At 69.3% G+C, this 57671-nt stretch carries 45 protein-coding genes (2 of these 45 cut by a window edge); 24 read left to right on the top strand and 21 right to left on the bottom strand.

The genetic code is table 11. The features are described from left to right. The 4 genes in view from J2847_RS12435 to J2847_RS12420 are tightly spaced (at most 8 nt apart) and all read left to right on the top strand, a layout consistent with a single transcriptional unit that may run on beyond the window. Window positions 1–526 carry the 3' portion of an ABC transporter permease gene (locus tag J2847_RS12435; protein WP_209779275.1) on the top strand. 476 nt of this gene lie to the left of the window's left edge, so only the last 526 of its 1002 coding nucleotides appear in the window; its start codon lies off the left edge, out of view; the stop codon is at window positions 524–526. Beyond that, window positions 523–1446 carry an ABC transporter permease gene (locus J2847_RS12430; protein WP_209779274.1) on the top strand — a complete coding sequence of 308 codons (924 nt, stop codon included), beginning with the start codon at window positions 523–525 and terminating at the stop codon, window positions 1444–1446. Before J2847_RS12435 ends, J2847_RS12430 begins: the two co-directional genes overlap by 4 nt. Continuing rightward, window positions 1443–2432, top strand: coding sequence for an ABC transporter ATP-binding protein (locus J2847_RS12425; RefSeq protein WP_209779273.1), 990 nt, complete (start codon window positions 1443–1445; stop codon window positions 2430–2432). The genes J2847_RS12430 and J2847_RS12425 overlap by 4 nt, the downstream gene beginning before the upstream one ends. Before the next feature lie 8 nt (window positions 2433–2440). Then, entirely contained in the window at window positions 2441–3424 is a 984-nt protein-coding gene (locus J2847_RS12420) for an ABC transporter ATP-binding protein (protein ID WP_325169396.1), read from the top strand. 33 nt (window positions 3425–3457) lie between these two features. Here J2847_RS12420 and J2847_RS12415 read toward each other — a convergent pair whose 3' ends face one another. From J2847_RS12415 to J2847_RS12390, 6 genes are read right to left on the bottom strand one after another with little or no spacing between them, the layout of a single operon-like run. Continuing rightward, window positions 3458–4003: a carboxymuconolactone decarboxylase family protein gene (locus J2847_RS12415; RefSeq protein WP_209779271.1), complete on the bottom strand. Its 546-nt coding sequence runs from the start codon at window positions 4001–4003 to the stop codon at window positions 3458–3460. Window positions 4004–4019: 16 nt separating this feature from the next. Then, entirely contained in the window at window positions 4020–4991 is a 972-nt protein-coding gene (locus J2847_RS12410) for an oligopeptide/dipeptide ABC transporter ATP-binding protein (protein WP_325169395.1), read from the bottom strand. 7 nt (window positions 4992–4998) lie between these two features. Continuing rightward, a complete protein-coding gene (locus tag J2847_RS12405) occupies window positions 4999–6036 on the bottom strand; it encodes an ABC transporter ATP-binding protein (protein WP_209779269.1) in 1038 nt (345 codons plus the stop codon). Beyond that, entirely contained in the window at window positions 6033–6917 is an 885-nt protein-coding gene (locus J2847_RS12400; RefSeq protein ID WP_209779268.1) for an ABC transporter permease, read from the bottom strand. Before J2847_RS12400 ends, J2847_RS12405 begins: the two co-directional genes overlap by 4 nt. Beyond that, the gene (locus J2847_RS12395) at window positions 6914–7912 is read right to left on the bottom strand and encodes an ABC transporter permease (protein WP_209779267.1); all 999 of its coding nucleotides are present in this window, start codon (window positions 7910–7912) and stop codon (window positions 6914–6916) included. The genes J2847_RS12400 and J2847_RS12395 overlap by 4 nt, the downstream gene beginning before the upstream one ends. A 2-nt stretch (window positions 7913–7914) precedes the next feature. After that, complete coding sequence (locus J2847_RS12390) at window positions 7915–9543, bottom strand: ABC transporter substrate-binding protein (protein ID WP_209779266.1); 1629 nt, start codon at window positions 9541–9543, stop codon at window positions 7915–7917. A gap of 429 nt (window positions 9544–9972) precedes the next feature. On the opposite strand from J2847_RS12390, the gene J2847_RS12385 reads away from it, so the two are divergent. The 8 genes from J2847_RS12385 (at window position 9973) to J2847_RS12350 (ending at window position 18210) form a co-directional block, all read left to right on the top strand. Then, complete coding sequence (locus J2847_RS12385; RefSeq protein WP_209779265.1) at window positions 9973–10770, top strand: ABC transporter permease; 798 nt, start codon at window positions 9973–9975, stop codon at window positions 10768–10770. Next, on the top strand, window positions 10767–11624 hold the full coding sequence (locus J2847_RS12380) for an ABC transporter ATP-binding protein (protein WP_209779264.1): 858 nt from the start codon (window positions 10767–10769) through the stop codon (window positions 11622–11624). The genes J2847_RS12385 and J2847_RS12380 overlap by 4 nt, the downstream gene beginning before the upstream one ends. Further along, window positions 11621–12397 carry an ABC transporter permease gene (locus tag J2847_RS12375; RefSeq protein ID WP_209779263.1) on the top strand — a complete coding sequence of 259 codons (777 nt, stop codon included), beginning with the start codon at window positions 11621–11623 and terminating at the stop codon, window positions 12395–12397. Before J2847_RS12380 ends, J2847_RS12375 begins: the two co-directional genes overlap by 4 nt. Window positions 12398–12422: 25 nt before the next feature. Beyond that, window positions 12423–13448 carry an ABC transporter substrate-binding protein gene (locus tag J2847_RS12370; RefSeq protein WP_209779262.1) on the top strand — a complete coding sequence of 342 codons (1026 nt, stop codon included), beginning with the start codon at window positions 12423–12425 and terminating at the stop codon, window positions 13446–13448. A 20-nt stretch (window positions 13449–13468) separates the two neighbouring features. Beyond that, window positions 13469–14800 (top strand): aromatic ring-hydroxylating oxygenase subunit alpha, encoded by a 1332-nt coding sequence (locus J2847_RS12365; protein ID WP_209779261.1) that lies wholly within the window; start codon window positions 13469–13471, stop codon window positions 14798–14800. After that, a complete protein-coding gene (locus tag J2847_RS12360) occupies window positions 14800–15315 on the top strand; it encodes an aromatic-ring-hydroxylating dioxygenase subunit beta (protein WP_209779260.1) in 516 nt (171 codons plus the stop codon). Before J2847_RS12365 ends, J2847_RS12360 begins: the two co-directional genes overlap by 1 nt. Before the next feature lie 913 nt (window positions 15316–16228). Continuing rightward, the gene (locus J2847_RS12355) at window positions 16229–17086 is read left to right on the top strand and encodes a glycosyltransferase family 47 protein (protein WP_209779259.1); all 858 of its coding nucleotides are present in this window, start codon (window positions 16229–16231) and stop codon (window positions 17084–17086) included. A gap of 29 nt (window positions 17087–17115) precedes the next feature. Continuing rightward, window positions 17116–18210, top strand: a complete 1095-nt coding sequence (locus tag J2847_RS12350; RefSeq protein ID WP_209779258.1) for an FkbM family methyltransferase — start codon at window positions 17116–17118, stop codon at window positions 18208–18210. Window positions 18211–18214: 4 nt separating this feature from the next. On the opposite strand, the gene J2847_RS12345 is transcribed toward J2847_RS12350, so the two are convergent. After that, on the bottom strand, window positions 18215–20446 hold the full coding sequence (locus tag J2847_RS12345) for a tetratricopeptide repeat protein (protein ID WP_209779257.1): 2232 nt from the start codon (window positions 20444–20446) through the stop codon (window positions 18215–18217). A 569-nt stretch (window positions 20447–21015) separates the two neighbouring features. Beyond that, window positions 21016–21816 (bottom strand): alpha/beta fold hydrolase, encoded by an 801-nt coding sequence (locus J2847_RS12340; RefSeq protein ID WP_209779256.1) that lies wholly within the window; start codon window positions 21814–21816, stop codon window positions 21016–21018. A 178-nt stretch (window positions 21817–21994) separates the two neighbouring features. Between J2847_RS12340 and J2847_RS12335 the strand changes: the two genes are divergently transcribed. After that, window positions 21995–22663: a response regulator gene (locus J2847_RS12335; protein WP_325169394.1), complete on the top strand. Its 669-nt coding sequence runs from the start codon at window positions 21995–21997 to the stop codon at window positions 22661–22663. 178 nt (window positions 22664–22841) lie between these two features. Beyond that, entirely contained in the window at window positions 22842–23081 is a 240-nt protein-coding gene (locus tag J2847_RS12330) for a hypothetical protein (protein WP_085557029.1), read from the top strand. Window positions 23082–23310: 229 nt separating this feature from the next. Here the strand turns inward: J2847_RS12330 and J2847_RS12325 are convergent, their stop codons facing one another. Next, window positions 23311–23610, bottom strand: a complete 300-nt coding sequence (locus J2847_RS12325; protein WP_209779254.1) for a hypothetical protein — start codon at window positions 23608–23610, stop codon at window positions 23311–23313. 239 nt (window positions 23611–23849) lie between these two features. Here J2847_RS12325 and J2847_RS12320 point away from each other — a divergent pair, with 239 nt between their 5' ends. Then, window positions 23850–26306 carry a diguanylate cyclase gene (locus J2847_RS12320; protein ID WP_209779253.1) on the top strand — a complete coding sequence of 819 codons (2457 nt, stop codon included), beginning with the start codon at window positions 23850–23852 and terminating at the stop codon, window positions 26304–26306. After that, window positions 26303–28153 (top strand): putative bifunctional diguanylate cyclase/phosphodiesterase, encoded by a 1851-nt coding sequence (locus tag J2847_RS12315; RefSeq protein WP_325169393.1) that lies wholly within the window; start codon window positions 26303–26305, stop codon window positions 28151–28153. Before J2847_RS12320 ends, J2847_RS12315 begins: the two co-directional genes overlap by 4 nt. Window positions 28154–28228: 75 nt before the next feature. On the opposite strand, the gene J2847_RS12310 is transcribed toward J2847_RS12315, so the two are convergent. After that, on the bottom strand, window positions 28229–29269 hold the full coding sequence (locus J2847_RS12310; RefSeq protein WP_325169392.1) for a lytic transglycosylase domain-containing protein: 1041 nt from the start codon (window positions 29267–29269) through the stop codon (window positions 28229–28231). A gap of 258 nt (window positions 29270–29527) precedes the next feature. On the opposite strand from J2847_RS12310, the gene J2847_RS12305 reads away from it, so the two are divergent. Together J2847_RS12305 and J2847_RS12300 are read left to right on the top strand one after the other, a co-directional pair. Then, window positions 29528–30727, top strand: a complete 1200-nt coding sequence (locus J2847_RS12305) for an efflux RND transporter periplasmic adaptor subunit (protein ID WP_209779251.1) — start codon at window positions 29528–29530, stop codon at window positions 30725–30727. A 3-nt stretch (window positions 30728–30730) separates the two neighbouring features. Beyond that, entirely contained in the window at window positions 30731–33859 is a 3129-nt protein-coding gene (locus tag J2847_RS12300; RefSeq protein ID WP_209779250.1) for an efflux RND transporter permease subunit, read from the top strand. 216 nt (window positions 33860–34075) lie between these two features. Here J2847_RS12300 and J2847_RS12295 read toward each other — a convergent pair whose 3' ends face one another. After that, window positions 34076–35098, bottom strand: a complete 1023-nt coding sequence (locus J2847_RS12295) for a hypothetical protein (RefSeq protein WP_209779249.1) — start codon at window positions 35096–35098, stop codon at window positions 34076–34078. A 294-nt stretch (window positions 35099–35392) separates the two neighbouring features. Then, the gene (locus J2847_RS12290) at window positions 35393–36472 is read right to left on the bottom strand and encodes a patatin-like phospholipase family protein (RefSeq protein WP_209779248.1); all 1080 of its coding nucleotides are present in this window, start codon (window positions 36470–36472) and stop codon (window positions 35393–35395) included. 181 nt (window positions 36473–36653) lie between these two features. Here J2847_RS12290 and J2847_RS12285 point away from each other — a divergent pair, with 181 nt between their 5' ends. From J2847_RS12285 to J2847_RS12265, 5 genes are all read left to right on the top strand, one after another. Next, window positions 36654–37493, top strand: a complete 840-nt coding sequence (locus tag J2847_RS12285; protein ID WP_325169391.1) for a TrmH family RNA methyltransferase — start codon at window positions 36654–36656, stop codon at window positions 37491–37493. Next, window positions 37490–39700 (top strand): helicase-related protein, encoded by a 2211-nt coding sequence (locus J2847_RS12280; protein WP_233474480.1) that lies wholly within the window; start codon window positions 37490–37492, stop codon window positions 39698–39700. The genes J2847_RS12285 and J2847_RS12280 overlap by 4 nt, the downstream gene beginning before the upstream one ends. A gap of 302 nt (window positions 39701–40002) precedes the next feature. Continuing rightward, entirely contained in the window at window positions 40003–41283 is a 1281-nt protein-coding gene (locus J2847_RS12275; protein WP_325169390.1) for an Nramp family divalent metal transporter, read from the top strand. A gap of 103 nt (window positions 41284–41386) precedes the next feature. Continuing rightward, on the top strand, window positions 41387–41602 hold the full coding sequence (locus J2847_RS12270) for a SlyX family protein (protein ID WP_209779247.1): 216 nt from the start codon (window positions 41387–41389) through the stop codon (window positions 41600–41602). Window positions 41603–41644: 42 nt separating this feature from the next. Continuing rightward, complete coding sequence (locus tag J2847_RS12265) at window positions 41645–42118, top strand: cupin domain-containing protein (protein ID WP_209779246.1); 474 nt, start codon at window positions 41645–41647, stop codon at window positions 42116–42118. Between the two features lie 4 nt (window positions 42119–42122). Here the strand turns inward: J2847_RS12265 and J2847_RS12260 are convergent, their stop codons facing one another. The 8 genes from J2847_RS12260 to J2847_RS12225 form a co-directional block, all read right to left on the bottom strand. Further along, entirely contained in the window at window positions 42123–43646 is a 1524-nt protein-coding gene (locus J2847_RS12260) for a multicopper oxidase family protein (RefSeq protein ID WP_209779245.1), read from the bottom strand. An 82-nt stretch (window positions 43647–43728) separates the two neighbouring features. Further along, window positions 43729–44148 carry a hypothetical protein gene (locus J2847_RS12255; RefSeq protein WP_209779244.1) on the bottom strand — a complete coding sequence of 140 codons (420 nt, stop codon included), beginning with the start codon at window positions 44146–44148 and terminating at the stop codon, window positions 43729–43731. A 407-nt stretch (window positions 44149–44555) separates the two neighbouring features. Then, window positions 44556–46646, bottom strand: a complete 2091-nt coding sequence (pbpC, locus tag J2847_RS12250; protein WP_233474479.1) for a penicillin-binding protein 1C — start codon at window positions 46644–46646, stop codon at window positions 44556–44558. A gap of 4 nt (window positions 46647–46650) precedes the next feature. After that, window positions 46651–51882, bottom strand: a complete 5232-nt coding sequence (locus tag J2847_RS12245) for an alpha-2-macroglobulin family protein (protein WP_209779243.1) — start codon at window positions 51880–51882, stop codon at window positions 46651–46653. A gap of 88 nt (window positions 51883–51970) precedes the next feature. Next, window positions 51971–52858 carry a LysR family transcriptional regulator gene (locus J2847_RS12240; RefSeq protein WP_209779242.1) on the bottom strand — a complete coding sequence of 296 codons (888 nt, stop codon included), beginning with the start codon at window positions 52856–52858 and terminating at the stop codon, window positions 51971–51973. A gap of 46 nt (window positions 52859–52904) precedes the next feature. Next, window positions 52905–53900: a YeiH family protein gene (locus J2847_RS12235; protein WP_209779241.1), complete on the bottom strand. Its 996-nt coding sequence runs from the start codon at window positions 53898–53900 to the stop codon at window positions 52905–52907. A 94-nt stretch (window positions 53901–53994) separates the two neighbouring features. Beyond that, window positions 53995–55245 carry a molybdopterin molybdotransferase MoeA gene (locus J2847_RS12230; protein WP_209779240.1) on the bottom strand — a complete coding sequence of 417 codons (1251 nt, stop codon included), beginning with the start codon at window positions 55243–55245 and terminating at the stop codon, window positions 53995–53997. Between the two features lie 128 nt (window positions 55246–55373). Then, window positions 55374–56567 (bottom strand): vWA domain-containing protein, encoded by a 1194-nt coding sequence (locus J2847_RS12225; RefSeq protein ID WP_209779239.1) that lies wholly within the window; start codon window positions 56565–56567, stop codon window positions 55374–55376. 57 nt (window positions 56568–56624) lie between these two features. Between J2847_RS12225 and J2847_RS12220 the strand changes: the two genes are divergently transcribed. Beyond that, window positions 56625–57200, top strand: coding sequence for an HD domain-containing protein (locus J2847_RS12220; RefSeq protein ID WP_209779238.1), 576 nt, complete (start codon window positions 56625–56627; stop codon window positions 57198–57200). Between the two features lie 245 nt (window positions 57201–57445). On the opposite strand, the gene J2847_RS12215 is transcribed toward J2847_RS12220, so the two are convergent. Beyond that, on the bottom strand, window positions 57446–57671 hold the 3' portion of the coding sequence (locus J2847_RS12215) for a DUF2497 domain-containing protein (RefSeq protein ID WP_209779237.1). It continues 467 nt past the right edge of the window; the window shows 226 of its 693 coding nt (coding positions 468–693); the start codon falls outside the window, past its right edge; its stop codon occupies window positions 57446–57448.

Here is a 57671-nt window from a genome sequence, read left to right as displayed (position 1 = left end):
CTGGCTGCCCAGCTCGGGACGGGGGGACACGCAGGCGGTGCTGGGGGTGGAGTGGTCGTTCCTGACGCTGGACGGGTTGCGGCATCTGGCCCTGCCCGCCGCCAACCTCGCCCTGTTCAAGGTCGCGCTGATCCTGCGGCTGACCCGCGCCGGCGTGCGCGAGGTGGTGCATCTCGACTATGTCCGCTTCGCGCGCGCCCGTGGGCTGGCGCCGTCGCGGGTGGTCGGCGTCCACATCCTGCGCGCCATCATGATCCCGATCGTGACGGTGATCGGGCTGGAGTTCTGCTCGACCATCGCCTTCTCGATGGTCACCGAGAGCATCTTCGCCTGGCCGGGCATGGGCCGGCTGATGATCGAGAGCATCCAGGTGCTCGACCGGCCGGTGATCGTCGCCTATCTGGTCGCGGTCGTGCTGCTGTTCGTCGCCGTCAACCTGCTGGCCGACCTGCTCTACCGGCTGCTCGACCCGCGCGTCGGCCCGGCGGACGCCCCGGCGAACGCCACAGCGGGGGGCGCCCGATGAGCCTCGCCGCCGAAGCCCCGCCGCAGCAGGGGGAGCCACAAGACGGGCCACGCTCCTCCCTCGCAACGGTCTGGCGCGACTTCGCCGCGTCCGGCGTGGCGCTGGGCAGCCTCGCCGTCTTCCTCCTGCTGGCCGGCGCGGCGCTGCTGGCGCCGTGGATCGCGCCGCAGAACCCCTTCGACCTCACCCAGCTCGACCTGCTGGACGGCCGGCTGGCGCCGGGTTCGCGGAGCGGCGCGGGCGGCATCTATTGGCTCGGCACCGACGACCAGGGCCGCGACATGCTGTCCGCCATCCTCCACGGCCTGCGGCTCAGCCTGCTGGTCGGCATCGGGTCGGCGCTGGTCGCCGGATCGGCCGGGACCCTCGTCGGGCTGGCCGCCGCCCGGGCCGGCGGCCGGGCCGACAGCGCGCTGATGCGGCTGGCCGACCTGCAACTGGCCTTCCCGTCGATCCTGATCGCCCTGATGGTGATCGCCTTCCTCGGGCGCGGGATCGGCAACGTGCTGCTGGCGCTGATCCTGGTGGAGTGGGCCTATTACGCCCGCGCCGCCCGCTCCGCCGCCCTGGTCGAGCTGAAGAGCGAGTATGTCGAGGCCGCCCGCTGCCTGGTGCTGCCGGAAACGCGCATCCTGCTGCGCCATGTGCTGCCGAACTGCCTGCCCTCGCTGGTGGTGATCGCCACCACCCAGGTGGCCCGCGCCATCGCTCTGGAGGCGACCTTGAGCTTCCTCGGGCTCGGCGTGTCGGTGACCGAGCCGTCGCTCGGGCTGCTGATCGCCAACGGCCGCAACTACGTGCTGTCGGGCGAGACCTGGATCAGCCTCTACCCAGGCGTCGCCCTGCTCGCCGTGATGGCCGCCATCAATCTGGCCGGCGACCACCTGCGCGACTCCCTTAACCCGAGGCTCGAACGATGAGCGACTCCCCCTTGCTGGAGGTCCAGTCCCTGCGCGCCGAGCTGGCGACCCGGAACGGACCGCTCAACATGCTCGACGGCGTGTCCTTCTCGCTCAACCACGGCCGCGTCCTGGCGCTGGTCGGGGAATCGGGATCCGGCAAGTCGGCCACCGCCTTCTCGCTCATGGGGCTGCTCGACCCGCCGGCGCGGGTGGCCGGCGGGTCGGTGCGCTTCGCCGGGCGGGAGCTGGTCGGTCTGGCCGAGGCGGAGATGCGCCGGCTGCGCGGCAACCGGATCGCCATGATCTTCCAGGATCCGATGATGACCCTGAATCCGGTGCTGACCATCGGCGCCCAGATCGTCGAAACCGTGCTGGCCCACGCGCCGGTCGGGCGCGCCGAGGCCCGGCGGCGGGCGCGCGACGTGCTCGGCCGGGTCGGCGTGCCGGGGCCGGAGGAGCGGCTGGCCTGCCACCCGCACCAGCTGTCCGGCGGCCTGCGCCAGCGGGTGGCGATCGCCATCGCCCTGCTGCACCAGCCCGACCTGATCGTCGCCGACGAGCCGACCACGGCGCTCGACGCCACCATACAGGCGCAGATCCTGCGGGAGGTCCGGGCGCTCGTCACCGAACAGGGGACCGCCCTGCTGTGGATCACCCACGACCTGTCGGTGGCCGAACAGCTCGCCGACGATATCGCGGTGATGTACGCCGGCCGGATCGTGGAGCGGGGACCGGCGGCGTCGCTGCTGCGCCAGCCCACCCATCCCTACACCGCCGGGCTGATCGCCAGCCTGCCGCGCGGACGGCGCGGCAGCCGGCTGACGCCCATCCCCGGCCTGCCCCCGACGCTCGCCGGCCGCCCGTCCGGCTGCGCCTTCCGGCCGCGCTGCGGTGTCGCCGGGCCGGCCTGCGCCGCCGATCCGCCCTGGCGCGACCGCCTGTCCGGCGGCGTGTCCGGCGGTGCCGTGCGCTGCGTCACCCCCGGCCGGGCGGTGGCGGCATGAACGCGGCCGTGAGCGCGGCCGTGACCGAGGGGGCCTTGGCCGAGCTGCGCGCGGTCTCGCGCGTCTTCGCCCTTCCCGGCCGGCGCGGCGGCGCGCTGCGGGCGGTGGACGGCGTCGACCTCGCGGTGCGGCGCGGCGAGGTCGTCGGGCTGGTCGGCGAATCCGGCTGCGGCAAGTCCACCGTGGCGCGGATCATGGCCGGGGTGCTCGCCCCCAGCGCCGGAACCCTGCGGCTCGGCGGCCGCGACCTCGGCGCCCTGACGGCGGCCGAGGCTCGGGCGGCGCGGCTGCGGGTGCAGATGGTCTTCCAGAACCCCCACGCCAGCCTCAACCCCCGCTTCACCGTCGAGGAGATCGTCGGGGAGGCGGTGCGCGTCCACCGGCTGGTGCCGCGCGACGCCCTGGCCGACCATGTCGCCGCCCAGCTTCTGCGGGTCGGGCTCGACCCGTCGCTGCGGCACGGCCACCCGCACCGCTTCAGCGGCGGCCAGCGCCAGCGCATCGGCATCGCCCGCGCGCTGGCCGTCCGCCCGGACGTGCTGGTCTGCGACGAGCCGGTCACCGCGCTCGACGTCTCGGTCCGCGCCGGGATCCTCAACCTGTTCCTCGACCTGCGCGACCAGGGCGAGCTGGCGATCCTGTTCATCAGCCATGATTTGTCGGTGGTCGGGCACATCTGCGACCGGGTGGCGGTGATGTATCTCGGCCGCGTGGTCGAGGAAGCGCCGGTCGACGCCCTGTTCGACGCGCCACGCCATCCCTACACGCGGGCGCTGCTCGCCGACGCGCGCCACCCGTCGCCGTCGGCCTCCGCCCCGGCGGCGATCCCGGCGGCGATCCGGGGCGAGGCGCCGGCGCTGTCCGACCGGCCGTCGGGCTGCCGCTTCCACCCGCGCTGCCCCGTCGCAAGGCCGGAATGCATGATCCGCGAGCCGGCGCTGCGCCCGGTCGGGGCGGGGCACCGGGTGGCCTGCCTGCTCGCCGATGGCTGATCGCCCGAACCGCTCCGCGTTCCCCCGCCCGGCTCAGACCAGCGGCAGGGCCAGGGCGTCCTCCTCGATCTCGATGCCCAGCGCCTCGTTGAAGCGGTTGAAGAAGGCGCAGAGCGCGGTGCGCAGCGTCAGCTCGACCACCTGCTCCTCGCTGAAATGTTCGCGCAGCTGGGCGAACAGGGCGTCGCTCACCCGCGCCGGATCGCGGGGGACCTGCAACGCGTAGTCGCGGACCAGCCGGTCGATCGGGTCGAGTCCCGGCACGTCGGGTTCCAGGATGCGCTCCACGGTGTCGGCGGGCAGGTGCTCGGCGAGGCGCGGGGCGTGATGGGCGACGCAATAGGCGCAGGACGCCGCCTTCGACGCGGTCAGCAAGACGATCTCCAGATGCCGTTTGGAGATCACCGCGTCGGACGCGGATTCCAGCAGCAGCCCGAAGACGTGGCGCAACGCCGGCGGGCGGTGGGCGAAGACGCGCAGCATGTTGCCGAAGGGGCCGTAGTCGCGCTGGATGCGCTCGTAAACGGCGCGGGCCTCGCCGCCGACGTCCTCGACCTCGATGTTGCGGACACGGGCCATGGGGGAAAATCCTCGTTCAGTTTGAAAGGACGGCGTCGGCGAGGTGACAGGCGACCTGATGGTCGGCGCCACCGACCGCGCGCAGGGAGGGCGCCTCGCGGCGGCAGCGCTCGACCGCCAGCGGGCAGCGGGTGTGGAAGCGGCAGCCGGCGGGCGGCGCGAAGGCGCTGGGCGGATCGCCGGTCAGCGCCACCCGCGCCCGCCGCGCCACCGGGCGGTCGAGGTCGGGAACCGCGTCGAACAGCGCCTGGGTGTAGGGGTGCAGCGGACGCCGCCACAGCGCCTCGCGCGGGGCGGTCTCGACGATGCGGCCGAGATACATCACGCCGACCCGGTCGGCGATGTGCTCGACCACCGACAGATCGTGGCTGATGAACAGGAAGGCCACGCCGAGGTCGCGTTGCAGGTCGGCCAGCAGGTTGAGGATCTGCGCCTGCACCGACACGTCGAGCGCCGACACCGGCTCGTCGCACACCACCAATTGGGGCGACAGGGCGAGCGCGCGGGCGATGCCGATGCGCTGGCGCTGCCCGCCGGAGAACTCGTGCGGGTGGCGCGAGCCCGCATCCGCCGGCAGGCCGACGCGGGAGAGCAGGTCGGCGACACGGTCACGCCGCTCCGCCCGCCGGCCGATGCCGTGGACGTGCAGCGGCTCGGCCAGCAGCTGCCCGACGGTCCAGCGCGGGTCGAGCGAGCCGAACGGGTCCTGGAACACCATTTGGATCTTGCGGCGGATCGGACGCAGCGCCGCCCGGCTCTTTCCGGACAGCTCTTCGCCGTCCAGGCGGATGCGGCCGGCCGCCGGCTCGATCAGCCGCAGGATCGCCCGGCCGAGCGTCGATTTCCCGCAACCGGATTCGCCGACGAGGCCGAAGGTTTCGCCCGGCCGCACGGTCAGCGACACCCCGTCCACCGCGTGGACGACGCCGTGCGGCGTGTCGTAGCGGACGACGAGATCCTCGACCGCCAGCAGCGGCTCCCCGGACACGGAAGACTCAGGCGAGGCGGGCATGGGGAAGGCTATGGTTCGGGACAAGGAACTCTCCGACGCGAAGACAGGCGACGCGCCCGTCTTCCAGCGATGTGCCCCCAAGCGAGGTCAGGGGCGGCTCGGCGGCGGTGCAGTCCGTGGTCGCCAGCGCGCAGCGCGGGGCGAAGGCGCAGCCCGGCGGCATCGCCGCCAGCGACGGCACCGTGCCGGGGATCTCGGTCAGCCGGGAGCGCTCCCCGCCCTCGACGCGGCGGCGCGGGCGGGCGGCGATCAGGCCGCGCGTGTAGGGGTGCAGCGGGTCGGCGAACAGGGCGGCGGCGGCGCGCTCCTCCACCTTGCGGCCGGCGTACATCACCAGCACCCGCTCGGCGTGGCCGGCGACCACCCCCAGATCGTGGGTGATGAGGACGACGCCCATGCCGCCCTGCTTCAGCTCGTCGATCAGGTCGAGGATCTGCGCCTGGATCGTCACGTCGAGCGCCGTCGTCGGCTCGTCGGCGACCAGCACCGCCGGGTTGCAGGCCAGCGCCATGGCGATCACCACCCGCTGGCGCATGCCGCCGGACAGCCGGTGCGGGTGCTCGCCGAAGCGGCGGACCGGGTCGGGGATGTGGACGCGCTCCAGCAGCGCCAGCGCGCGGTCGCGCGCCTCGCGGCGGCCGACCGGCTCATGGTCGCGGATGGTCTCGACGATCTGCTCGCCGATGGTCAGCACCGGGTTCAGCGTGGTCATCGGTTCCTGGAAGACCATGGCGATGCGGCGTCCCCGCACATCGCGCAGAGCCTCCGGCCCGAGCCCCAGCAGGTTGCGGCCCTCCAGCCGGATCGCCCTGCCCTCGGCGCGGCCCGGCGGCGGGACGAGGCCGAGCAGGGCCAGCGCGGTGATCGACTTGCCGCAGCCGGACTCGCCGACGATGGCCAGCGTCTCGCCGCGCGCCACCTGGAAGGACAGGTTGCGCACCGCCAGCAGGCTGCGTCCGCGCTCCAGGAAGCGGATGGAGAGATCCTCCACCTCCAGAACGGGTTGTGAAGCGTGGGTCATCGGCGGTTCTGCCTGGGATCGAGAGCGTCGTTCAGCCCGTCGCCGAGCAGGTTCAGGGCCAGCACCGCCGCGACGATGGCGAGGCCCGGCACGGTGGCGACGTACCAGTCGGTGCGCAGCACCTCGCGGCCGGCGCCGACCATGCTGCCCCAGCTGACGATGTTGGGATCGCCGAGACCGAGGAAGGCGAGGCTCGATTCCGTCAGGATCGCCGACGCCACCATGATCGAGGCCGACACGACGATCGGCGCCAGCACGTTGGGCAGCACATGGGTCAGGATGATGCGCGCGTCCGACAGGCCGAGCACGATGCTGGCCTGCACCATCTCGCCGTCGCGCAGCCGCAGCACCTCCGCCCGCACCAGGCGGGCGAGGCTGGGCCAGGAGGTCAGCCCGATGGCGAGCACCACATTGGTCATGGTCGGTTGCAGGATGGCGACGATGACGATGGCGAACAGGAAGGGCGGGATGGTCTGGAACAGCTCCGTCACATGCATCAGCGCGTGGTCGGCGCGGCCGCGGAAGAAGCCGGCGACGGCGCCGACGCCGACGCCGATGACCAGCGACACCAGCGTCGCCACCGCGCCGATCAGCAGCGACACCCGCGCGCCGTGGAAGATGCCGGCGGCGATGTCGCGCCCCATCATGTCGGTGCCGAGCGGGAAGCCGGGGTCGGCGCCCGGCCACAGGAAGGGCGTGCCGACCATGTCGAGCGGATCGACCGGGTAGGCGACGTCGGCCAGCGCCGCCATGGCGAGGATGGCGCCGAGCAGGCCCAGCCCGGCGACCGCCGAGGGCCGGCGCAGCAGGCGGGCCGCCAAGCCCCGGCGGGCGGAACGCTCCGCCCGGGCAGGTGCGAAGGATGGTTCGGCGATGCTCATCGGGCCAGCTCGATGCGCGGGTCGAGCACCGTGTAGAGGAGATCGACCGCGAGGTTGACGACCACGACCACCGCCGAGCTGCACAGCAGGATGCCGAGCAGCAGGTTGAGGTCGCGTTGGAACAGCGCCTCGAAGGCGAGGCGCCCAAGCCCCGGCCAGGCGAAGATGGTCTCGACCAGCACCGCCCCGCCGAGGATCGAGCCGACCTGCACCCCCAGCATGGTCACCACCGGCAGCAGCGCGTTGCGCAGCACATGGCGCAGCGCGATGCGGCGCGGCTTCAGCCCCTTGGCGACGGCGGTGCGGATGAAATCCTGGGTCGTCACCTCCAGCATCGCCGCCCGCATCAGCCGGGTGTAGATGGCGAGGTAGAACAGCCCGAGCGTCGCCGCCGGCAGCACCAGATGGCGGGCGACGTCCCTGACGTGGTCCCAGCCGGCGTAGCCGGCCTCGACGCTGGTCATCCCGCCGACCGGCAGCCAGTCCAGCCCGACCGAGAAGACCACCACCAGCACCAGCCCGATCCAGAACACCGGCGTCGCGTAGAACAGCAGCGCCAGCGTCGAGATCAGCGTGTCGGCGAGGCGCCCGGCGTTGCGCGCGGCGACGACGCCGAGCGCCGATCCGGCCAGCACCGCGAAGCCGATGCTGGCGGTCATCAGCAGCAGGGTGGCCGGCAGCCGCTGCCCGATCAGTTCCAGCACCGGCAGACCGTGCCGGAAGGAGAAGCCGAGGTTGAAGGTCAGCAGATTCCCCAGATACTGGGCGAACTGCACCGGCAGCGGCTGGTCGAGCCCGAACTGGCGGCGCAGCGCCGCCATGTATTCCGGCGTGGCCGACCCCGCCTCCCCCGCCAGCACCTGGGCCGCGTCGCCGGGCGCCAGATGCAGCAGGAAGAAGTTGACGACGGCGATGCCGAGCACGACCAGCGCCATGTGCGCCAGCCGCCCCGCCCAGAAGCGGAGCCGCCGGCGGTTCAACCAAGGAGCCACCATGGTCAGTTCGACGCCGCCTTGTCGAACCAGGCGTCCTTCAGCGAGCCATAAATCTGGTCGCCGTGGGTCACCACGTCCTTCAGGTTGGCCGCGTGGACCGAGAAGAACTTCAGCTCGGCGAGCGGGATCGAGGGCAGATCGGTCTGCACGATCTGCTGGATCCTCTTGAAGGTGGCGATGCGGTCCTCCTGGCGCGCCTGCCCCTGGGCCTGGGCGATCAGGGCGTCGACCTCCGGGTTGCGGTAGCCGGAGCCGTTGGTCCAGGGCGTGTTCTTCCCCACCCAGCCCGACCAGTAGGCGCGCGTCACGCCGACCTGCGGGTCGGAGAAGGCGGCGAACCACGCGCTGGAGATGTCGAAGTCGCGGTCGCCGTACACGCGCTTGGTGAAGGCGGCGGTGTCCTGGCTGCGGATCGTCACCTCGATGCCGACGCGCTTGAGCGCCTGCTTCAGATACTCGCCGGTCCGCTTGTAGTCGTCGCCGTAGGGGATGAAATCGTGGGTCAGCGCGAAGCGCACCCCGTCGGCGCCGCGCTTGTAGCCGGCCTCGTCGAGCAGCGCCTCGGCCTTCCTGACGTCGAACTCGTACTGCGGGACGCTGGCGTCGTGGAAGGCCGGCAGCGTCGAGGGCACCGGGCTGATCGCCGGCTTGGCGAAGCCGTACCAGACGATGTTGGAGATCGCCTTGCGGTCGATCGCGTGGGCGATGGCGCGGCGGACCCGCACGTCCTTGAGGTACTGGTTGTCGACGTTCAGGTCGAAGAACAGCCAGGGCGAGATCCACTCGTAGCCACGCGTCTCGATCTTCAGGCCGGGCAGCTTGCCCAGCCGCTCGGCGTCCTTCAGCGGCACCGGGCTGAACACCGCGTACTGCACGTCGCCCTTCTCAAGCGCCGCGGCTCTGGCGGCGGCGTCGGGGATCACCTTGAAGACGACGCGGTCGAGGTGGGGCTTGCCCTTGTCCCAGTAGTTCGGGTTGCGCTCCAGGATCAAATGGTTGCCCTTGCTCCACTCCTTGAAGACGAAGGCGCCGGTGCCGACCGGCTTCAGGTTGTGGGGGTTGTTGAGGACGTCGGTCCCCTCGTACAGATGCTTGGGCAGCACCTGCGCGCCGTTGGAGTTGACCGAGCTGAGAATGGCCAGCGACGGCTCGCTCAGCCGCAGGATGACGGTGAGATCGTCCGGGGTCTCGACCCGCGTCACCCGGCCGAAGGTCGCCTGGTTGCGCGGGTGGATGGTCTTCCAGACATTCTCCAGCGTCCATTTCACGTCGGCGGAGGTGAAGGGGTGGCCGTCGTGCCAGGTCACACCCTTGCGCAGGAAGAAGGTGATCGACAGGCCGTCCGGCGCCACCTCCCACCGCTCGGCCAGGGCCGGCCTGGGGTTGAGGTCGAGGTCGTAATCGACCAGGCCGTCGAAGACGTTGCCGCTGATGAAGCCGGTCGGCGCCGCCGTGTTGATCGCCGAGGTCAGGGTGACCGGCTCGGGCTGGACGATGGCGGTCAGGGTGCCGCCGTCCCGCGGCGCCTGGGTCTGGCTCTGCGCCAGTGCCGTGCCGCCGAGCAGGGCGGCCGCGCCGGCGGCCAGCGCCGCGGCGCGCAGCAGGAGGGATCGGGAAGCGTTGGACGTCATGGAATGCCCTTGCTGATCTGTCCCACCGGACCAGCGGCCGGCGAGGGTTTGCACGATGGACCGGTGGCGGAGCGCGGATTAAAAACGTGAATTTTATGTTTTATATATCAATTCACTAGTATGATTGTAGAAAAATTGGACTGTCAAGCGGCATATTCACGTGTGCAAATCTGCTCGAACCTCGGCGTTGGCGGCGTCGCGTTCTTCATCGCATCTTCCGTGACGCCGACCGGACAGCCCAAAGCGGCGGCCTCTGCCCGACCGATCCTGCTCATCGCCGCGGCCATCCTCTCCCGGCACCGCCACGAATATTTAACGTGCAAGATTTGTTGTTTTTATCAAATTCTTCAGACTCTCATCAGTCACGGTTGACATCCCGATTATCCCAGTATGATTATAGTGATATCTTGAACGAAAATTCAGTGTGTTATGTCGATCGCAGCAAGCCCGGACAGCGCCGGAGGCCGACGCCTTCCCGCCCTCCGGCCGCCATTCGGTACGGTCGCCGTCACCCTCGCCCTGCTGGCCTTCTGGGAGGCCGCCTCCGGCCGCCTGTTCAACGCCTATTACCTGAGCCGCCCGAGCGAGCTGGCCTTGAAGATGCTCGACTGGGCGGCCAGCGGCTATCTGTGGCCGCATCTGCTGGCGACGCTGGCCACCACCGGGCTCGGCTTCGCGCTGGCCGCCGTCGGCGGCGTCGGCCTGGCGCTCGTCGCCGCCTCCAACGCCACGCTCGACCGGGTGCTCGCCCCCTTCGTCTTCATGAGCTTCGCCCTGCCCAAGGCGATGCTGGCGCCGGTGCTGATCCTGTGGTTCGGCGTCGGCTGGCTGCCCTCGCTGCTGCTGTCCTTTCTGACCAGCTTCTTCATGGTGTTCTTCAACGCCTACAGCGGCGTGCGCTCGGTCAGCCCGTCGCTGCTCAACTCCGTCGCCGTGATGGGCGCCGGGCCGGTGACGATGGCGCTCAAGGTGCGGCTGCCCGCCGCCCTGCCCTTCGTCCTGCTCGGGCTGCACCAGGGCGTCATCTACGCCTTCCATGGTGCCATCCTCGGCGAGATGTCGGCGTCCAACCTCGGGCTCGGCTACGTGCTGCTCTTCGCCGCGACCGACATGGACGCGACCGGCGTGCTGGCGGCGCTCGCCATCGTCGGGCTGCTCGCCTTCGCGCTCATCCGCCTCCTCAACACCATTCCCGGCCTGAAGGCCGCGGAGGGCCAGGGGTCATGACCCACGCTGAAATCCTCGCCCACCCCGCAGCCGCCCGTTCCGCCGGTGGCGAGCCGCTGCTGGCGATCGCCGGGGCGACCAAGTCCTTCGAGGCCAAGGGCCGGCCGACGCTGGCGCTCGACGACGTGTCGCTGACGCTGGCGCGCGGCGAGTTCGTGTCGCTGATCGGCCCGTCCGGCTGCGGCAAGACCACCCTGCTCAACCTCGTCGCCGGCCTGACGGCGCCCGACCGCGGGCGCGTGTCCTTCGGCGGGCGGGCGGTCAACGGCCCGAACACGCAGGTCGGCTACCTGACCCAGGACGACGCAGTGCTGCCCTGGCGCAGCGTGCTCGGCAACGTCATGCTGCCACTGGAGATCCGCCGCGTCCCCAAGCCCGAGCGGCGGGAGCGCGCCCGCGCCATGATCCGCCGCGTCGGGCTGGAGGGCTTCGAATCCCACTATCCGGGCCAGCTCAGCGGCGGCATGCGCAAGCGCATGAGCCTGGCGCGCACGCTGGTCTACAGCCCCGACTTCCTGCTGCTCGACGAGCCGTTCGGCGCGCTCGACGCCCAGACCCGCGTGCTGATGCAGCGCGAGCTGCTGGGCATCGTCCGCGACCTCAACCTCACCGTCATGCTGGTGACGCATGACCTCCACGAGGCGATCGCGCTGTCCGACCGCATCCTCGTCTTCTCCAGGCGCCCCGCCCGCCTCATCGACACGGTGACGCTGCCGCAGCCGCGCGACCGCGACCCGCTGCACCGCTCGCGCGCCGACGAGGCCGTGCATCGGCGCCTGTGGGACAAGCTGGCGGCGGAACTCGAAGCCGGGCCCGGTGGTGGCGGCACCGGTGGCGGAGGACACGCCCCATGACCGCCGTCACCCGCCGCGGCCTCGCCATCCTCGCGCTCCAGATCGGCATCGCCGCGCTGCTGCTGGCCGGCTGGGAGCTGGCGGCCGACCGGCTGGTCGACGCCCTGCTGATCAGCAAGCCGTCCGCCGTCGCGGCGCAGACCCTAGCTTGGCTGTCGCGCGGCATCCTGCAGAAGGCGGTGCTGGAGACCCTGGGAGTGGTGCTGGTCGGGCTGCTCTGGGGCGGCGGCGCCGGCATCCTCGCCGGGCTGCTGCTGGGATCCTTCCGCCGGGCCGGCGACGCGCTGGCGCCGATCGTCGACGTGCTGTTCGCGCTGCCCAAGGTGGCGCTGATCCCACTGTTCATCCTGTGGTTCGGGGCGGGCGACCAGCAGAAGATCGTGCTGGTCGCCGTCACCGTCTTCTTCCTCTTCTTCTACCCGGTGTTCCACGGCATCCGCGCCGTGCCGCCCGCGCTGGAGAACATGATGCTGATGTCCGGCGCCTCCTGGCCCCAGCGGGCGCGCATCCTCTACCTGCCGGCGTCGGTCGGCTGGCTGCTGGCCGCCCTGCGGGTGGCGCTGCCCTACGCCTTCGTGGCGGTGATCGGCGCCGAGATCGTCGCCTCGCGCGGCGGGCTCGGCCATCTGGCGCGCAGCAGCGCCACGGTGATGAACGCCGCCGGCACCTTCGCCGCCATCGTGACCCTGACCATCCTCGCCACCGCGCTCAGCGGCGCGGTCATCTGGCTGGCCGGGCGGACACGCTTCGCCCTGCGCTCCCGACCGCTTTAGCCATTTTCCATAAGGCAAGCCCACCATGACCTTCAAATCGCTGCTGACGGGCGGCCTTGCCGCCGCCTTCCTGCTGACCGCGCCCCAGGCGCCGGCCTGGGCCAAGGACAAGCTGGAGGTGGTCACCTCGACCACCGGCGTCCTGTTCGGCACCGCCTACATCGCCAAGAAGCTCGGCTATTTCGACGAGGTCGGTCTCGACGTCAGCCTCTACGACGGCAACGGCGGCTCCAACGCCGTCGCGGCCATCGTCGGCGGCAGTGCCCAAATCGGCATCGTCGGGCTGAAGAACATGTCCCAGGCGGTGCTGAAGGGCCAGTCGCTGAAGGCGATCGGCACCGGCGTGCAGGGCTTCCCCAACGCGCTGGTCGTCCGCAGCGAGTTGCTGAGGGACGGCAAGGTCAACGCCGACAGCAGCCTTGCCGAGAAGGGGGCGGTGCTGCGCGACCGCGTCATCGCCGTCACCGACATTGGCGGCTCCAGCGGCGAGTTCGCGCGCTTCATCCTGAAGCAGGCCGGGCTGCCGGCCGACAAGGCGACCATCATCAACCTCAACAGCATCGCCGGCCAGCTCGCCTCGCTGAAGGCCGGGAAGATCGACGCCTTCGTCAACGGCTCCCCCACCATCGAGACGGCGGTGCGGGACGGCTACGGCACCGCGCTGGTCGTTCCCTCGCGCGACCTGAAGGACATCACTGCCTTCGAATACACGGTCCAGGCGGTGCGCGCCGACTTCCTCAAGCAGAACCCCGACGTCGTCGAGCGCTACCTGAAGGCGCTGGACAAGGCGATCAAGGTCTCGCGCAGCGACCCCGCCAAGGCCAAGGCCGCCGTCTTCGACTTCCTGGCCGAGCAGGCGAGCGCCGACAACGCCTACCCGGCCGAGATCCAGGATCTCGCCTGGACCAACACCCTCCCCTACTTCCCGACGAGCGTCGCGCTCGACGACGCGAAGCTCACCGCGTCGCGCGCCTTCTTCGGCGTGTCCGAGACGCTCGACAACGCCGCCCTCACCGACAACACGATCGCCCGCAAGGTCGCGGGGCAGTGAGGCCCCCGGAGGAACCCAGCATGTCCATCGGCATCCCGACCGCCCAGGCCCAGGCTCCGCTCCAGACGTCGGACGTCGCCAGCCTCGTCCGCCAGGACCGCGTCCACCGCTCCATCTACCAGGATCCGGCGATCTTCGCGCTGGAACAGAGGCAGCTCTTCGGCAAGGCGTGGCTCTACATCGGCCATGAGTCGCAGATCCCCAACCCCGGCGACTTCGTCACCCTGAAGCTGGGCACCCAGCCGGTCGTCCTCGTCCGTCACAAGGACGGCACCGTCCATGTGCTCTACAACCGCTGCGGCCACCGGGGCGCCGTCGTCTGCAACGAGCCGAAGGGCAACGCCGCCAGCTTCCAGTGCTGCTACCATGGCTGGACCTTCGCGACGGACGGCGCGCTGGTCGGCGTGCCGCAGCGCAAGGGCTACGCGGCGGACATCGACCTGCGCGACCCGAGCCTGGGCATGGTGCGGCTGCCGCGCGTCGCCAGCTACCGCGGCTTCGTCTTCGCCAGCCGCGCGGCGGACGGTCCCGACCTGGACACCTTCCTCGGCCCGGTGCGCAAGAGCATCGACGACATCATCGCCCTGTCGCCCGACGAGGAGATCGCCGTCGTCGGCGGCGTCCACAAATACGAGTTCCGCGGCAACTGGAAGCATCAGATCGAGAATCTGAACGACATGTACCACCCCTTCTTCTCTCACGCCTCGACGGTGGAGAAGGACGGGCGCCAGTTCCAACGCCGCAGCGGCGACACGGAGGGCGCGCAGATCGGCGGCCAGTCGGGCGGCCCGAACGCGGTGTTCGAGAAAATTCCCCTGCGCGGCTTCCCCTTCGGCCACAGCCTGTGCGGCGCCATGCCCTTCAACGGCGAGCGCGGCGGCCCCGTCTTCGAGGAGTACCGGCGCCGCCTCATCGCCCGCCACGGGGAGGAGCGGACGCGTGCGATCCTGACCGTCGACTGGCACAACACCATCGTCTACCCGAACCTCTGCCTCCAGTCGGCGGCCCAGCACATCCGCGTCATCAACCCGGTCGCGGTGGACCGGACCGAGGTCTACGTCTACCCGATCCTGCTGAAGGGCGTGCCGGACCCGATCAACCACGACGTGATCCGCTACCTGAACGTCACCCACGCCGCCGCCTCGCTGATCCAGACCGACGATCTGGAAGCGTTCGAGCGCATCCAGAGCGGCATCGAGACCGACGGCGCCGACTGGCTCGTGCTGGCGCGCGGGGCCGACAAGGACGTCGAGGAGGCGGATGGAAGCTGGTCCGGCATCGGGACGAGCGAGTTGCCGATGCGCAACCAGTATCGCGCCTGGACCCGCTACCTGTCGGAAGGAGCCCTGTGATGCCGGACAGCCTGCACCCCGCCCCGCTGGCGAAGCCCACTCTGGCGGAAGTCGAGGCCTTCCTCTACGGGGAGGCCCGCCTGCTCGACGAACGCCGCTTCGAGGAATGGGAGGAGCTGTTCACGGCGGACGGGTATTACTGGGTTCCGACCGAGCCTGGACAGACGGATCCGCTGACCCGGGTGTCGATCTTCTACGACGACCGTGCCCTGATGCGACGGCGTATCCAGCGCCTGCGCCATCCGGACATCCATGTCCAGGATCCGCCGTCCCGCACCGTGCGGATCGTCGGGAACGTCCGCGCCGACCACGAGGAAACGGAGGACTCCCGCACCCTGCACCTCCACACCTCCAGCCTGATCGTCCTGGAGTACCGGCTGGGGACGCAGCGCAGCTTTGGCGGGCTGGTCACCCACGCGCTGACGCGGGAGAACGGCTCGCTGCGCATCCGATGGAAGAAGGTCGAACTGATCAACGCCGACGGCGTCTTCGGTCCGCTCGCCATCCCGTTCTGACGGACCGGCCGGCACCGATGCCGCAGCCGGGTGTCCTGGCAGGCACGCGGTGCCGGTTCACGACCGGCGACCCGGAGTTCACCCTTCCTCCGCCGCTGCGCGCGAGCCACGTCGCGGCGTGGTCGAGGGAGGCGCGCTCCGACGGCATAAGGCTGACAAGCCTCGCTGACGGTACTGTTCGACGTGGCGTCGGTGGTGCTCGCCGCCGTGGCCGGCATGGAGGATTGCCCGATTGATCCCGATGGCTGTTGGAGCCGTGAAAAATATTTGCTCCAGGTTTTTCCCTTCAAAATCAAAAGTGTAGATTTTTGACGGCCCAAGCGTCGGGCATGCCGGTTATCCTCTGCATATTCTCAAACACTTTCAAGATGCTAAGAGCGCCTAACAGAAGCTTGAGTCGTCTCTCGACTCGTCATCCCCGCGAAGGCGGGGATGCAGAGTTTTCCGAGCGGAACCCATGGGAAAAGCCTGGATCCCCGCCTTCGCGGGGATCACGGTTCCATTGGGCACCGATGGCGAAAGCGGAATTCTGTTAGGCGTTCCAAGTAGTGTCTCGATAATCGAGTGGGAGTGAGGGATACAAGCGGCGGAAACGTCGTAGTTTCGGCTGCGGATTTCGCCGCCGCTCAATTGCCATTCTCGCCCTTTTTTATTCACCCATCTGACAATGATGCGAATATTTCTCCATAATTTGACCAGAAATGACGAAATTATTTAAAATACTCTATGATTTCCATAAAAATATAATCGGATATCTTATAAGATACAGTGCTTATTAATAAAAGAAGCATTGGAGAATCTTAACGGGGCTCAATCCGGTAAGTACGCGAATTTTTGTTATCTTGACGTACGTTATGGTTTTTGGATGATGGCAAAAACCCACGCTGGGCAGGAATGAAATTGAGAGGCGGCGATGACCGATGACATTGGCTTGTTCCGTTACAACACTCCACCTGCCTTCTGTGATCATGCACTGGATCTCGGCGAGGAGTATTACCGGCAGGCTGGGGTCAGTCGGTTGCATCGTCACGACCGGCTCGATCTCGACTTGGTGCAAGCCGGCGAGTTGGTCTTCATCAAGACGGATGCCCTCCCGTTCTTCCGTCAGGCTCTGCCCAAACTGAAGGTGCCGATCACCCTGGTGACCGGAGTCAGCGACATCTCCCCCGTCGATTTCGAATCCATGCTCGATGATGAACGCATCATCTCCTGGAGCGGACAAAACCTGCCCCTCTGGTCGGATAAGGTGCTCCAACTGCCTTGCGGCTTCACCGAGAGGGAAAGGGATTACGGAAATCAGGATACCATCCTGGCCGCCGCTGGCGGCATGCCTTGGGAAGAGCGCCCGATCGATATCCTGATCACCGCCATGGCCGATACCGCCCCGGAACGGCGGGAGCTTGCAATCAAAGGTGCCTTCGTGTCTCGGGAGAGGCTGCGCTACCCGGATTATCTGGCCTTGATGGGACGGGCGAAATTCGTGGTCTGCCCGCGTGGCAACGGGCCAGACACGATCCGCCTGTGGGAAGCTCTCTCCGTCGGTGCGGTTCCCATCGTGCGTAGCGGGATCCTTGATCCGCTTTATCGCCGCTACGGCGCTGAAATCGTCGATGATTGGACCGAAGTGCCCGACGTCCCAAACCGCATCGGATCCTCCGGCAGGACGGTGCGGGAGCAGGCGGTACGCTGTTTTACGGAACGGTCCGGCTTGTTCTTCGCTCACTATTGGCGCGAGCAAGTGATGAACCACCATGCGAGCCGGATGGAATGACCGCCTGCTCCTGTCCCGAGAGCGTGAAAATGACGATCCAACCGCCCGATCAACTCCTGCAGAAGCGTTTTCTGCCGAACTCCTGCCAACTGGTGACTCTGGGCCGGCAGGCCGACGGATGGCATGGCGAGAACGCAGCCGGACACCAGGTGCTGGCCGGAGAAGCCCCCGCCTCGCTGGACCGCTGGGTGGCGGATCACGGACTCCGCCATATCGATTGGCTGACCCTGCACCGGACCGGCAGGGCGCATGCCGTTCTGGAAGGGGCAACGGAACTGCTGCGGCTGCGCCGGATCGATTTCATCCAGTTCGACGGGGACGAGGCTGGAGACGATCTGCCGGCGCTCTACGCGCTGCTGCAACGGAACGGCTACTCCCTGTTTCGTTTCGCCGAGCGCAACCTGAAGCACTTCCGTGCTCCGCCGGCGGACCGGCCGCCCTGCACCCATCTGGCGGTTGCGCCGCGCCACTGGAAAAGATTGTTCAGCCGCGACACGACGATGTTCGACCATCGGGAGCTTTTCAGCCGCCATGGGGTGGTTCCGCGGGGCACCATCCATGTCGGCGCTCACGAAGGCGACGAATATCCCGGCTACGTCGCCGCCGGTTGTCGTCGGGTGCTGTTCATCGAGGCCGATCCCGATACCTTCTCCCGGCTGTCCCCGCGATTTGCCGGCAACCCCGATGTGATCTGCCTCAACATCGCGGTTGCCGAGACCAGCGGCCGGGCCGTCTTTTCCCGGATGAGCGGGGATCAGGCGAACTCATTGCTGCGACCGAAGGGGCATCTCGATCTCTACCCGCACATCGTTCCGACCGGTACCATCGAGGTGGAAACCGCTCCGCTGCCGCGGATCCTGACCGACAACGGCCTCGACATCGGAGACTACAACGTTCTGACGATGGATGTTCAGGGAGCGGAACGGTTGGTGCTGGATGGCTGCGACGCCCTTCTGCCCCGATTCGACGCCGTGCAGACGGAGGTCAACTACAAGGAACTGTACGAGGGGTGCGGCTTGATCGCCGATCTCGACGACCGACTGTTCCCACACGGGTTCGAACGGGTCGAGGAAATCAGCCCGTATCACCACAGTTGGGGTGACGCCTTCTACGTCCGGCGCTGATCCGTCAGTCCAGCAACACCGGCTCCGCCCAGGGATCGAAGGGGCGCAGCCCACCGACACCGCGGTCCGGTCGCAGCATCGCCGCAGCCTGTCCGTTGAGCATCGCCGCGGTGACCGAGAAGGAACTGTTCGACACCGCCAGGAGATCGGCGGAGGACAGCATTCGATGGTCGATTAGGAACTCGGCTCCCGGCAGAGGGTCCGCGATATCACCGGCATGCAGCGGTGCGTAGGCGGCAAAACGCCGGATCACCGCCGGATCGTCGGTCGCGACGTAGAGCACCGGCCGGTCGAGGCACGGCCACACAGCCCCCAGCCAGTCCAGGTACCAGGCTTCCGGCGCCGTCCAGAAGCGCCCGTTCCCGAAGTCGCCGCGCCGCAGATGGATGGCCACCAGGGTTCGGCCCCGCGACCGCAGCGCGGCCTCCGCGCGATCCGCCAGTTCCGCCACACCGTCCGCCAGCGAGAACAGGGATCGGAAACGGTCGCGGTGCGGCGCCAGGGGGGTCATGTCGCCACAAAAGAAACCGACGACGTCCCGGCCGCCACGGAGGGCCGGCCGGTCGCCCGCCAGCAGACCTGCGATGCCCAACTCATCCTCATGGAGAATGGGCAGCGGCGTTCCCGGAAGCGGATCGTCCAACCCATACAGCGGCCGTCCGACCCAGTCCGGCACCTCAAGTTCCAGCCCGTTGCGTTCCGCGGCGATGCGCAGGACACCGTATTGAAGCAGTTGGTTCCCAAATCGCCCCGCCCGCCCGAGGGAGGACCCCGCCAGACGCCCGCGCCCCGAGGCGGCGCGCGGAGAGGGCGCCGTCACAACCGGCCGAAGGCGTTGTAGAGCACGACGCGTAAAAGCGGTGCCGATGCCGGGAAAAAGCGCGATGACCCGATCATAGACCGCCAACGCTTCGGCATCCGCTCCCAGGCACTCCAGGGACTCCCCTTCCACGAGCAACCCGGACGGTAATCCGGGTTGCAGGCACAGGGACCGCCGCGCCGAGGCCAGTGCACCCACCGCCCCCTTTCGCCGCAGGCGAACCCGCCCCAGCGCAGCCCAGCTTTCCTCATCCGCGGGTTGGAGGGCGAGCGCCCGCCACAATGCCCCTTCCGCCCTTTCCGTACGCCCCGCCCGTTCGCAAAGACGACCGAGTTGAGCGAAGGCGGGCGCCTCGTCAGGACGAAGGCGCAGCAACCGCAGCAGCGTTTGCTCGGCGCCCTCCACTATGTGCCGCTCATCCAGGGCAACCGCCCGATTGAGAAGCGCCTCCGGCGAAGCCGGATTCAACGTCAGCGCCCGCCGCCCAGCCGCTTCCGCCTCCGCGAAGCGTTCGACACGGTGAAGGGCCGAAGCGAGATTGACCGCCGCTCCTTCGTCCATCGCCGCCACCCGGACGGCCCGCCGGCCCACCGCCACGGCGGCCATGCCCTGCGCGGCCTCCTGCAAAGCGAGACCCAGGTTCCCCCACCCTCCAGCGTGTGACGGCTCAAGGGCGAGCAGCCGCCGGTAGGCGTCCTCGATGCGCCACTCCGCACCGGCGGGAGGCGTACCGGCACGATGCAAGGACACGGCCAAAGCCCACCAGGCTTCGGCATCATCCGGCCGGGACGCCAGGATCGAGCGGCGGGAGTCGAGGCTTTCCAACCAGCGGCCGAGCGTGGACAGCACCTCTGCCCGCTCACGGTGCGCACGCTCCAACCGGGGGTTCAGCCGGACCGCGTGGCCAAGAGCCGTGGCGCTTCCGTCAAGGTCCCTGAGATGCTTCAGAACCATGGCCCGGTCGAAGGTCGCGACGAGGTCGCCCGGACGAAGAGCCAGGACACGGCGGTAGTATGATGCGGCCCGTGGAAAATCCGCCGAGTCGAAAGCCCGCTCGGCCAGTTGACGAAGCGCTTGGTCGGCCCGCTCCCAAGCCTCGGCCAAGTCGGGCCGCCGGATCAAAGCGTTGCGGTAGCTGTCCAGCGAAGCGTCGTATCGGCCGAGCGCATCACAAATCTTACCGCGATTCAGATGAAACGCTGGAACGTCCGGCTCCACGGCGATGGCGGCCTCAACGCACGACAACCCTGTCTCAATCCGTCCGGTCTGGGCCAGAAGCACCCCGAGAAGATGCAGCGTCTGCGGTTGATCCGGGACCGCATCGAGGATCCGTCCATACAGCGTTTCCGCTTCCGCCAACCGGCCGGCCATGTGGTGATCCACGGCCAGCGCCAATGCTTCTGAAACGTTGGCCATCGGGAATCACGCGTCTAATGGAAGAGGAGCGATGGTGACGGAAAATTCCGGCAAGGCACGGGAGGGCTTGATTTCTTTGGCACGGAGCCGCACGCCGGTCGACGATAGCAAGCTTATCCGATCATGTCAGCCTGCCCCTGCGTGCGAGGTCATCGCGCTTTCATGACGTGGAATTCCCATGAAACGCGAAAAAACAATATGCATACAGACGATTTAGATACATCAGCTGCCTTCAACGCCGGATGGAAGAATATCATTCTGCGACAAAATGAAATTTTTAGTAATTTAATTTTTAAATTCACCAATCCATAGCAATATGAGAATGCGATTTCTGCCGATATGAGGAATGGTCACGTCGCCGTCACTCCTGTCGGATAACGAGCGTCTTGCTGATTGCGTCGAAAGCGCGTCCGGCAAGCCCGGGCTTGGCGCCGGGCTTCCAAAGTCCGCCGGAGTTCGAGCCATCATACCCTCCGGGGCATTCGCGCCTCGGAAACTCTACGGGCGGCGACGCTTGCCGACCTGGTTTTTTATACGACCGCAAATCCGTCCAGAAAGCGGGCGCAATCTCACAGATGCCGCCTCAGGATGCCGAGGATCAGTTCAGGATTGGTGAGGTGCGGCAGATGCCCCTCCGCTTCCGCCAGTTCGAGCGTGCAGACGGGGATTTCGGCGCGCACGAATTCGGCCACGCTCATCGGCACGGCCGGATCCCTGGTGGACTGGATCACCACGGTCGGTGTCGTGGCCAACGGCAACTGGTCACGGACGTCCGATGTGAAGACCGTGATCAGCAGGGACAAGGCGATGTCAGGCTTCATCGCCAGCAGGCCCTTCGTGAACTCGCCGGTGAAGGCGGCCGACGGTGTTCTCCCGACCGCTATGGGAGCAAAGCGCGTGGCCCACGCGGCGTAATTCTCCCGCGCCGCGTCGAAGATATGCTCCAGGTCGCTTTTCTCGAAGCCCCCCTTGTAGGAACCGATGTTCATATAGCAAGGGGATGGCGCGACAAGGATGAGCTTGCGGAACAGCTCGGGCCGCCGGATGGAGGCGAGGAGGCCGATCATGCCGCTCATCGAATGGCCGACATAGGTCACGGGGCCGGTTTCCGCATGCTCCAGCAGCGCGATCAGATCCATGGCGAAGGCGTCGAGGTGACGGTGCGTGGCCGCGTTGAAAACGGCGGCACTGCGCGGATTGCATCCCATCAGGTCGAACAGGACAACCCGGAAGGATGAGGCGAGCGCATCGGCTATGGGGCGCCAGACCTGTTGATTGCATCCGAAACCATGCGAGAGCACAACGGTGGACGGTCCCGAGCCGAGAACGCGAAGATCGTGCAGAAGCAGCGGATTGGGCAGCGCTCTCATGGGGTCTTCCTGCGTTGTGGAGAGCTATATTGCTGTTCAAACCGATGGTGGCAAGCGGTTGCCACGCCAGGGTGGCTCGGCTTGAACGGCTTTTTTCCAATGAAGGCGCAGGCGCCACACCCAGTCTTCCAAAGGCGCGGCACCCGATACGCCGCAAGCAATTCCCGTTCATAAGGACATGGCCCACCCATGGGCACAATCCGACCGCAAGCTTCCGGTCACGACGGATCGGCGTTGTTGGGCACGATCCTGCATCATGACAAGAATTTTAGAGAAATCCCACATTTTTTCCGTGGTCTTCGCACCCTTATCGCTTGCTATTTCGGCGGCTCCCACCTCCTATGCGTGGAAAACGGGCTGCCAGCTCGGCCCCATGCAAACCGCGAGGTCCACGGTGCCGTTGCGCAAAGCGAAACTCACGATCCTGATCGTGGAGAACGAGGCCATCCTCAGGATGACCACTTCCGAACTCCTGGAATCCTGGGGACACGAGACCGTGCTGGCCGGCAGCGCCGACGAGGCCATCGCGCTGGTCGAGGCCGGCGCCCGGCCGGACTTCGCGTTGCTGGACATCCTGCTCGGCGCGGGCCCGGACGGCATCGCGCTGGCGTCCATCCTGCGCAAGCGCTGGGATATCCTCTCGATCTTCGTGTCGGCCAACCTCCAGGGCGAGCCTCTGAACCAGGCGATCCGCACCGGCCCACTCCATATCCTGAAGAAGCCCTTCACGGAAATGGACCTGCGGCGGATGCTGAGCTATGCCAAGGAAACGCTGACGGACGAGCCCTGCGACGTCGATCCGGGCAACATCTGGCTCAAGCCCGACCGGGGCGAGGCTGCGCTGTAGCGGACCGCCGAGCGCCGACCGCCGCGCCCGGCTGGCGAAAGCCGGCACCGTCAGGCTGCGCCAAACGGATGGGCTGCAATTTTCCGTTCCACGCCCCATGTCCCAGGGAAAGGGCAACCGCCCCCTCCAAAGGCATGGCCCCAGGATACCGGGGCCAGGAAACACGGGAAGGAAGCACATGGCCTTGATCCCCTGCGCCGCTTGCGGCCACATGATCTCCGCCCAGGCCCCGTCCTGCCCCTCCTGCGGGCACCCTGGAGCCAACGCGCCGAACAGCGGGCGCGAAGGGGTGGCGCGAATCGCCGGAACCGTCGCCGGCTCCTACATCTCGGCGCAGATGCTGGCGAGCGTGATCGTCGGGTCCGTGGCCATCATCAGCTTCGCCGCCATCATGATCGCCGTGATCCTGAAAGGCTGACCGCCGCCGCAGGGAGCCGCCGCACGGCTATGACGCGGAAGACACCGGCCTCTTGTCCAGTACCTCCCTCAAGGCCCCCGCCAGCTCCTCGATGCGGTGGGGCTTTGACAGAAGGCGGAAATCGGCGGCGTCGCGGATCTCCTCGCTGTCGCCCAGACGAGCAGGGCCACGGGGATCAGGACGGAGAGCGCGAGCATGCTCCGCAACGTCCACTCCGAGCCCCTCCATTTCAGAACATGATCCAGCCTGCTGCCCGGCTCCTGGCCTCCACGAAAGCCCGCACCGAAAGATCGACCATGGCGAGGGACCGGGCGCGCTCGTAGGATCGGGAAAGGATGTCGGCCGCGAAGCCGGGCTGGTGGGAACGGCGCCGGAACTCCACAGCGCTCAACGGTTGCTCCGGAACCCCTTTCCAGAAATTCGGCTTGTCCAGCGGGCCGAAGTTCACGGCCCGGAATCCGAAATTCCGCTCGCCGTTCGCGTGCCGACTGGACAGAAGCTCGACATTGCGATGGGCGATGATCGGCAACGATCCTAGCCCTTCGTCATCGCCTTGCGGGCCACCGTCCGTTTGGCAGGCGCCGCCGCGGGGCCTGCAACGCTCCCGTGATCGGGTGTTTCCCTGAATTGCCCGTCCCCCCCGGTTCGTGGTTTGGGAAGAGAGGGGCGGCGTCGCGTCCTCAAGAGGGTGAACAGAGAGCCGGCATGATCAGATGGATTTCGACGGCCCCTTTCCGCCGCCTGCGACGGCGACAGCCCCCGGCACGGATGGCCGCCCTCCCCAGCCTGCTTCTCGCCGCCGGTGTCGCCGCCCTCATGGCCATGACGCTCTACGATTCCCGGCTGGACGCCTGGGAGCGGGCGAGCGAGGCCGGCCGGAATCTCGTGCAGGCGATCGAGCATGATCTGTCCTCCGACATCCGGCTGATCGACCTCACGCTCCAGACCACGCTCGACATGCTGGACCGGGCCGAAGGCACGGTGCAAAGCCCGCGCTTCCGGCCGGAGCTGCTGGAGCCCCTCATCGCGTCCGCCCATTACCTCGATGCCGTCCTGCTGCTCGACGGGAATGGCGACGTTCTTTTCGACTCGCGTGGGGATAGGGGAAAGCCGCTCCCCAACCTGGGCGACCGGGATTACTTCACCGCGCTTCGGGACACCCCCGTCAGCGGCCTCTATGTCAGCCGACCTTATCGCAGCCGGCTGGCCGGGGACGCGCTGAGCATCGGCTTCAGCCGGCGCTGGTCGCGCGCCGACGGCGGCTTCGCCGGCGTCGTGCTCGGGGTGATCCGCGTGGAGGCCCTGAGGGAGCTGTTCGAACGCATCCAGCTTGACGCCCGCAGTTCGATCACGCTGCTGCGCGACGATGGCTGCCTGCTCATGCGAAGCCCCTTCAGCGAGGAACAGATCGGGCGCGACCTCAGCAAGGGGCCGGCGATTCCGAAGATGATGGCGTCCCCGAGCGGCCAGTTCACAGCGGTCGCCGCGATCGACGGGGAGGAGCGTCTGTACTCGCACCGGCGGCTGGAAGGCGTGCCCGCCGTCATCAACGTGGCCCTCAGCGTCCGGGAGATCTACGCCGCCTGGTGGCGCAAGGCCGTGATCGTCGGCTTGGCGACCCTGGCGCTGGCGGGAGCGACGGTGGCGACGACGCTGGTGCTGCTGGGCGAGCTGGCGCGCCGCCGCGCGGCCGAACAGACCGCGCGGGAGAGCGAGGCGACCTTCCGGCTGCTGGCGGAGAATTCGAGCGACGCGGTGGTGCGGATCGACCTCGATGGCCTGTGCCGCTACGCCTCCCCGGCGTCGGAGCAGGTCCTGGGACGGCGACCGGAGGACATGGTCGGCCGCTCCATCGCCGAGGGCGTCCTGCCGGACGACCTCCCGGCCCTGGGCGATGCCATGGCCTCGCTGCGCGGCGGCACGCGGTCGGTCACCGTGGCCTACCGCATCGCCCACCCCGACGGCCAGCCCGACGGCCAGCCCGACTGGATCGAAGCGACGGCGCGAACGGTCGCAAGCGAGAGCACGGGGCATCCCGAGTCCGTGGTCGTGGTCGCGCGCGACATTTCCGAGCGCAAGCGGCTGGAGGAGCAGCTCGCCGTCGCCGCGCGCACCGACGGCCTGACCGGCCTTGCCAACCGGCGCTCGTTCGACGAGGCGCTGGACCGCGCGTGGACGCGGGCGCACCGGACCGGCGCGCCGCTGGCGCTGCTCCTGATCGACATCGACCGCTTCAAGCTCTTCAACGACGCCTACGGCCATCCGGCGGGGGACACCTGCCTGCGCCGGGTCGCCGCCACCGTGGCCGGGCTGGCCCGGCGGCCCGGCGATCTCGCCGCCCGTTACGGGGGCGAGGAAATGGCCGTCATCCTCCCCGACACCGACGAGGCCGGCGCCGTCGAACTGGCCGAGCAGCTTCGCTCCGCCATCCAGGGGCTCGCGCTGGAGCATGCCGGCAACCGGCCGGCCGGGGTCGTGACCGTCAGCATCGGGGTGGCCGCCACCGTGCCGCCGGACGGCGACAGGCTGGAACCCGCGACGCTCGTCGCCTCGGCCGACAGCGCGCTCTACGCCGCCAAGCACGCAGGCCGCAACCGGGTCACGCTGTCCACGGACGTGCCGCCATCGCCCGTTCCGCCGCTTCTCCCGGAGGATGAGGACTCCCGTCTCGACGCTTTCGAGCGCTATCTGGCCGCCGGGCTGACCGGGCCGGACGATCCGGAGCTCGACCGGATTTCGCGCCTCGCCGCCAACGCGTTCGAAACCCCCATCGCCCTCGTGACCCTGGCCGGGCGGGACAGGCTGACCTTCGCCGGGCGCACGGGCATGGAGAGCGGCGGCATGCCACGCGCCGCCTCCTTCTGCGCCCATCTTCTGGCAGGCGCGGTGGAATCCCTGGTCGTTCCCAACGCGACCGCCGATTTCCGCTTCGCCGGCAATCCGCTCGTCACCGAACCGCCGGGCGTCCGCTTCTATGCCGGCGTCCCGCTGATCTGCCCCGAGACGAAGAAACGGCTCGGCGCGCTGTGCGTCATCGACTATAAGGCGAGGCCGGCGTTCGCGGAGTCCCGGTTGGCGAGGCTGCGGCAACTCGCCGATCTGGCGGCAAGGAACCTCGCCGACCGGGCGAGGGTGTGGGAGACCAACCCGCCCGAAGGCATCGCCTGCGGGCTGACGTCGGGCGACGCGATCGCAGAACGAACACAGGAAACACAGACGCCGTGACGTCTCCTCCACCGATGCAACCGGCCGCGGTTCCGATCAACGAGCGGGATCGTCTGGCCGCCCTGCGGCGTTTCGAACTGCTCGACACTCCGCCCGAGGCGGCCTTCGACCAGATCACCCGGCTGGCGGCCAAGGTGCTGGACGCCCCGATCGCCCTGATCTCGCTGATCGATGAGAACCGGCAATGGTTCAAGTCGCGGATCGGACTGGACGCGCGGGAGACGCCCCGCGAGTTCGCCTTCTGCGCCCACGCCCTCTCCTCCGACGGGCTCTTCGTCGTCAACGACGCCAGCCTCGATGCGCGGTTCGCGGCGAATCCCCTGGTCACCGGCGACCCGAACATCCGCTTCTACGCCGGCGCGCCGCTGCGGACGGCCGATGGGCTGGCGCTCGGCACCCTGTGCGTGATCGACCGCAAGGCCCGCCCCTCGCTCTCCCCGGTGGAGGAGGAATCGCTCCGCGACCTCTCGGCCATGGTGATGGCCCACATCGAGGCGCGCCGGGCCGTCGGCTACCTGCATCCCCTCACGGCGCTGTCGAACCGCTTCCGCTTCCTGAAGGACATCGACGCGTTCCTCGCGGATGCGGCGCGGCTGGAAGATTCCGGACAGCCCGTGCCACGGGCGGCGATCGTCGTCGTCGATGCCGCCGCATCCCACCAGTACGCCGAACTCACCCGCGTGCTGGGGCAAGTGTCTGCCGACGCCTTCGAGGTCGACGCGGCCCGGCGGATCGGCGAAAACCTGCCGGCGCGCGCCAAGCTCTACCACCTGTCGGCCGCCCGCTTCGCCTGCGTGCTTCCCGATGGGGAGGGTGCCGATCTGGAGGGCACGCTTGGCCGCCTGGCCGCCACGCTGCGGCAGCCCTTCCTGTTCCAGAATGTGCCCTTCGCGGCGTCGGGCGGCATCGGCTGCACCCGATGCCCCGGCGATGGCGATGGCGCTGGAAGCGTGGAACTGCTGCGGGCCGCCACCAGCGCGGCGCACCAGTCGTTGCAGGAGCAGAAGCCCTGGTGCCGCTACGATGCGGTGCAGGATCGGGCCTCCCAGCGGGCGTTCCAGGTTCTCAGGGGGCTGACCGATGCCTTCACCGCGCGGGACCAGCTGAGCGTTCTCTACCAGCCCAAGATCGATCTGCGGACGAACGCCTGCGTCGGGGCGGAAGCGCTGCTGCGCTGGACCCACCCGGTGCTCGGCCCCATCTCTCCCGGAGAGTTCGTTCCCCTGGCCGAGCGGACCGCGCTGGTGCGGCCGCTCACCGAATGGGTGACAACGGCCGTGCTGTCGCAGGTGGCGCTATGGCATGGGCGCGGGCTGCGGCTGCCCATCTCGATCAACATTTCCATGCTCGACCTTGCCTCCGCCACCTTCGCCTCCCGTGTGGCGGCCATGCTCGACCGCCACGGCGTCGAGGCGGGCTGGATCGATTTCGAGGTGACGGAAAGCGCGCTGATGATGGACCGGGCCGAAGCCGGACGGCAGCTCGACCAGCTCCGCCATCTCGGCATCGAGGTGGAGATCGACGATTTCGGCACCGGGCAGAGCGCCCTGTCCTACCTGAAGGACATTCCCGCGACGGTGGTCAAGATCGACCAGCGCTTCATCCGCTCGCTCGCGAGCGAGCGCAGCGACCAGATCATGGTCCGCTCGACGATCGACCTCGCCCACGACCTGGGCTATCAGGTCGTTGCGGAGGGAATCGAAACCGTCGCGGTCTACGACTGGCTGCGCGACCACGGCTGCGACATCGGCCAGGGCTATCTGATGGCGCGCCCGCTCACGGCACCGGCCTTCGAGGGCTGGCTGGCCGCGGGCGGTTACTCGCCGGTGGCTCGCGAACCGGCGTGACCGGGGCTCCCGCGCGTGGCGGCGGCCGGTTTGAGGGCCGGTTTGAGGGCCGGTGTGGGGGCCGGTGTCAGGCCGTCACATCCCTTCCCGGCTGGCCACCGTCACGCACATCTTGTCCTTGCCCTTCAGACTGCCGCAGCCGTTGGGACGCTGAGACACGAAGCGGATGACCACCCGCTGGTTGCTGCCCACAGCCTGGGGGGTCAGCAGCGCCTCGGCGACCTGCGCCTCCACCGAGCGGGCCGGCGCCTGACCGAGGCGCGGCGCGCCACGCGGAGCCGGAACCGGTTCGGCGCTGGCGACCACCACCGGCGCGGGGGTGGAAGCGGGGGCGGGCTTCGGATCCATCCGCTTGGGCTCGACCACGACAGCGGCCGGAGCGGCGGCCGACGCGACGGCCACGGGCGCCGCCTCCGGCCTGCTCTCCACCGGTGCCGGCGGCGGCGCCAGGGCGACCACGACCTCTCCGGCCGTCCGCGTCGGCTTCGGCGCGTCGTTGGGAACCACCGCCACCTCGATGGCGGACGCGCCCGCCGACTGCGAGGGCTCGCGCGGGGCGGAGCCGCGCAGCACCGGGGTCAGCGCCGCGATGTACTGCCGGGTCTCGCGCGGCAGCTTCTGCTTGCCGGCGAGATGGCCGGCGTAGCAGGCCGGACCGCAGTTGTAGGCGGCCAGGAATCCCGGCGCGCCGAACAGGTCGTACATCTCGCGCAGATAGGCGGTGCCGGCCAGGATGTTGTCGCGCGGGTCGGCCGGGTTCGGACCCAGCCCGTACTGCCAGCGCATCAGCTCGTAGGTTCCCGGCATCACCTGCATGAGGCCGATCGCCCCGGCGGAGCTGGTCAGCGGCTTGCCGTTCGCCGCCGTGGCCCGCCCGTTGCTCTCGCGCTGCATGACCGCGCGGATCCACTTCTCCGGCATGTCGTAGCGTTCGGACGCCTCGCGGATCAGATGCGCCCAGCGGCCCAGCGGATCCTTGGGGTCGGGCACGAAGGCCGTCTCGACCGGCGGGGCAACCACCGTCTGCGGCCCTTCGGAGGCGCAGCCGGCAAGCCCCAGAGCAAGGCACAGCAAGGCACCGGCGGCGGGGATCGTCGCGAGATGTCGTTTGACCACGAGGGATTTTCCGTGCTGTTGGCGCGGGGGATCGAAAGTGTTAGGCCGCTTTTTCGGTGTAGAGCCGCCACCTGTCAAGCGACAACACGGCCGTTTCCTCTGATCCAGGTCAATCATCTGTGATGATCGTCGGCGCAATATGGATTTTCGGCAAATCTCCATAGATTGGTTCTTATTTCGAAGGTCTGTATTGATGAGAACCTTGACGGAACATCGTTGCCGCTCTTACTGAAGACGCCACAGCAGGACCCCTCCTTCATGACCGCGCCCACCGTCACCGACACCCCCGCCGCTCCGCGCCGTTTCCGCTGGCTGTGGCTGGTCCTGCTGATCGTGGCGCTGGCCGCCGCCGGCGTCCTGTGGCGCGCCCGCGGCGGCGGGGATGCCGGCGGAACCGCCTCCACCGCACAGCCCGCCCAGCCGCCGGCCGAGCGCCCGGTCGAACTCGCCGGGCTGGAGGTCACGCGCATGGCGCCGCGCCGGCTGACCGACACGGTGCGGCTCAGCGGCTCGGTGGCGCCGATGGAGCAGTCGGCGGTCAAGGCCGAGGTTGCCGCCCGGCTGGTCGAGGTGACGGTCCGCGAGGGGCAGCCGGTGCGCAAGGGGCAGGTGCTCGCCCGCTTCGACACCGCCGACCTCACCGCCCGCCTCAACGAGAAGCTCAGCAACCTGGAGGGCGCCAGGGCGCAGCTCGTGCTGGCGGAGAAGACCCGCTCCAAGAACATCGCCCTGCACCGGAAGGACATCGTCTCGGACACCAACCTCGATCAGGCGCAGAGCAGCTTCCAGGTCCAGCAGGCCCAGGTCGGCGCGCTCACGGCCCAGGTCGAGCTGGCGCGCAAGGCGCTGCGCGACGCGGTGGTGCTGAGCCCGATCGACGGGATGGTGGCGACGCGCTCGGTCAATCCGGGGGAGAATCTCGCGGTCAACGCCGCGCTCTTCACCGTCGTCGACCTCAGCCGGGTCGAGGTCGAGGCGACCGTCCCGGCCGACGACGTCGCCCGGCTGAGGACCGGCCAGACCGTGCGGCTGCGGGTGGAGGGCTTCGGCGAGCGCGACTTCGTCGGCACCATCGCCCGCATCAACCCGATGGCGCGGGCAGGCTCCCGGGCCATTCCGGTCTATGTCAGCCTCGACAACGCCGACGGCGCCTTGCGCGGCGGCATGTTCGCCAGCGGCGAGGCGCTGGTCGCCGAGGCGGAGAACGCGCTGGCCCTGCCGCCGGTCGCCGTCCGCCACGACGCGCAGGGCGACTACGCGCTGGTGATCGTCGACGGCCGCACCGAGCGGCGCCCCGTCACCCGGACCGGCCTGTGGTCGCGCGGCGATCTGGTGCAGGTGGAGGGGCTGGCGCCCGGCGACCGCGTCGTCACCGGCAACCTGCCGGGCCTCGCCGCCGGCCGCCCCGTCACCGTGCTGGGCACCGTGTTGGGAACCGAGAGCGGCGGGAGCCCCTGAACCATGCCGATCACCCGCATCAGCGTCGACAACCCGGTCTTCGCCACCATGATGATGGTGGCGCTGATGGTGCTCGGGCTGTTCTCCTACAACCGCCTCGGCGTGGACCAGTTTCCCAACGTGGATTTCCCGGTCGTCGTCGTCTCCACCCAGTACCCCGGAGCCAGCCCGGAGACGGTGGAGACCGACGTCACCCGCCCGGTCGAGGACGCCGTCAACACCATCGCCGGCATCAAGACGCTGACCTCGCGCTCCTACGAGAGCCAGTCGGTGGTGATCGCCGAGTTCGACCTGAAGACCTCCTCCGTCCAGGCGTTGCAGGATGTGCGCGAGAAGGTGTCGGCGATCCGCGCCGCCTTCCAGGAGGACGTCAAGGACCCGCAGATCACCCGCTTCAACCCGGACGACCAGCCCATCCTGTCGCTGGCGGTGAAGTCCGAGATCCGCCCCCTGCGCGACCTGACGACGCTGACCGACCAGATCGTCCTGAAGCGGTTGCAGAACGTGCGCGGCGTCGGCAAGGCGACCATCGCCGGCGGGGTGAAGCGCCAGATCCAGGTGCGCCTGAGGCCGGAGAAGCTGGAGGCGCTGAACGTCGGCGTCGACGAGGTGATCCGCGCCGTCACCGGCGAGAACCAGGACATGCCGGCCGGCACCGTGTCGGGCAACGGCAGCGAGCGCGTCGTCCAGGTCGACGGCCGGGTGAAGGATCCCCGCCAGATCCTCGACCTCATCGTCGCCCGGCGCGGCGGCGCGCCGGTGCGCGTCGGTCAGGTCGCGGAGGTGGTGGACGGGCAGGAGGAGCAGGATTCGCTGGCGCTGTTCAACGGCGCTCCGGCGCTGGCCGTCGACATCGTCAAGGTCCAGGGCGCCAACACGGTGGAGGTGGCGCGCGGCCTCTACGCCGCCATCGCCGAGTTGAAGCAGGCCGGCGGCGCCCTGCCCGCCGACGTCGTGCTGGAGATCGTGCGCGACAGCTCGCGCGGCATCACCGGCTCGCTGAACAACGTCCAGAAGACGCTGGTCGAGGGCGGCGTCCTGACCGTGCTGATCGTCATGCTGTTCCTGGGCTCCTGGCGCAGCACGGTGATCACCGCGCTGACCCTGCCGGTGGCCGTGCTCGGCACCTTCGGGGTGCTGGCCGCGCTCGGCTTCACCCTGAACGTCATGACGCTGATGGCGCTGTCGCTCGCCATCGGCATCCTGATCGACGACGCCATCGTGGTGCGCGAGAACATCATGCGCCACCTCGCCAAGGGCCAGGGCCACCGGCAGGCGGCGCTCGACGGCACCTCGGAGATCGGGCTGGCGGTGCTGGCGACGACGCTGACCATCGTCGCGGTGTTCCTGCCGGTCGCCTTCATGGGCGGCATCATCGGCCGCTTCTTCCTGCAATTCGGCGTCACCGTCTCGGCCGCCGTGCTGATCTCGCTGTTCGTGTCCTTCACGCTCGACCCGATGCTGTCGAGCGTCTGGTACGACCCGGCGGCCCACGGCCGGCACGGGCGGGGGGTCTTCGGCCGCTTCGCGCGGGCCTTCGGGCGCGGCTTCGACGCGCTGTCGCACGGCTACGGCCGGGCGCTGGGATGGAGCCTGCGCCACCGCTGGGTGGTCCTGCTGGGCGCGCTCGTCGTCTTCGTCGGCAGCTTCGCGCTGGTGCCGCGCATCGGGGTGGAGTTCGCGCCGGCCGCCGACCTCGGCGAGCAGATCGTCGAAATCGAGGCGCCGGTCGGATCCTCGCTCGACTACACGGCGGCCAAGGTCCGGCAGGTCGAGGCGGCGATCCGCGAATTCCCCGAGGTCGCCTACACCTACGCCACGGTGAACACCGGCGTGTCGGTCGGCCGCAACCGGGGCAGCGTCTACATCCGCTACGTGCCGATCGACCGGCGCAAGCGCTCGCCCAACGATCTGGCGCCGCTGCTGCGCGACCGCATGGCGGTGATCCCCGGCGTGATCGTCGGCATCGCCATTCCCGGTGTCGGCGGCGTGCAGAAGCAGATCCAGGTGTCGGTGCAGGGCCGCGACATCGGCGAACTCGACCGCATCGCCCGGCGGGTCGCCGACGCCATGGCCGGCATCCGCGGCTTCGTCGACGTCGACAGCAGCCTGAAGGCCGCCAAGCCCACCCTGTCGGTCCGGCTCGACCGCGATCTGGCGAGCGACCTCGGCATCGGCACCGCCAAGGTGGCCAGCACGCTGCGCCCGCTCTTCGCCGGCGACAAGGTGTCGAGCTGGAAAGCGCCCGACGGCGAGAGCTACGACGTGCTGGTCCGCCTGCCGGAGGGCGACCGCGTTGGCCGCGCCGACCTCGACCGGATTTATCTGGCGGGGTCGGCCGACGCCAACGGCACGCCGCGCATGGTCCCGCTGTCGCAGGTGAGCAGCGTCTCCACCACGCTCGGCGCCTCGCAGATCAACCGCCGCGACCTTCAGCGCGAGGTGAACGTGTCGGCCAACGTCCAGGGCCGCGCGGCGGGCGACGCCGGCGGGGAGTTGCAGGCGGCCATCGCCGGAATCGAACTGCCGCCCGGCTACCGCATCGTCTTCGGCGGCTCGACCAAGGACATCGCCGAGACCAGCGGCTACGCGGCGCAGGCGCTCGCGCTGGCGGTGATCCTGATCTACCTGATCCTCGCCTCGCAGTTCGGCAGCTTCCTGCAACCGCTGGCGATCATGGCGTCGCTGCCGCTGGCGCTGGTCGGCGTGTTCCTCGGGCTGCTGGTGGCCGGATCGACGCTGAACATCTTCAGCGCCATCGGCTTCATCATGCTGATGGGGCTGGTGACCAAGAATGCCATCCTGCTGGTCGATTTCGCCAACCAGGCCCGCGCCAGGGGGGCCGACCTGCGGACCGCCCTCGTCGAGGCCGGAATCATCCGCCTGCGCCCCATCGTCATGACCACCATGGCGATGATCTTCGGCATGATCCCGCTGGCGCTCGGCATCGGCGAAGGCGCGCAGCAACGGGCGCCGATGGCGCACGCGGTGATCGGCGGGCTGATCTCCTCGACCATCCTGACGCTGCTGGTGGTGCCGGTGATCCTCAGCTACCTCGACGGGCTGTCGCGCCGCCTCAAGCGCCGTTTCGCCCACCAGGACCCGGACGCGCGCGTCCGGCCGGCGGAGTGACTCACCCGCTGTCCGGGTGGCTTGCCTTTTCCAATCGTCGCCATGTCCGGAACTCGATCCGGGCATCCGCAGCCGCAAGCGCGGCAACACGCATACGACCAAGCCAAACCCGATCGAGACGGGTTGCCGCTCTGGGATCGGGCCGCTCGCTTGGCCGCCTCATTCAAACAGTATTTCGACTGGATTTTCTCATTTCCCTAAAAGCACTGTTTTCCTCTAACGGCCTTTAGCGATCTCGGTTGCCAGGATTAACATATCGTCCCCCGGTTCGCGAAACCGAGGACGTGGAGGCAGCAAATCCGCCAGTTTCAGAGATGGATCGGCATGCCTGAAATTTTTATAATCCAGAACCGCTTGATAAAATTCTGCGAGAGAATTCTGTCTTTGGCGGTTTGCATTGAATATTCTTACCACCCACACAAGAATAAATAGAGATCCAATTCTTGTTATACCCGAAGTTACCGTATTTGATATCATCTCAATTCTTGAAGAATTTTCTGATTCAACTGTATGAATTTTTGCTTCTTCCAATTCAGCAATTTTTTCTTTTGATTCTGATTCGATTTCCGCCACCCTTATCCTTGCATCATAATCTATTTTAGATGTTTCTATAACAACATCCGGAGTATTTTGTTTCATTTTACCGATTATAGTATCGAGAATAGCCAAAGTTTCTTTTTTTGCTGCAATTGTTTTATCTATTTCATTTTGATTTTGTGTGTAAGATTGCACATTTATATAATTTTCAACTGGCAAGTTTCTTTTAATTTGAGACGATGCAGGGCTTATCATTCTTGCATTAGGATGAAAGTCAAAATTTGTTGGAGAGTGCTTTTTCCCGTCATCAAATCTATTGATCCTATCTATCAATTTTTGAATTGCCGGCTTTAGGTCATCTGGCAAATTCCTTATTATAGCTGCCAATTCAATTCCAAGAACAGCCAAAGATTCATATATCCGGGCTTCTGCCTCTTTGAGTTTTTCGTTGGCCTTGATTTCCGCATCCGTCATAAAAATATAATCTAAAATTTTATTATTTATTTTATCTGCACCAACAAATATACTAAGACAAACAAATATAGAAAATATGGTCGCAATCATATGTAATGTGGATGATTTTTTATGATGTAGTATTCTTTTCTTTAAATCTGAAATTATTTTTGTTTCATCTTCTTTGTTTCTGGTGATTTCACCGATTGAGGATTGAGTATCGCCCTTCTCCAAAGACTCCCTTTCCATTCGCCTTCTCCGACATTATTTCATTATGCTTAACACTGATAGCTGTGATTGACGCTCACTCCTGGTCATCAAGGAGAGCAGATCATCCAAAATTGTGCAAAAAATACGAATAAATTGTCAATGAAACAATCAATGCTCCAATATGGATATGACCTGCCGTGTCAGGTTATTTTTCAAACGGCCGATGAGCGTCGTAGAGCGCTACGTGCGCCAACTCGATTTCACGTGAATGTTAAGAACAATCATAAAGGCTCCTGTATTTCCATCGGTGCCCCAAAGCAACCGAAGGCAACCTCATACGAAGGCCGGCGAGCGCAGCGTCGATTCCACGCCCACGGCGTCAAAATTCCTCTCCAGCCAGCGGTCGCCGGCCCGGCGCCCGGCCTCGCGCAGCCATGACAGGAAGGCCCAGTCGGTCATCATCTTCGAATAGACGCCGAGATCGCGCAGCTCCGCGTCGGCGTCGATCAGATGCAGGTTGGACTCGACCCCATAGGCCGCCAGCGCCCGCAGCTCGCGCACCAGCGGCGCGTTGAAGGTGATCTGGCTGAGGCGGGCCGCGATCCCGGCGGCGTCCTCCGGCGTGTCGGGGACGGTCAGCGGGTTGATCGTCACCAGCGCGACGTCCACGCCGGGGCAGGCCCGAATCAGCGGGAACACCGCCGGGTTGGCGATGTAGCCGCCGTCCCAGTAATCCTGCCCGTCGATGCGCACCGCGCGGAACAGGTGCGGCAGGCAGGCCGAGGCCAGCAGATGGTCGACGCCGACCTGCGTCTCGTCGAACAGGGCCAGTCCTCCGCTGCGCACGTTGGTGGCGCTGACGAACAGCCGCAGCCCGGCCGAGCGGATCAGGTCCGGCTCGATCAGTTCGCCCAGCAACGCACGCAGGGGATGGAAGTCGGCCGACTGGAGCTGGTAGGGCGTGATCCAACGGCGCGCCCAGTCGAGCAGATGCGTGCCCGGCGTGTGGTCGACGTTCCAGCGGCCGAACATCCAGGCGCTCAACCCCGGCTGGATCGGGCCGAGCCGTCCGGCGGCGCTGATCCGCTCCCAGAAGCGGTCGAGTTCCGCCCGTGCCCCCTCCCGGCCGCCGCGCGCCCAGCCCTGGACCAGCACGGCGGCGTTCATCGCCCCGGCGCTGGCTCCGCTGACGCCGGCGATCTCGATGTCCTCCTCCAGCAGGCGGTCGAGCACGCCCCAGGTGAAGGCGCCGTGCGCCCCGCCGCCCTGGAGGGCGAGCGCCAGACGCTTCGTCGGCCCCGTCACGGAAGGGCGGGCAGGCGGACGGGTCGGGTGCGGCAGAGCCGGAACGGTCGCCCCGGCGCCGCCCGGCCGGCGCCGCAGGGCGCCCCAGAGCTTCGCAAGTTTCGCCATGATGCGGATCCCCACGATGATGCTGCATTGCAACATGAGAGCCCGCCACGGCGACGACAAGGGTGCCCCGCCTTTCGGCCAAGGCCGAGGCGGATATGGGCGGCAAAGGGCCGCAACATGGAAAGCCCCGGCGGAATCCTCTAAGCATGGGCCTTTCCGCAACGCCGCGACTGGACGACCTGTGCCGACGATCATACCCATCGAGGATCCGGACGATCCCCGCATCGCCGCCTACCGGGACGTGCGCGAACGCGATCTGGTCGGGCGCGACGGGCAGTTCATCGCCGAGGGCGCCGTCGTCGTCCGCAGCCTCGTCGAGGCGCGGCACCACCGCGCGCTGTCGCTGCTGATCGCCGACAAGCGGGTCGAGGCGCTGGCCCCGCTGATCGCCAAGCTGCCCGAGGGCACGCCGGTCTACACCGCGACGCAAGCGGTGCTGGACCGCATCGCCGGCTTCCCGCTGCACCGGGGCATCCTGGCGCTCGGCGAGAAGGCGCCGCTGCCGGCCGCCGCCGATCTGCTGGCCGCGACGGGGAAGCGGGCGCGGGTCGTCCTGCTGTTCGGCATCGGCAACCACGACAATCTCGGCGGCATCTTCCGCAACGCCGCCGCCTTCGGGGCGGACGGGGTGATCCTCGATTCCGGCTGCTGCGACCCGTTCTACCGCAAGGCGATCCGGGTCTCGGTCGGCGCCACCCTGCTGGTTCCGACCGCGCGGCTGGCGCCGGGCGAGGATCCGCTGGCCCTGCTCGACGCCGCCGGGTTCGAGGCGGTGGCGCTCAGTCCCGCCGGCGCCGAGACGCTGGCCGCCCTGCCGCCGCCGCCGCGCGCCGCCCTGCTGTTCGGCTCCGAGGGGCCGGGGCTACCCGCCGCCCTGCTCGCCCGCGCCCGCACGGTGCGCATCCCGATGGCGGGAAGCTTCGATTCGCTGAACGTCGCGACGACCAGCGGCATCGTCCTGCACCATTTCGCCGCCAACCCCATCAGCGGCCCCATCGCCGAACCGGACCACAGCCGATGACCGATCCGACCATGGACGATGTCCCCGCCGCCGACCCGCATCTGGTGCATGATCTGGCCTCCTCGCATCCGGAGGTGACGACGCTGGCCGCCGCCGGTCTGGCGCGGATGATCGACGCCGAAGGGCGCGGGCTCGTCCCGCTCGGCCTGCCGCTGCCCAAGGGCAAGCGCGACCTGCTGGTGCCGGCCGACCGGCGCCCGGCGATCCTGCTGGAGATCCAGGGCCGCATCGACCGGGCGCGGCGACGCGACGCCCTGCTGGCCCAGGGACGCCGCGCGCTGGCCGACAGCCGCACCGCCCTGCTGTCGGCCGAGGACCGCACCCGCGTGCGCGCCGTCCGCACCGACGAGCTGCGCTGGCCCGGCCTGCCCCTGCCCGTCCGCCTCCAGGCCAGCCGCAGCCTCGATGCGCTGGAACTGGCCGACCTCGACGACGGCACCCTCGCCAGCCGGCTGGAGCACGACCCCGCCCTGGCCGGCGCGCTGGACGATTCCCTGTCGCGCGTCGCCGCCGCGCTACGCGCCTACGCCGAGGAGATCGGCGAGCCGCCCGACGCCTGGACCTTCGCCGCCTTCGGCGACCGGCTGAGCCGCGCCGCCCGCAACCGCTTCGATGCCGACGACCTGCTCGACCGCTGGCAGCGCGAGCACGATCTGTGGCGCCGCGAGCGGGCGGAATCGCGCGGCCGCGCCTATGTCGACCGCCATTTCGACTTCGCCCATTTCGAACGGCTGTTCCCGGTGGCGCGCGGTTTGAACCGCAAGCTGGTGCTGGTCATCGGCCCGACCAACTCCGGCAAGACGCACCGCGCCATCGCCGCGCTGAAGGCCGCCCGCGACGGTGTCTACCTCGCCCCGCTGCGCCTGCTGGCGCTGGAGGTGATGGAGCGCCTGAACGCCGAGGGCACGCCGACCACGCTGGTCACCGGCGAGGAGGAGATCCGCACACCCGGCGCCCGCCACACCGCCTCGACCATCGAGGTGATGGATCCCGACCGCCCGGTCGAGGTCGCGGTGATCGACGAGATCCAGATGCTGGCCGACCCCGACCGCGGCTGGGCCTGGACCGCCGCCTTGATGGGGGTGCCGGCCGACACCGTCTACATCCTGGGCGCGCCCGAGGTGCGTCCGCTGGTCGAGCGCGCCGCCGCCTATCTGGCCGAACCGCTGGAGGTGGTCGAACTCGACCGCAAGACCCCGCTGACCGCGCTGGAGCAGCGTCTGGACTGGCCGGACATCGAGCCGGGCGACGCGCTGATCGCCTTCTCCCGGCGCGAGGTCCATTCCGTGCGCGACACGCTGCTGGCGCGCGGCCTGACGGTGGCGACGGTCTACGGCGCGCTCGCCCCCGCCGTCCGCCGGCGCGAGGCCGCCCGCTTCCTGTCGGGCGATGCCGACGTGGTGGTGGCGACCGACGCCATCGGCATGGGGCTGAACCTGCCCTGCCGGCGGGTGCTGTTCACCGCGCTGGAGAAGTTCGACGGCACCGCCGTCCGTCCGCTGACCGCCACCGAGGTCAAGCAGATCGCCGGCCGCGCCGGCCGCTTCGGCCAGTTCGAGGAGGGCTTCTACGGCGTCGTCGCGCGCGGCACGCCGGGACAGCTCCGCCAGCTGCTGGAGCGCCCGGACAACCGGCTGCGCCCCGACGCCCCGCTCGCCGTCCGCCCGACCCGCGCCATGCTGGCCCGGCTCGCCGCCCACATCGGCACCGGGGAAACCCGGCTGCTGGTCGATTGCTTCGCCGACGCGGCGGTGAGCGGATCGCCCTTCCGGCTGTCCGACCTGTCGGGCCTGCGCCGGGCGGCGCTGCTGCTCGACGCCCGGCGGCTGCAACTGGCCGACCGGCTCGACCTGCTGCTCGCCCCGGCCGACCTGGAGGATTCCGCCGACGCCGCCACCTTCGCCGCCATCCTCGACGCCATCGAATCGGGAGAGGCCCTGCCACTCGGCCGGCTGATCCCGCCTCGGCTCGACGGGCTGGAGGCCGACGCGCTGGAAGGGCTGTCGCGCGCCTGCGACCTCTATTTCTGGGCGGCGCGCAAGTTTCCCCGCAACCTGCCCGACCGCGACCGCGTGCGCTCCACCCGCGACTCCATCGGCCAGCGCCTGTCGGAAAGGCTGGCGTCGCGCGCGCGGCGGCGCGAACCGCCGCCCGCCGCCGGTTTCCGGGGCGCACCGCGCAAGCGCTTCGGGCCAAGACGACGCTGACCTGTGTCGTTGAACGGTGTCGCTGGCCTTGCGTCGAGGTTGCCACTGCGCGGAAGGGGATGACGTGCGCCTCGCCGTGAACCAAACGCGCCCTAGCTTGTTCTGAACGCACTGTCCGGTCCCGTTTGCCCGGCGCCCCGTTTGCGAGATCCCGCCCGCAACCGGGGCACGGATAGGAGGAACCTATCGCTGCCCTTGGAAGTCACGATTGGACCTCCAGGGCTTGCTCTGGCAGATTGAGAATTGATCGCAATTGCGAGTCCGAATTACGATCCAAGACCGTTCGTTCAGGAGCTTCCGGCGTGATCACCCCCTCCCCCTCCGCGCAGTCTGCCGCTCCCCTGCCGACCCGCCGCTTCTGGACGATGATGGGGCCGGGCTTCGTCGTCGCCGTCGGCTACATGGATCCGGGCAACTGGGCCACCGACATCGCCGCCGGCGCCAGCTTCGGCTTCGCGCTGCTGTCGGCGGTTCTGATCGCCAGCCTCGCCGGCATCTTCCTGCAAACCCTGATCGTCCGGCTGACGCTGGCGACCGGCAAGGATCTGGCCCGCCTGATCCGCGACCGCTTCCCGCGCCCGGTGGCGATGGTGGTCTGGGTGGTGTCGGAACTGGCGATGATCGCCACCGATCTGGCCGAACTGCTGGGCAGCGCCATCGCGCTGAAGCTGCTGTTCGGCATCCCGATCCTGGCCGGCGTGGTGATCGCCGCCGTCGCCACCTTCGCCATCCTGGCCCTGCCGGGCGCGCGGGGCCGGGCGCCGGAGCTGGTGGTCGGCGTGCTGATGAGCGTGGTCGTCGTCTGCTTCGGCTGGGAGCTGGTGATGGCCAAGCCCGATCCCGGCGCCCTGCTGGCCGGTCTGGTCCCGACCATCGACCTGGCCCGCGATCCGGAGATGCTGTACCTGTCGCTGGGCATCATCGGCGCCACCGTGATGCCGCACAACCTGTACCTGCATTCCGGCCTGGTGCGCTCGCGGCTGGCCGCCGAGGCGACCGAGGCCGACCGCAAGCGCGCCGCCCGCTGGCTGACGATCGACCTGTCGGGCGCCCTGGCGCTGGCCGGTCTGGTCAACGGTTCGATCCTGGCGGTCGCCGCCATCGCCTTCCAGGGCATCGCCCCGGACGCCGCGGCGCCCGGCATCGAGGACGCCCACGCGCTGCTGGGCAGCACCATCGGCGGGGCCGCCGCCCTGGTCTTCGCCATCGCCCTGCTGGCCGCCGGTCAAAGCTCCACCACCACCGGAACGATGGCCGGGCAGATCGTGACGGAAGGCTTCCTGAACCTGCGTCTGCGCCCGCTGACCCGCGCGCTGGTCACCCGTGGCGCCTCGCTGATCCCGGCGCTGGGCATACTGTGGAGTTCGGGCGACGGGTCGGCGGACGAGCTGCTGGTGTTGAGCCAGGTGATCCTGGCGCTGACCCTGCCCTTCATCCTGGTGCCGATGCTGCTGCTGCTGCGCAACCGCAGCCTGATGGGCGGGCTGGCGATGGCGCCGCTGACCCTGCGGATCGCCAGCGTCATGGTGGTCGTGCTGACGGCGCTCTCGGGCTGGCTGGCCGGAACCTCCGCGATGGCCTGACTGACGGGGGCATGACGGGAGTCGGGCCGGCGCGCTCGACCTGAGGCGGGGAATGGTCCATCCTGCGGCCCCTTCCCCGCCACCGCCGACCGGACACCGCGCCATGGATGCCGCCCTCGAACAACGCCTGACCGACCTGGAAAGCCGCCTTGCCCATCACGAGCGCATGGCGGAGGAGATGTCGGAGGTCATGTTCCGCCAGGGCCAGACCATCGACCGGCTGACGCTGCACATCCGCCAGATGCGTGACCGGCTGGCCGAGGTCGAATCCGGCGGGGGCCGCTCGCCCCAGGACGACCGCCCCCCGCCGCACTACTGAGCAGCCAGCCGCATCACCGTCACCACACCGGACGAACCCCGCATGCGACGCCCCGCCGCTCTCCCCGCCGCTCTCCCCGCCCTCGTCGCCCTGGCCTTCCTCCCGCCGGCCTTCGGCGCCTCGGCCGCCGAGCCCCGCCCGATGGCCGTGTCCTGCGCCGTGGCGATGCCGCCCGGCCCCGTGCCGGGACTCCCCGGCTCCCTGCGGATGGTGGAGAAGCTGACCGTCCCGCCCGGCCACGACGCCCACCGCCATGTCCACGACGTCGTGGAGTACATGGAGGTGCTGAGCGGCACCGGGCACCTGACCATCGACAAGCGCCCGGACGTGCCGCTGGCGCCGGGCGTGGTCGTGGAGATTCCGCCCGGCACCCGGCACCAGCAGCACAACGCCAGCGACACCGAACCGCTGGTCTACACCGCGACCTTCATCGGCAAGGGCGGCGCGCACGCCCTGACCACCTACAAGGGCGAGAAGGACGGCAACGCCGGCTGTCCCCACCGCCTGCCGAAGTGATCCGTCAACCGTCGTAGACGACCTCGGTCATCATCCCGGTCGCCATGTGCAGAAGGTTGTGGCAGTGCAGCGGCCAGCGGCCGGGGTTGTCGGCGTCGAAGACGACGGTCACGGCGGCACCGTCCGGCACCAGCACCGTGTCGCGCACCGCCCCGGCCAGCGGCTTGCCGTTCAGCCCGACCACCTGGAAATGATGGCCGTGCAGGTGCATCGGGTGGGCCATGCCCGACGTGTTCTCCAGCGTCAGCTCCACCCGCTGCCCCCTGGCGACCTCAAGCGGGACATGCGCGCCGAAGGCCCGGTCGTCCAACGTCCAGACGTAGGGCGTCATCGAGCCGGTCAACCGGACGCGGCGGACGAGATCCGCCGGCCGCGCCGCCAGTGGCGCCAGGGCGGTCAGGCCGGCTTCCAGGGACAGATCGAGCGGCCCGGCCGGCCGGTCGGCGCGGTCGGACAGCTTGGCCACCGACGCGCCGGGGGTGGCGAGCAGGATGCCGGTGCGCTCCACCGCCCCTTCGCGCAGCGCCAGGATGGGGAAGACGCCGCCGCCAGCCGGCAGGGTCAGACGGATGTCGAGGCGCTGGCCCATCGACATCCCGAAGCGCCGCCCTTCGACCGGACGAACCGGCGTGCCGTCCACGGCGACGACCTGTCCGGTCAGGGTGCCAAGGTCGATGTGGAAGGCGGTCGAGGTTGCGCCGTTGATGATGCGCAGCCGCACCCGGCCGCCGCGCTCCACCCGCACCACCTCCGGATCGGCGAGGGTGCGGTCGTTGGCGAGGTAGGCGTCGTACTCGACGTCGTTGAGGTCCATCGCCATCGCGCCGTCCCCATGACCGCCGCCATGACCGCCGCCATGCCCAGCGGAACCGGGCATGGCATGCCCGGCCATGCCCCCCTGCGCCGGCATGGCGTGCGAGGCGTGGCCCGCCGCCGCCGGGCCGGCCCCATGCCCGCCGCCGTGGGCGGAAGAAGCGGCTCCGCCCGTCAGGCCGGCCAGCAGGTCCGCCGGGTCGCGGAAGGTGAAGTCGTGGAGCAGGACCGTCACCTCCTGCTCGTCGGCGCGCAGGTCGTCCGCGGTGCGCACGATCAGGGGAGCCGCCATCAGCCGCTGCTCCTGCAAGCCATGGTGGGAGTGCATCCAGTGCGTGCCGGGGCGCGGGGTAAAATCGTAGCTCCGCGTCGCCCCGTCCGGGATGGTGGGGCGGTTGGCGTCGGCGACGCCGTCCTGCGCGTAGGGCGGAGTCTGGCCATGCCAATGGATGACGGTGTCCTCGCCCGACCGGTTGGTCAGATCGACCCGGAAGGGCTGGCCGGGGTCGAGCGCCAGCCCGGCCGCGCCGTTGGGCTGGCGGATGCCGAAGACGGTGGCGGCCTTGCCGTTCACCTCCAGCGTGCGGCGCTCGACCCTCAGCCGAAGGGGGGTGGCCTGCGCAAGGGCTTGGCGGGGGAAGGCGGGAAGCAGGGCGGCACAGCCGCCGGCCGCCGTCGCGGCGAGCAGCCGGCGGCGGGAAAGCGCGTGAGTCATGAGGGACTCCGGAAATCTCGGTGGGATGCGCGAAGCGCGCGGCTTCGGTGTCGGTTCCCCGGACGGTGCGGGGAACGGTCCGTCATCCCAGACGGGGCGGCGGCAAGTCCGGCGGTACGCCCTCGCCCTCCAGCAGCGCCACGCCGGACGGGGGGCTGGAGCGGCCGGACGGCATCGTCATCGCCATGGCCTCGGCGGCGATTCCGACATGCATGGACACGCAGGCGGGTCCGGCGCAGCAGGGAGGACGCGACGAATCCGGCCGATGGTGGCAGGGTGCGTCGGCACCGGGCATGGACAGGACGGGCCGGACGCTTGCCGTCGTGGCCTGGGCCGTTCCGGAATGATGGCCCGCCGTTGCCGCGCCGGTCGCCTCCCGGTGATGGGCGTGCGGCGAGGGCGCGGCCGAGGCGGCGACGGGCCACAGCAGGACAGCCAGCAGCATGGCTCCCGCCAGCGCCGGCATCCTCCGCCACAGCCTTGTCCAAGCCTTGATCCGCATCCGGCGCCGTCCTGGTTTGTCCCGATCCCTCAGATAGGCCGAACGGCGGAGCCGGTCAATCGGCCAACCCCTTCGCCAGCCCCATTAACCTTATGGGCATAGCTGCCCTCGCGAGCATGGAACTGCAACAAACCCCACCTATATTGGCCGTCACCCGAAACAAACCCCTGTTCCCTCGTCATGACCGTCACCGCCCGCCAGGGCCAGCCGAACGCCCGCCAACTGCATTGCGCCTGCTGTGGCCGCCCCTTCTCCCGCCCGTCGACGCGGGGGCCGGCGCCGCTCTACTGCTCGGCCGATTGTCAGAAGCAGATGCGGGTGCGCTCGCGGGTGTGGAGCCGGACGAGTCAGCCCCAGCCCCGCGATCCATTCCGCCAAGCATCCTGACACGGGCGTCCTGAAATCCGTCACTGGATGGTGATGGTCGCGCTGTCGCTGCGGCCGTCGGCGTCGAGCACCGTGATCCGCACCGGCCCCGGCCCGTCCGGGCGCCACACCACGTCGCGGGCGATGGGCGACAGGGCGATGCGCCGCCCGTCGATCAGCCAGGACAGCGGACGCCGCCCGCCGGACGCCGACAGGGTCAGCGGCTCCCCCCGACCGTCGGGGCCGAGCGCCTCTACCTCCATGTCGCCGCTGGGAAACAGCAGGCGCGGCCGGTCGGGCTGCTGGCCGTCCATCAGGGCCGGGCTGCCGGCGTGCAGCCGGCGCAGCAGCTCCGCCGGCGGCGCCGAGGCGATCGGTCCGGCCGGACGTCCACGGTCGCGGGGCAGCAGGTCGAAGACCTGGAAGAGCAGCGGGGCCGCCGTGTTGCGGCCGTAGCGGTCGGGGCTCGGCGTGCCGTCGGGGCGGCCGGCCCAGACGCCGACCGTGTAGCGCTCCGTCACCCCGAAGGCCCAGGCGTCGCGGAAGCCGTAGCTGGTCCCCGTCTTCAGCGCGATGGGACCGTTTCCCCGCAACTCCTGCGCCTGCACCGTGCCGGGCGGCGGGGGGCTGCCTTCGAGGATGGCGCGCACCTGCTGGGCGGCGGAGGCCGACAGCAGCCGCGTTTCCGCCCCATCGCCGCCTTCCGGCGTCGCCCGCAGCGGCGCCACCATGCCCTCGCGCGCCAGCCCCGCGTAGAGCGTCGCCATGTCCCACAGATTGATCGAGGCGCCACCGAGCGCCACCGGCAGCCCCGGAACGGTGGTTCCGGCCGGCATGACCAGCCGCGCGCCGACCCGCCGCAGCGCGTCGGCGAAGCGCAGCGGCCCGACCCGGTCGAGCACCAGCACGGCCGGGATGTTCAGCGAGCGCTGCAACGCCTCCTGGATGGTCAGGTCGCCGTTGAAGCCACGGTCGAAGTTGCGCGGCGCGTAATCGCCGAAGCGGGTGGAGACGTCGGCCACCTGGGTCAGCGGGTGGATGATGCCGTCGTCGAAGCCCAGCCCGTAGATGAAGGGCTTCAGCGCCGACCCCGGCGAGCGCACCGCCCGCACCATGTCGATCGGCCCCAGCCGCCGCTCGTCGAGCGCGTCGGAACTGCCGAGATAGGCCAGGACCGAGCGGGTCCGGTTGTCCACCACCAGCACCGCCAGCCCGGCGCGCTCGTGCAGGGTGGCGGCCTCGCGGCGGGCCAGCGCCTCGACGGCGCGCTGGAGGTCGCCGTCCAGCGTGGTCGCCACCAGCGGCTCGCCCGGCCGCTGCGCCCGCAGCGCCTCGGCCAGATGCGGAGCGGAAGCCGGAAGCGGCAGGCGAAGCGACGGCACCGGCTCGGTCTTCGCCTCCTCCGCCGCCTTCACCGACAGGATTCCGGCCAGCACGGCGCGGTCGAGCACCTTGTCGCGCGCTGCCCGCGCCCGCTCCGGGTAGCGGTCGGCGCGCAGCCGCGACGGCGCCTGCGGCAAGGCCACCAGCAGCGCCGCCTCGGCGGCGTCCAGCTCGGTCGGCGGCTTGCCGAACAGCATCAGGGAGGCGGCGCGGATGCCCTCGACGTTGCCGCCATAGGGAGCGAGCGTCAGGTACATGCCGAGGATCGCGCGCTTGTCGTAGCGCCATTCGAGCTGGGCCGCCCGCGCCGCCTCGATCAGCTTGGCCGACAGGGTGCGGGGGCGCGGCTCCAGCAGGCGGGCGACCTGCATGGTCAGGGTCGAGGCCCCCGACACCACCCGCCCGGCCCCGAGATTCTGGCCGACCGCCCGCAGCACCGCCAACGGATCGACACCGGGATGGCTCTCGAAACGGCGGTCCTCGTAGGCCATCAACAGATCGACGAACAGCGGCGCCACGTCGCCGGCCGCCGCCGGCAGGCGCCACGCCCCGTCGCGGTTGGTGAAGACGCGCAGCGGCTTGCCGCCGCGATCCGCCACCGTCACCGACAGCTCGCCCAGCCGGGCGAGCGGCGGCGGGAACAGCGCGTCGAGGGTGAGCGCCGTCCCGGCCAGCGCCCCCAACGCGGCGGCGCCCATCGCAACGATGGGCAGGGCGCCGGTCAGGAGTTTGCGCAGACGCGCCCGCAACCCGTCACTCCGCCGGATGGACGGTGATGCGGCCGACGGTCTGCCGGGCGAAGAAGCGCGGCTTGTACATGTCCTCCACCACCGCGCCCGGCATCTCGTAGACGCCCGGCGTGATGGCGCGGACAACGAAGGCCAGCTTGAAGGTCTTCTCCCCCTCCGACAGATCCACCGCCGCGACGAAGCGGTCGTCGCGCGCCTCGCTCGTCCGGGTCGCGCTGAGGTCGCCGAGCCAGGACAGGTCGGAGACCGACCCCGCCCCGAGATTGGCGTTCTCGATCTCCCAGCCCGCCGGCAGCGGGTGGGTGATGGCGACCTGATGGTAGAGGTTGGTGTTGGCCTCGCCCTCCAGCACGACGACGAACACGTCGTTCTGGCGGATGGTGTCGAGGTTCAGCGGCTCGCCCTTGCGGGTGAAGAAGTTGCGCTTGACGCGCAGCCCCTCGCGGGCCGCCGGCAGCGGCGTCACCGGCACGCCGGACACCGACACCGCCTGCCACACCGCCGCCTTGCCGGCGTTGGAGACCGGCAGCCCGGCGGTGAGCTGGGCCAGGGTCGGCGTCAGGTCGACGCGCGGGCCGTCGCGCCTCACCCCGCCCGGCAGGGTCAACTCGACGCGCGCCGGGGCGCCGCGCAGCAGCGTGTCGGCGGCCAGCACCGACCACGCCTTCTCCTGCGTGTTGGTGCGGTTCGCCGCGGTGGCCGAGGCCGGCAGGCGGTCGAGCAGCGCCGGCAGCCGGTTGCCGGCCAGATTGACCTCCGAGGCCAGCACGATCAGCGCCGCCGCGTCGCGGACGGTCGAGCCGTAGTCGGCGTGCCATTCATCACGGGCCAGCCAGCCGGCGGCGGAGTCGAAGGCGCTGGTCGCGCGCTCCGTGTCGCCCATGCGGGCGAGCGCGGCGCCGAGCTGCCCCTTGGCGAGCGGCGTCGGCAGCTTGTCGAGCGCGGTGTCGTGCAGGTAGCGCGCCGGCCCCGGCAGGGAGATGCCGGCCAGCGCCAGCGTGTGCAGGGCGTAGGCGCGCACCGCCAGCTCCTCCGGCTCGCTGGCGCTGGCGATGGCGCGCTGGCGCAGCCACGCCAGCGCGTCGGCCAGCGGCTTGTCGGGGATCGCCTGCCCCTTCTGCTTGGCGCGGACCAGGAACTCGGTGGCGTAGGCGGTCAGCCAGCCGTCGGCCTGATCCTGCGCGCTCCACAGACCGAAGGCGCCGTCGAAGCGCTGCTTGTCGAGCGTGCGTGAGATCGCCTGCTGGACGCGGCTCTCCAGCCCGTCGTCCGGCTTGCGGTCGGTGCCGAGCGCCAGCTCCACGTCCTTCACCGACATCAGCGGCAGCGCGCGGCTGACCGTCTGCTCCAGGCAGCCGAACGGGTAGCGGTCGAGCGCCCGCAGGATGCCGCCGACGTCGAAGGGCGGCGCCGTGGTGAAGCTGGCCGACCACGCCGTGGTTCCCGGCACATAGGCGGCCAGTTCCGCCCCGTCGAAGCGCAGGGATTCGCCGGGCGCCACCTGACGGGTGACGAACTGGGTCTCCACCCCGCGCGCCGGACGCACGGTGATGCCATACTCGTGGGCGACCGCGAGAACCTCAGTCCCGTTGGCGGGGCCCTTGACCGACAGGGCGACGTGGCCGATGCCGGCCGACAGGCCCTTCAGCGGGACGATCAGCGTCTTGCGCTCGCCCTTCTCCAGGGCGACCGACAGGTTGCCGCCCTGCACCGACACGGCGTCGCGGCCCTCGACCGTCACCGCGTAGGTGCCGGCGGCGGCCTCGACGTTGTGGAGCGAGAGCGTCACCCGGCTGTCGTCGCCGGGGGCGAGGAAGCGCGGCAGGATGGCGTCGGCGACCAGCGGGTCGCGCACCGTCACCGGCTTGTCGGCCGAACCGACCCGGCCACGGCTGTAGGCGACCGCCATCAGGCGAAGCTCGCCGTTGAAGTCGGGCACGTCGAAGCGGACGCGGGCGATGCCGTCGGCGCCGACCTTCACCGGCCCCTTGAACAGCGACACCACGGTGAAGGGCACCACCGGCAGGCCGGCGCCGCTGGAATCGCCGCCCTGGCGCAGGGCGCCGAACGGCCCGTCGAGCGCGTCGATCAGGTGCCCGTAATCGTCGCGGATGTCGAGGCCGAGCGTCCGCTTGCCGAAGAAATGCTTACCCGGCTGCGGGCTGGCGAAGTCGGTCAGGCGCAGGATGCCCTCGTCCACCGCCGCCAGCGTGACGTAGGCGTCCTCGGTCAGGCTGCCGCCGCCGGCCGGCGTCACCTTCAGCGCGACCTCCAGCGGGCCGTTCGGGCGGATGGTCGCCGGGGCGTCGAGCGCCACGTCGAGCGTGCGCACCGACGGGTCGATGCCGACCCAGGCGACGCCGAGCGCCCGCACCGGCTGGCGCTCCCGCCCCTTGACCGGCGGGCGGTAGGCGGTGGCGGTGACGTAGGCGCCGGGCCCCCAGGCGGCGTCCACCGGGATCTCGACGGTGGCGCCCTCGGCGGGGACCGACAGGGCGCGTACGTCGAACAGCCGGTCGGTCGCCACCGTCAGCAGCACCTCGCCGGCGAAGGGCGGCGCGATGCGGAGACGGGCGGTGTCGCCGGGGCGGTAGGCCTGCTTGTCGGTCGAGACCTCCAGCTTGTCGGGCACGTCGCCGCTGTCGTCGCCGCCCTGCCAACCGACGTAGAAGCGGTAGGAGGAGGCGACGCCCGCCGCCTTGTCAGTCACCTCGACACGGTAGCGGCCGAAATCGTGCTTACCCAGCGCCAGCGCCACCGGCTTGTCGGCCAGCGCCGCGACGGTGCCCGACGCCAGCGAGACGTTGCGGACGCTGGAGTTGTAGCTGTAGCGGCCGCCCTGCCGGTACCATTGGTAGACGACGCGCTCCTCGACCAGTTCCCAGCTCAGGCCGGGCTTGGCGATCTGGGTGCCGTCGGGGGCTACCGCCACGAGGTCGAAGCCCGCCTCCTGCCCCTCGCCGATGCGGCCGTCCTTGAAATGAGGGCGCAAGCCCAGCGCGTGGGCCTTGGGGCGCACCGGCACCGACACCGACTTGCGCACCGGGCGGCCGCCCGGCTCGGACAGGGTGGCGGTGATCTGGGCGCGCAGCGGGCGGCTGGTGTCGGGGACGTCCTTCAGCTCCACCGCGACATGCGACCGGCCCTGTTCGTCGGTGGTCGGGAATTCAAGCTCGGTGAATTTCGAATCGAAGCTGTCCTGCACCCGGCCGAAGCGGAAATCCTTGAAGTTCGGATAGGGAACGGGATCGGGCTGGAGCAGCACCTCCGCCGTGCCGTCGAGGCCGGCGGCGGGCGGGCCGTAGAGGAAGCGCCCCTGCGCCACCACCTCGAACGGCTGGCCCGGCACCAGGATCGGCCCGCCGGCCGTCAGGTCGAGCGCCAGCTTGATCGGCACGAAATCCTCGACCTGGAAGGAGCCGCGCCCGACCGGCTCGCCCTTCGGGTCGCCGTAGACCAGCACCTGCCAGCCGCCGATCGGCGCCGTGCGCGACAGGCTCAGCGGCAGGGCGACGCCGCCGGCCGCCTGGACCTGGACCGGGGCGGAGTAATACTCGGTCCCGCTCGGGCGCAGCACCTTGACGGTCAGCGGGAAATTCTCCACCGCCTCGGTCTTGTCGTCGCGCAGCAGGACCGAGAGGTTGACGGTCTCGCCCTGCCGGTAGACCCCACGGTCGGTGTAGACGAAGGCGTCCATCGGCCCCGGCGCGGCGCGGCCGCCGACGCCACGGTCGCTGAGGTCGAAGGCGGAGCCCGTCAGATCCTGCATGGCGAAGTCGGTGCCGAGATAGGCCATCACCATGTCGGGGGTGTTGCCGCCGGTCTTCATCAGGCCGGGCGCGAAGCGGGCGCGGCCCAGCTCGTCGGTCTTGACCCGCGCCAGCTCGGTGTTGTTGCGGGCGACCAGCGCCACCTCGACCCCGGCCAACGGCTTGGCGGTGCCGTAGGACCGCGCGAAGACGGTCAGCCCGTCGGCGCCGCGCAGGCTGGTCAGCCCGATGTCGGAGACCAGCACCCACTGCGTCGCCAGATCGTCCCAGGGGTCGGCCGGCTCGACGTCGGCCGGCTGGGCGGTGACGGCGTAGAGGCCCGGCTTGGGATCGTCGCCGACCGCCTTGCGGAAGGGCAGCGCCACCGTGGTGTCGCGGTTGCGCTCGCCCTTCACGTCCATCTCGCCCTTCCACACCAGCTCGCCGTTGCGGTCGGCCAGCACCTCGGCGGAATTGGCGGTCAGCGGGTTGAACAGCCGCCCCTCCGACATGCCGGGAACCAGCGCGCGGTCGGTGATGCGGTAGACCGCGACCGCCAGCTTGTCGGCGTTCACGGCGATCAGCGGAATCCCGTCCGGCCCGCTGCGCGGCAGGATGAAGGCCGAGCCGCGGAAAGCCGCCATGGCTGGGCGGTCGGGCACCCGCACCGACTGGGTTTCGTCGGCCTTCAGGTCGATGCCGTTCTCGCCGGGCAGGCCCTGGCGCAGGGTGACGGTGTAGCCGTTGCCATGGGTGACGCCGCGCAGGCACAGCGTGTTCTCGCGCGCCTCGACCGAGAGCTTGGTCGGCGGCTCGACCCGCAGATAGTCATCGAAGCGCACGCCCTTGCGGGTGCTGAGCTGGTCGGAGAACTGGAAGCAGGCGCGCGGAGTCGCGTCCGGGTTGACGGTGACGGCGGTCAGCCGCAGGCCGGCCTTGCGGCGCATGGCGATCCAGCGCCCCTCCAGCCCCGGCGCGCGGGCGTCGAGGATGCCCGGCTCGATCCGCCCGGCCATCTCGCGGATGGAGGCCAGCGCCTTGGCCGCCTCGTCCGGCTTGCCGAAGGATTCGTCCATCAGCGTGGCGATGCGCCAGAGGATGGCGACGCGGTCCTCGTCCTTGGCGTCGGTCCGGCCGGCCAGCACGGCGGCGTGCAGCGCGCGCTCCTTGTTGGGGGCGGGCAGCGCCGACCAGGCGGCGCTCAGCTCCAGCCAGACCGACGGCGTGTTGGCGCCCTGGATGATGGCCTGCTCGAATTTCGGGATGGCCGAGGTGGCGTCCTTGCGCTCCATCGCGGCGCGCGCCTGCTTCAGCGCGTCGGCCTGGAGCTTGGGATTCGGCTGCGGTCCCGCCTTGGCGAACAGGCTGTTGCCGTAGGCCGCCGCGTCGGCCAGCGCCCCCGGCGGCGAGTAGTCGGCCCCCGCCGGGCCGGACGCCATCAACGCCACCACCAGGATCCAGACCAGAGCCAGCAGCCTTGCCATCATGTCGCCTTCAACGAAGTTCGCGGGATGAGTTCGCGTGCGCCTCCGTTATACGCTTGATAACAGTGCCTTGACGACCCACCCAGCCGGCCTATCCATCCTGAGTTGCCAAGCGCACGAACTCCCGCTCGGCGGCGCTGCGGTGGCGGTCGCGGTGGCGCACGAGGTGGAAGGCGCGCTCCGGCAGATCCAGCCCGGCGACCGCGACGAGGCGGCCGTCGCGCAGATCGTCGCGCACCACCAGATCGGACAGCACGCTCACCCCCAGCCCGGCGAGCAGCGCGTGGCGGATCACCGAGCCGCCGGGCAGCGTCATGGCGACGGTAAGGTCCGCCGGGTCGAGGCCAACGGCGCGGACCGCCGATTCGAACAGCGCGCGGGTGCCCGATCCGGGTTCGCGCAGGATCCAGCGCGCGGCGGCGAGGTCGCCGGGCGTGGCCGTCCCACGCTCCACCCAGGGATGCTCGCGGGCGACCGCCAGCACCAGCCGGTCGCCCGGCACCCGCTCGCTCATCAGGGCCGGGTCGCTCACCGCGCCCTCGGCGATGCCCAGTTCGGCGCGGCCGTCGCGCACCGCCTCGGCGACACCCTCGGTGTTGCCGATCGACAGGTCGACGCGGATCCCGGGAAAGGCGACGGCGAAGCGGGCCAGACGCGGCGGCAGCCAGTGATTGCCAACCGTCTGGCTGGCGACCAGCCGCAGCGTGCCGCGCGCCAACCCCGACAGCTCGGCCAGCATCGCACCGGTCTCCTCGACCTTGCGCAGGATCGACCGCGCCTCCGCCCGCAGCAGGGCGCCGGCGGCGGTCAGTTCCACCCGGCGGCCGATGCGGTCGAACAGGCGCAGGCCGTGCTCCGCCTCCAGCGCCGCGATGGCGGCGCTCACCGCCGGCTGGGACAGGCGCAGGGACTCGGCGGCGCGGGTGAAGTGGAGGGCGTCGGCAACCGCCGCGAAGATGCGCAACTGCTCCAGGGTCATCGGCGAGGCTGCTCCGGTGGGTCGGCGTGGATGCCGGAACTCCGCGTCAGGCGAAGCACAGAATGCCGATCAGGCTGAAGGACGCAAGGAACAGCGTCGCCCCGAGGCCGAGCAGCAGCGGGCGCGGCCCCCTGGCCAGCAGCTTCGAGGGATCGGCGTCCAGCCCCATGGCGCCCAGCGCCATCGCCAGCAGGAAGGGGGCGGCCTGCCCGGCCCAGTGGCGCGCCGCCTCCGGCAGCAGCCCGGCGCTGTTCAGCGCGATCAGCCCGAGGAAGCCGGCGACGAACCAGGGCAGCGGCGCCGGCCCCCCATCCGCCCCTCTCCCGCCGCGCCGGGCCAGCGTGGCGCCCAACGTCACCACGACCGGGGCCAGCAGCATGACCCGCCACAGCTTGGCCAGCGTGCCGATCTCCCCCGCCTCCTGCCCATCCTGGAAGGCGGTGGCGACCGCCTGCCCGACCTCGTGGATCGACGCCCCCGCCCACAGGCCGAAGACGTGCGGATTCAGCGCCAGCGCCTCGGCCAGCAGCGGGTAGGCCAGCATCGACAGCGTGCCGCACAGGGTGACGCAGGCGATGGCGTAGGCGACGTCCTCCTCCTCGGCGCGGGTGACGCTGTTGACGGCGAGCACCGCCGACGCGCCGCAGATCGAGGTTCCCGCCCCGATCAGCCGGGCGAGCCCCGGCTCCACCCCCAGCGCGCGGCCAAGCCGCCCGGTGAACCACAGGCTCGCCGCCAGCGAGGCGGCGACCACCGCCAGCCCGGCGACGCCCAGCGTCCCCACCTGCGCCGCCGTCACCTGGGCGCCGAGCAGCACCACCGCGCCGCGCAGCAGCGGCCGCACGGTGAAGGCGACGCCCGGCCGCAGACTCTCCCGCGCGCCGACAACGGCGCGAAGCGCCATGCCGAGCAGCACCGCCAGCAGCAGCGGGCTGACGCTGTGCCAGCCGAAGGCGGCGACCAGCGCGGAGGCCGCTCCGGCCAACAGGGCCGACACGGCGATTCCGGGAAACAGACGGGGGACGGTGCCTTGGATCATCATCGTTGCGGCCTCCAATTTCACAAGGAAACTGGAGGGAAATCGATGATCGGTCCAATTTATTGTCTTTACCGTTTCGATCAAAAAAACGGATCGGTCACGCGAACAGGCCGGTGAAGGGCAGGAAATCGACCAGATCGCCGGGACGGATGGCCGTCGTTTCGGCCGGCATGTCGACCAGCCCATCGGCCTCGACCATCGAGGTCAGCACGCCGGAGCTGTTGCTCGGGAACTTGACCGCCAGCGGACGACCGTCCGCCCCGCGCTCCAGCCGGGCGCGCAGGAACTCGCGGCGCCCCGCCTTCTTGTCGAAGGAGAAACCGGCGACCACGAGGCTGCGCGGGGTCGCGGTGCTCATGGCGCCCGACAGCCGCAGCACCAGCGGTCGGCCGACCAGCAGGAAGGTCACCATCGCCGACACCGGGTTGCCCGGCAACCCGAGGAAGGGCGTGTTCCCCACCCGCCCGAGCGCCAGCGGCTTGCCCGGCTTGATGGCCAGCGTCCACAGATCGATGGAGCCCAGCGCGTCGACCGCCGCCTTGACATGGTCCTCCTCGCCGACCGACACGCCGCCGCTGGTGATCAGCAGATCGGCGGTGCCGGCCGCGTCGGCCAGCGCCGCGCGGGTGGCGTCGGGCCGGTCGGGCAGGATGCCGAGGTCGCGGACCTCCACCCCCAGCGCGTCGAGCTGGGCGGCCAGCGTGTAGCGGTTGGCGTCGTAGATGGCGTGGTTCGGCTTCGGCGTTCCCGGCTCACGCAACTCGTCGCCGGTCGAGAACAGCACGACGCGCAGCCGCTTGCGGACGCTCAGCGACGCGCGGCCGACGGCGGCGGCCAGCCCGACCTCCTGCGCGCGCAGCCGCTGGCCGGGGCGCAGCACCACCGAGCCGGCGGTCATGTCCTCTCCGGCCGGGCGGATGTTGGCGCCACGCTTCAGGGCGGCGGGAACCAGCACGCCGTCGCCTTCACCCTGGCAATCCTCCTGCATGGCGACGGTGTCGGCACCGGCGGGGACCGGCGCGCCGGTGAAGATGCGCACCGCCTGCCCGGCCCCGACCACGCCGTCGAAGCTGGAGCCGGCCGGCACCCGGCCGACCACCGACAGGTGCCGGAACCCGCCCGCCACCTCGGCCCCCGTTCCGGCGGCGTAGCCCCAGCCGTCCATCGCCGACACGTCGGCCGGCGGCACGTTCAGCGGGGCAATCACGTCCTCCGCCAGCACACGGCCGAGCGCCGCGCGCAACGGCACCTCCTCCGTGCCGGTGACGGGACCGAAGCCCCGATCGATGCGGGCGACCGCCTGGTCGAGCGACAGGGCGGTCGGGCCGTGAGCGGTGCAGTCATCCATCGAAATCGTCCTTACCCGGTGTCATGGTCGCGGTTGCGCGAGCAGGCGTATACCGCATACCACACGACGACGCCTTGTCCTGGGTCAAGCGTCCGTTCGTCAAACCAGCAAGAAGCGGCGCGGCCGCTTCAGCGCACCAGTTCGCGCATCGCGCCGTCCAACCCCTCCAGCGTCAGCGGAAACATCCGTCCGTCCATCAGGCGCTGCATCAGCCGCGTGCTCTCCGAATAGGTCCAATACTGTTGCGGCGTCGGGTTCAGCCACACCGCCTTGCCGTAGACCGACAGCAGGCGCTGCATCCAGACCTGCCCGGCCTCCTCGTTCCAATGCTCGACGCTGCCGCCGGGATAGACGATCTCGTAGGGGCTCATCGCCGCGTCGCCGACGAAGACCAGCTTGTAATCCGCCGGATAGGTGTGCAGCACGTCGAAGGTCGGGATGCGTTCGGTGTGGCGCCGGGCATTGTCGCGCCAGACGCCCTCATAGACGCAGTTGTGGAAGTAGAAGTGCTCCAGATGCTTGAATTCGCCGCGCGCGGCGGAGAAGAGTTCCTCCACAAGCCGGATATGGTCGTCCATCGAGCCGCCGACGTCGAGGAACAGCAGCACCTTCACCGCGTTGTGCCGCTCCGGCACCATCTTCAGGTCGAGCCAGCCGGCGTTGGCCGCGGTGGCGCGGATGGTGCCCGGCAGGTCCAGTTCGCTGGCGGCACCCGTGCGGGCGAACTTGCGCAGGCGGCGCAGCGCCACCTTGATGTTGCGGGTGCCGATCTCCACCCCGTCGTCCAGATTGCGGAACTCGCGCTTGTCCCACACCTTCACGGCGCGGCGGTGGCGGCTCTCGTGCTGGCCGATCCGCACGCCCTCCGGCTTGTAGCCGTAGGCGCCGAAGGGCGAGGTGCCGGCGGTGCCGATCCATTTCGACCCGCCCTGGTGCCGCCCCTTCTGCTCGGCGAGCCGCTGCGCCAGGGTCTCCATCAGCTTGTCCCAGCCGCCGAGCGCCTGGACCTGCGCCTTCTCCTCCTCGGTCAGGAAGCGTTCGGCGAGCTTGCGCAGCCACTCCTCGGGGATGTCGGTGACGGGCACCTCGTCGGCGCCGCCCTCCCCCTCCCCCGTCACGCCCTTGAAGGTCCGGCCGAACACGCGGTCGAATCGATCGAGATTGCGCTCGTCCTTCACCAGACAGCTGCGGCTGAGGTAATAGAACTCCTCGACGCGGAAGGACGCGGTTCCCTGCTTCATGGCCTCCATGAGGGTCAGGTACTCCGTCAGCGAGACGGGGACGCCGGCCTTGCGCAGATCGAAGAAGAAAGTCGTGAACATCAGCGGTCCTTCGCGCGGGTCTCGGGCGGAGAGTAACGCCGGACAGGAAAGAACGCCATGAGCCCCTCCAGCAGCCTGCCCCCCACTCCCCTTCTGGACTTCGCCCGCGCGCTGGATTTCGCCGCGCACAAGCACATCGACCAGCGCCGCAAGGGGGTGCGCGCCGAACCCTACGTCAACCACCTGTCGGAGGTGGCGCTGCTGGTGGCCGAGGCGACCGGCGGCGCCGATCCGGTGGTGGTGATCGCCGCCTTGCTGCACGACACGCTGGAGGACACCGACGCCAGCTACGAGGAGATCGAACGCCTGTTCGGGCCGGAGGTCGTCAAGGTGGTGGCCGAGACGACCGACGACAAGCGCATGTCCAAGGCCGAGCGCAAGCAGCACCAGATCGACGCGGCGCCGACCGCCTCAACCCGCGCCAAGCTGGTGAAGCTGGCCGACAAGGTGTCGAACCTGCGCTCCATGGCCGCCAGCCCGCCGGCCGACTGGCCGCTGACCCGCAAGGTCGAGTATTTCGAATGGGCACACGCCGTGGTGGCGGGCCTGCGCGGCACCGACGCGCGGCTGGAGGCGCTGTTCGACCGCGCCTATCACGACGGGCTGGCGGAATTGCGCGGCGAAAGTGTTTGAGGCGACGGCGGCTTCCCGCGTCCATCAGCGGCAAGCCTGAAAAATTCCATCCACAGATGAACACAGATAAACACAGATTCTGGGAGAAACGAGAATCGGTGCTCATCGGTCAATCCGAAGCTCACCGCCTCATCCCTTTCCTGTGTGCCTATCTGTGTTCATCTGTGGATAAAGAAAAACCGCAAGCTTGGACGACTCAACCGAGCAGCCGTGCCGTCGTCCAAGCTTGAGCGCAAGCCGCCCGATCAGAATTTCTGCGACCGGCGGATCATCCGGTCGATTTCCTGCTGCACGAGTCGCTCCACGATGGTCGGCAGATTCTCGTCCAGCCACTCCTTCAGCAGCGGCTTCAGCAGTTCGCGCACAACCTCCTCCACCGTGCGGATGCCGATCGGCATCGGCCCGATCGACAGGTCGTCCCCCAACTCACGCGCCAGATGGGTGAGATGGTGCGAGGCATCCTCCGCCGTC

This window comes from Azospirillum agricola (assembly GCF_017876095.1).
Taxonomy (GTDB): domain Bacteria; phylum Pseudomonadota; class Alphaproteobacteria; order Azospirillales; family Azospirillaceae; genus Azospirillum; species Azospirillum agricola.
The sequence above is the reverse complement of the archived record's forward strand: the minus strand, read 5'-3'. Positions and strand labels throughout refer to the sequence as shown.

Bases quoted from the DNA above. Each gene is read 5' to 3' on its own strand.
- J2847_RS12235 (WP_209779241.1), bottom strand. From the start codon at position 53,900: ATGATGATCCAAGGCACCGTCCCCCGTCTGTTTCCCGGAATCGCCGTG.
- J2847_RS12225 (WP_209779239.1), bottom strand. From the start codon at position 56,567: ATGTTCACGACTTTCTTCTTCGATCTGCGCAAGGCCGGCGTCCCCGTC.
- J2847_RS12280 (WP_233474480.1), top strand. From the start codon at position 37,490: ATGACCGATCCGACCATGGACGATGTCCCCGCCGCCGACCCGCATCTG.
- J2847_RS12335 (WP_325169394.1), top strand. From the start codon at position 21,995: ATGGCCCACCCATGGGCACAATCCGACCGCAAGCTTCCGGTCACGACG.
- J2847_RS12350 (WP_209779258.1), top strand. From the start codon at position 17,116: ATGACGATCCAACCGCCCGATCAACTCCTGCAGAAGCGTTTTCTGCCG.
- J2847_RS12345 (WP_209779257.1), bottom strand. From the start codon at position 20,446: ATGGCCAACGTTTCAGAAGCATTGGCGCTGGCCGTGGATCACCACATG.
- J2847_RS12400 (WP_209779268.1), bottom strand. From the start codon at position 6,917: ATGAGCATCGCCGAACCATCCTTCGCACCTGCCCGGGCGGAGCGTTCC.
- J2847_RS12385 (WP_209779265.1), top strand. From the start codon at position 9,973: ATGTCGATCGCAGCAAGCCCGGACAGCGCCGGAGGCCGACGCCTTCCC.
- J2847_RS12290 (WP_209779248.1), bottom strand. From the start codon at position 36,472: ATGGCGAAACTTGCGAAGCTCTGGGGCGCCCTGCGGCGCCGGCCGGGC.
- J2847_RS12340 (WP_209779256.1), bottom strand. From the start codon at position 21,816: ATGAGAGCGCTGCCCAATCCGCTGCTTCTGCACGATCTTCGCGTTCTC.
- J2847_RS12425 (WP_209779273.1), top strand. From the start codon at position 1,443: ATGAGCGACTCCCCCTTGCTGGAGGTCCAGTCCCTGCGCGCCGAGCTG.
- J2847_RS12220 (WP_209779238.1), top strand. From the start codon at position 56,625: ATGAGCCCCTCCAGCAGCCTGCCCCCCACTCCCCTTCTGGACTTCGCC.
- J2847_RS12255 (WP_209779244.1), bottom strand. From the start codon at position 44,148: ATGCGGATCAAGGCTTGGACAAGGCTGTGGCGGAGGATGCCGGCGCTG.
- J2847_RS12380 (WP_209779264.1), top strand. From the start codon at position 10,767: ATGACCCACGCTGAAATCCTCGCCCACCCCGCAGCCGCCCGTTCCGCC.
- J2847_RS12395 (WP_209779267.1), bottom strand. From the start codon at position 7,912: ATGGTGGCTCCTTGGTTGAACCGCCGGCGGCTCCGCTTCTGGGCGGGG.
- J2847_RS12245 (WP_209779243.1), bottom strand. From the start codon at position 51,882: ATGATGGCAAGGCTGCTGGCTCTGGTCTGGATCCTGGTGGTGGCGTTG.
- J2847_RS12430 (WP_209779274.1), top strand. From the start codon at position 523: ATGAGCCTCGCCGCCGAAGCCCCGCCGCAGCAGGGGGAGCCACAAGAC.
- J2847_RS12270 (WP_209779247.1), top strand. From the start codon at position 41,387: ATGGATGCCGCCCTCGAACAACGCCTGACCGACCTGGAAAGCCGCCTT.
- J2847_RS12355 (WP_209779259.1), top strand. From the start codon at position 16,229: ATGACCGATGACATTGGCTTGTTCCGTTACAACACTCCACCTGCCTTC.
- J2847_RS12265 (WP_209779246.1), top strand. From the start codon at position 41,645: ATGCGACGCCCCGCCGCTCTCCCCGCCGCTCTCCCCGCCCTCGTCGCC.
- J2847_RS12300 (WP_209779250.1), top strand. From the start codon at position 30,731: ATGCCGATCACCCGCATCAGCGTCGACAACCCGGTCTTCGCCACCATG.
- J2847_RS12305 (WP_209779251.1), top strand. From the start codon at position 29,528: ATGACCGCGCCCACCGTCACCGACACCCCCGCCGCTCCGCGCCGTTTC.
- J2847_RS12405 (WP_209779269.1), bottom strand. From the start codon at position 6,036: ATGACCCACGCTTCACAACCCGTTCTGGAGGTGGAGGATCTCTCCATC.
- J2847_RS12390 (WP_209779266.1), bottom strand. From the start codon at position 9,543: ATGACGTCCAACGCTTCCCGATCCCTCCTGCTGCGCGCCGCGGCGCTG.
- J2847_RS12260 (WP_209779245.1), bottom strand. From the start codon at position 43,646: ATGACTCACGCGCTTTCCCGCCGCCGGCTGCTCGCCGCGACGGCGGCC.
- J2847_RS12365 (WP_209779261.1), top strand. From the start codon at position 13,469: ATGTCCATCGGCATCCCGACCGCCCAGGCCCAGGCTCCGCTCCAGACG.
- J2847_RS12415 (WP_209779271.1), bottom strand. From the start codon at position 4,003: ATGGCCCGTGTCCGCAACATCGAGGTCGAGGACGTCGGCGGCGAGGCC.
- J2847_RS12295 (WP_209779249.1), bottom strand. From the start codon at position 35,098: ATGGAAAGGGAGTCTTTGGAGAAGGGCGATACTCAATCCTCAATCGGT.
- J2847_RS12240 (WP_209779242.1), bottom strand. From the start codon at position 52,858: ATGACCCTGGAGCAGTTGCGCATCTTCGCGGCGGTTGCCGACGCCCTC.
- J2847_RS12230 (WP_209779240.1), bottom strand. From the start codon at position 55,245: ATGGATGACTGCACCGCTCACGGCCCGACCGCCCTGTCGCTCGACCAG.
- J2847_RS12360 (WP_209779260.1), top strand. From the start codon at position 14,800: ATGCCGGACAGCCTGCACCCCGCCCCGCTGGCGAAGCCCACTCTGGCG.
- J2847_RS12320 (WP_209779253.1), top strand. From the start codon at position 23,850: ATGGCCGCCCTCCCCAGCCTGCTTCTCGCCGCCGGTGTCGCCGCCCTC.
- J2847_RS12370 (WP_209779262.1), top strand. From the start codon at position 12,423: ATGACCTTCAAATCGCTGCTGACGGGCGGCCTTGCCGCCGCCTTCCTG.
- J2847_RS12330 (WP_085557029.1), top strand. From the start codon at position 22,842: ATGGCCTTGATCCCCTGCGCCGCTTGCGGCCACATGATCTCCGCCCAG.
- J2847_RS12375 (WP_209779263.1), top strand. From the start codon at position 11,621: ATGACCGCCGTCACCCGCCGCGGCCTCGCCATCCTCGCGCTCCAGATC.